Raw genomic sequence first — 55814 nt, forward strand, 5'->3', positions numbered from 1 at the left:
CAGTTTATTTTGGAAGAAGGTGGATAAGGTTCTCCTTGTCCGCTGAAACGATATACAAAAAGAGACTTGGAGGAAGTCGTATCTATAAGTCCCTCTTTCGTCAGTTCGTCATATAGCAGAGACAGACATTTGGGTAGTTCTCTATCCTTCTCTTCGCTATTGCTTCCTTTAAGTTTTGAGTTAAGAACCGTGACATACCTTTTCTCCCTTAAGAATATGCTATCGTTACCATCAAAAGTTTGATCTTCGTGCCTGGTGTCTTGATGCTCTTCCACTATAATTGTCTGTTGCTCATCATCAGTGTATAATGACACAATCCAGTTCAGTAAATCCTTGTCTTCGTCACTGAGCAATCCATCGACCATATGATAGACGGATTTCATTTGATGAAGGGATAAGGTTATGAAGTCCAGAAAGTCTTGGCATTCCAATTCCACATAATCCCAATCTCCATTCTCCCATTTTTGCTCGATAGCAGCAGCGAATGATTTGCCTCCAGCATTTCCGAATCGCTGGCTTATCTCATTTTTGTGGCTCCTTAATGCAGACAGGAGGATTTTGTAAGTCTGAATTTTGCAGTTGTATGTAATGGATGAAAGGGATATTGATATGGTTCCTTCTTTCTCGGACTCTAACAAGAACTGCTTCCAAGGCTTTCTCTTACTATCAGTATAATGGGTATATGGTCTTGTCTCAGCAATTGTATCACAGTTGTATTGTTGCCTACCTATCCGATGTCTGCGTGCAAAGCTCTTTGTGTCGAATCCGCAAAGAAGTTTTATCCTTTCTACGGCGAACTGTTCTTCTTCCTCTTTCGGGATATTTCTGAAAAATGGTGCTAACCCAGTATCTGTCAGCCAGAGATTTTCCAACTGAATCTTTTTGCCACGTTTGATTATCCTAACGTCCTTTTCACTCTTGATTCCAAACAGTAGATAGCGCATCGTCCACAATATTCCCATTAGATCTTGGCAGTCTGTTTCTTTTAATGCTGCTATAAATGCAGTCTTGTCCTGGGCCTGAATAGAGTTTATGACACTTGTGTAAACATTTGATGGAAGTCTGTTGTAGTGGTCAATGATATTACGGGTGTCGGTATGTCCTAATGTGCATAAGAAGTCAAAGGCTTCATCGTGCGTCAAAAAAGATTCTGGCTCTTTGCCGTTGTCTCTCAGATATACATAGAGACTATAAATGTGTTTCTTAAGATTCGCATGAAGAACCTGAAAGAACGGAATGACCACTCCTTCACTGAAAGCAATGTATTCAAAGAGGCATGGCAGATAAGGAGCAAGAGCAGAAGGTTCATGCTCTTCTGACCAACACAAGAGTTTTCTGATTCTCCCAATCCCCAAGTCTACATTTGGAAGGATGGTCAGATGCTCTTGATCCGTTTTTATGTTGCCTGTTTCTGTTAACATAAAGCCATGCAGATGAAATCCAGATGCAAAGGTACTCTATTTTTATGAATTATAGCCCATTTCATTCAATAAAATGCAAAAAAGGCATCATTGAAGGGGTAACTTTATATAGTATGACGTTAGTAGACACATAAAACGCTCTTTTAGACTTCATAATTGTGGCAAAAGTAGAAATTTTCGTTAAATTATGGCGCATTAAAACTTAAACTAAGGGGAATTTGGGTAAAAATGTGTACCTTTGCACTAACTTGGGATAATATGCACTTATCGGAAGTATGAAACCAAGGCCATGTGTAACATCTAAACGCTATCAATATGGCACCAGAAGAAAAGGCAAGGCAGATAATAGACAAGAAACTTGAAGATGCTGGTTGGGTAATCCAGGATCGTCAGGAGTTCAACCCTATTGCGTCTCTTGGAGTCGCAGTCCGTGAATACCTCACAAGTGACAATGAAGAGGTTGATTATGCCCTTTTCATTGAAGGTACTCCTGTAGGTGTAATTGAAGCCAAGCCCGATGAAGAGGGCGTTCACCTTGTGACAGCAGCACATGAGCAGAATGAAGGATATGTAAGTTCTGGTTTGAAATGGGCCAATTATTCCAAGAAGGACATGCGCTTCATCTACGAGGCGACAGGTGTATTGACACACTTCACAGACTTGCTTGACCCGAAGCCCAGAGTGCGTAAGCTGTTCTCATTTCACAGGCCAGAGCAGTTACTGTATTGGATAAAAGATTATAAGTTCAATGGAAAGAAAACGCTGCGAGGTCGATTGCAAGAGTTCCCTGAACTGCCAGAAGAAGGATTCCGTGAATGTCAGATAAAGGCTATATTAAACCTTGAAAAGTCTTTCGGTAACAACAAACCACGTTCATTGGTTCAGATGGCAACTGGTGCAGGAAAAACCTATACCGCCATCACCAACACATATCGGCTGTTGAAGTTCGCAAAAGCCAAGCGAATACTATTTCTTGTTGACACGAAGAACCTTGGAATGCAAGCCGAAACGGAATACAAGAACTACCAGCCTTACGATAGCACAGAGAAACTGAATGCCCTATATAACATTCAGCGCATTCAGACATCGAACATTCCTCAAAGCACCCAAATCTGCATAAGTACGATTCAGCGTGTATATTCTATGCTGACAGGAAACCTATCTTCCATGCCAGATGACGTGGACGATGAACCAGGTACAACAACAGGAACAGAGCGAGAGGTGAAATACAATTCAGAATATCCACCAGAGTTCTTCGATTTTATCATTATAGACGAGTGCCACCGTTCCATTTACAACCAATGGAGGCAAGTGCTGGAGTATTTCGATGCTTTCCTTATTGGACTGACCGCTACTCCGAACCAACATACATACGCCTTCTTTGACGAGAATGTTGTAAGTGAATACACCCATGAGGAAGCTGTTTCAGATGGTGTGAACGTGGGCGCACTTGGTACTTTCAGCATAGAAACGGAAAAGACCAAACAGGGCGGCATCGTTGCAAAGATTAACCAGCAGATAGAGATTCGTGACAAACGGACAAGGAAACAGCGTTGGGAGTCAACAGATGAAGATATAGCTTACGATGGGAAAGACCTTGACAACTCCGTAGTCAATAAATCGCAAATCAGGGTAATCCTAAAGACTTTCAAGGATAACTGGAAGAAATGGGAATACTACAAGGACAGGAAGGAATTGCCAAAGACGCTCATATTTGCCAAGAACGACAGTCATGCAGACGATATTGTTGCTTTGGTGAAAGAGGTGTTCAATGAAGGTAACGACTTCTGCAAGAAGATAACTTTCAAGTCCGAAGAAAACGAAACCTCACTACTCTATGCTTTCCGCAATGAATTCTATCCTCGTGTGGCTGTAACAGTGAACAAGATAGCAACAGGTACTGATGTAAAAGCCATTGAGATACTTCTGTTTATGCGTGACATCCGCAGTGAGAACTACTATGAGCAGATGCTGGGAAGGGCAAGGAGGACAATGGACTTGGAAAGTCTGAAACAGGCTTCGCCGTCAGCAAGTACCCCCAAATTAGGGTATGTGATTGTAGATGCTGTGGGCGTAACCAAATCTGACAAATGTGCTGCCAAGAAGAAATGTGGTGGTGATGTGAAACCAACCGTCTCATTCAAGTCACTGCTTGATGCGGTGGTGACTGGAGACATATCGGAAGAAACCTTCAGCACCCTTGGTACACGACTTGAACATATTGACAGGGTACTTACCGACAAGGAGCGTGAGGAATTCAAGAAGGTATCTGGAGGAACGTCACTTCGACAGCTGTCTACTAATATTAAGAACGTACATGATGTTGATAGGATAGAAGATACGATAAAGACTGAACATCCCGAATATCCTACCCTTTCGCCCGTAGATAAGGAAGAAGTAAGAAAGGATGTTATCAAGAAACGTTGCCTTGAAGCAGCAAAACCCATCTATGAGCCGAAAGTCCGTGATTTCCTGATGAACGTCCGTAACTCTAACGACCAGACCATTGATCCAGCATTGGATCATCTGACATACGCAGGTTTTGAAACCGACGTGGCGGAGACCAAAGCTAAGGTTCGTGAGACCCTGAAAGAGTTTATTGAGACCAATAAAGACGAGATAACAGCTCTCAACATCATATATCATCAGGACTATCGAAACCGCCACATTACCGAAGCAATGATACATGAGCTTTACGACAAGATGCAACGTTACAACAATATGCTCAATGGTAGTTTGATATTCTCGGCATACTCAGATATGACCCGCAAGAAAACTGTTCTTAAGGAACTGGTTGACATCATTCAGATTATCAAGTATGAGTGGGGACAGATACCAGAGATATACCCCTTTGCAGATATGGTGAAAAAACGCTACAAGGAATGGATCTTCGAGCGTAATGCCAACAAGGGAGGTGTCCGTGGTGCAGGAACAGCCCCGTTTACAGAAGAACAGATGAAGTGGCTGGAAATGATACGCGACTATATTGCCATCAATGCCAGTTTCCACGTTGATGCTCTAAAGAGCGGTGAGTTTAACAAGCTCGGAGGAACGGCAAAATACTACAGCCTCTTTGGTAGTCAGTGGAAAGACATCATCATTGAGTTAAACCAGAAATTAGTAGCATAAGACCCAAATGGCAGATTCTACAATAAGCAACAAAGTATGGAATATCGCTGGCATTCTGTTTGATGGCGGCGTTTCAAATAGTGACTACTTGGAGCAGATAACCTATCTTCTTTTCCTCAAAATGGTTGACGAGGACATGAAGATGCCCGAAGAACTCCGGTGGAACAACTGGCGCAATCTGGAACTTCCTACCGATTGTGACTGGTCACTGCTCATGTCGAAGTCAGGCGAGGAACTGAAGGAACACTATGGAAAGATTCTCTCCCTTCTCTCTAAGAAAACAGGTATGATTGGCGAGATTTACCGTGGCGCACAGAATAAGATACAAACTCCAGAACATCTGCGTAAGGTTATCCAGATGATTGACGGCACACAATGGAACTCCCTGAGTGAAGACGTGAAAGGCGACATCTATGAAAGCCTGTTGGAACGTATTGCTCAGGACACTAAGTCTGGTGCAGGGCAGTATTTCACCCCTCGTGCCCTGATTAAGACCATTGTAAAATGCGTCAATCCCGAACTTGGAAAGGTCATCGTAGACCCATGCTGCGGTTCTGGAGGTTTCTTACTTGCTGCTAAAGATTTTTTGCAAGGAAAATACACAACGATGACAGGCAAGCAGACCGATGACTTGAAACTGCATACTTTTTATGGAACCGAGATTGTTCCTAACACCTATCGACTCTGTCTGATGAACTTGCTGTTGCATGGTATCGGTGAGTTTGGCGGTGTGCCTCCCATCAAGTGTGCAGATTCGCTTGCTTCTGCTCCTGGTGACAATGATCTTTGTGAATATGTGATGACCAATCCTCCTTTCGGAAAGAAGTCATCAACGACGATTGAGGTACAGGAAGAGGATAAGGAAACTGGTGAAATGGTCACAAAGCTCAAAAAAGCACAAGACAATTATGTAAGGGCAGACTTTATAGCTACCACGTCCAATAAACAATTGAACTTCTTACAACACATCAAATCGCTGCTGAAAGTTGGTGGAACAGCTGCCGTCGTGCTTCCTGATAACGTACTGTTTGAAGGTGGTGCAGGTGAAACTATCCGCAAGAACCTGTTAAAGACTTGCGACCTGCATACAATTCTCCGTCTGCCTACAGGATTGTTCTATGCCCAGGGTGTAAAGGCTAATGTGCTATTCTTTGAGAAGAAACCCACCTCAGAGAATGCCCAGACTAAAGAGGTCTGGATTTACGACTATCGTACCAATGTCAAGCATACGCTGAAACAAAATCCTTTGCGCGAGACTGACCTTCAGGATTTTGTGGATTGCTATCGTCCCGATGACCGTCACCATCGTCAGGAAACCTATCATGCAGAGAGCAATCCAGATGGTCGTTGGCGTAAGTTCACATACGACGAGGTGCTGGGACGTGACAAGACCAGTCTTGATATTACTTGGATAAAACAAGGTGAAGAGAGCGAAGATCTCTCGTTGCCAGAGCTTATCAGTATCATCAAAGAGAAAAGCAACAACATCACTGAGGCTGTTGCAGAACTGGAGAAACTTCTTGAAAATCTTGAAAGCTAATGGACACAAAGAAACTTCGCCAAAAGATACTCGACCTTGCCATTCGTGGTAAGTTGGTTCCACAAGACCCTAATGACGAGCCTGCATCTGTACTATTGGAACGAATCAAGGCAGAAAAAGAACGCTTAATCAAGGAAGGGAAGATTAAGCGTTCCAAGAAGTCTGCTTCCGATACGTCCCATTATGAGAACCTGCCTTTCGAGATTCCTGAAAGTTGGGTATGGACTACAATAGAAGAAGTCACTCCATCTTTGCAATACGGAACATCAGAGAAATCAAAGTCTTCTGGAGATATTGCTGTTCTAAGAATGGGCAATATTACAAGAAAAGGGACTATTGACTATTCTGATTTGGTTTACACTTCTAATAAGGCAGATATTGAAAAACTCCGATTAAAGGCAGGAGATATACTGTTTAATCGGACTAATAGTAGCGAATGGGTTGGAAAAACTGCGATCTATAGAGGCGAAGTACCATCTATTTATGCTGGTTACATTATTCGTATGACTCCTATTTTCTTGGATTGTGAATATGTGAATATGGTGATGAATAGTCAATATGAGAGGGACTGGTGCAACTTTGTTAAAACAGATGGAGTAAACCAGTCAAACATAAACTCTCAAAAACTTGGTCAGTTTTATATTCCCATTCCTCCCATTGAAGAACAAAAGCGTATCGTTGAAACCGGAAACTATTGGCTTCATTTAGTTGAAAGTATTGAATCCAACAAGAAGGATATTATCAATACCATTACAAAAGCCAAACAAGAAGTGTTGAGGATGGCTATTTGTGGAGAATTGGTATCACAAGATCCAACCGATGAACCAGCCATTGAGTTACTTAAACGTATCAACTCGAATATCGAAATTCCTTGTGATAACCCCCATTATCCCTTTGATATTCCTCAAAGTTGGTGCTGGATTAAGCTTGGAGCGCTTTGTTCTTTCCTGTCACGAGGTAAATCGCCCAAATATTCAGAAGAGCGGAAATATCCTGTTTTCGCTCAAAAGTGCAATTTGTATAATGGAGATATTTCCCTTGAACAGGCTCGCTTTTTGGATCCCAGCACATTATCAAAATGGGATGATATATATAAGTTGCGAGAAGGTGACGTGCTTATGAACTCAACAGGCACTGGAACTGTAGGCAGGACAAGAGTGTTTCACAGCGACTGTCTCGGAACATACCCTTTCGCCGTTCCTGATTCGCACGTGTCGGTTATAAGGACATTTGACAGCATAGAATCAAAATACATTCATGCTTATTTATCATCTAAAGGAACTCAGCGTTATCTTGAAGACAACTTGGCTGGGTCAACAAACCAAAAAGAACTATATATAGGTGTTTTGGATAATTTGTTAATTCCTCTCCCTCCCCAAAATGAACAAAAACGTATCGTAGAAGAAATTGATAGATATTTCAATACTCTTGATAAAATCAAAGAATCCCTAACAGCTTAGATGTTGTCGGGGACTCTTTGTTGATTTACCAATTTACAATTCGGTCTACTATCTTCTGTTGTTCACTTGCAGTTTTTCGAAGGTAGATTCTTGTGGTTTCAATACTTTCATGCCCCATGAGGTCAGCAAGGAGGGCAATATCATTGTAACGGTCAAGGAAGTTCTTAGCAAAACGGTGACGGAAGGAATGAGGATAGACTACTTTTTTGTCAAGTCCATATTTCTGAGCAAAATGTTTAAGTTGCTGTGATATTCCGCGAGTTGTTATCCGTTCTCCATATTTATTGAGGAACAGATAACCAGATTTGATGTTTCTACTCTCTATCCATGTTTTCGCTTCCACACAAAGAGACTTCGGGATATACAAACGACGCAACTTGCCACCTTTGCTATAGATGTCGAGATACCCCATTTCCACATGCTCTGCTTTTATCTGCAACAATTCGCTTACCCTTGCACCAGTCGCTGCCATAAACCATACCACGAAGTACCATTCAGTATGGCCATCCTCCTTCAGCTTCCTTTTCAGGAATTTGTAGTCAGCGTTGCTAATGACGTTCTCCAGAAAGTTCTTTTGCTGCACCTTGACAAACTTCACTTTCAATTTGTCTTGCTTGCAGAACTCCAGGAACTTGTTAATACCTTGCAGACGAAGATTGACAGTCTGCGGTTTGAAATGCTCTACCAAATAGCCTTTGTAGGCTAAGAGGTTTTTCTTGTTCACCTCTCCGTATGTGGAAAGGTAATAATTGACCGTCCAAACATAAGAATTGACGGTGTTCCTAGCCAAGTCCGACTTGCTAAGGAATGTTTTGAACTTTGTTACCATATCATCATTTATTTAAATGAGTACAGTAACAATATAATAATGTACGGCTAACCCCCATTATCAGAAGTTACCTAATGGGTGGGCTATGACATCAATGCAAAACATCTGTCAACTTCGAGACGGAGAGAAGCGAAATGACAATCCAAGGATTAACCTTGATGTTAAATACTTGCGTGGTAAAAGCGAAGGAGAAATGGTAACAAGCGGAAAATATGTACCATCTGGTTCAACCATGATTCTTGTCGATGGAGAGAACTCTGGTGAAATCTTCACATCTGTAATTGAAGGTTATCAAGGTAGTACATTCAAACTGCTTGATGTAAGTTCCGAAATGAATATGGGCTTTGTGTTACTTGTAATAAAAAGCCATCAACAGGAGTTCCGAGAAAACAAAGTTGGTTCTGCAATTCCACATCTTAACAAGAAATTGTTTAAGGAGATAGCTGTAATGATACCTCCCATTGAAGAACAGCAGAGGATTGTAGAATCTACTCAGCAATATCTAAATCTGTTGGAGTTCATATCAGACAAATTATAGCATTGCAGCAATATCATCCAAAGCTCTCAACGTCTTTTGCAAAGCATTGACAATTCTTGTTTGCTCATTATAAGGAGGAATCGGGATGAATAGTTTTGAGTATTCAGAAATCCAATATCGCTTATGAGTTTTCCCAACCAACCGAGTAATTGACATATAATATGCTAGAAACTTTATATTTATGCCCTTCCTTGGCCTCAATATTTTCATTGCCGAAGATTTGACTTTGAAAGGGAAATCGACGAACTTAGAATCGGTAGTGAAGTCATCGAATATGATTACAGGTAGATTGTTACAGATGCCGTGATTCTCATTAGTATAACCAATCACAAAAGATTTCCCTGCCGTTAATACGGGCGTGTCGTAATTATCAGAATAGTCTGTAGAATCAACTATGTAGGCTTGCGGTTGTTCGTAATCGACAACATCTTCCAATCTACACATTGACCAACCTCGTGGTAACTTCTGATAATGGGGGTTATCACAAGGAATCTGAATGTTGGGATTGATACGTTTCAATAAGTCTATGGCTGGTTCGTCTGAAGGATTCTGCTTAACCAGTTTCCCTTGAATTGCCATTCTTAATATGCTTTGTTTTGTATTGTCGATCAATTCTTCCAACTCACAAGCATTGCTGTCAATAGAATCAACATAGGTAAACCATTTTCTGACTTCCTTAACAATCCTTACTTGTTCATTTAATGGCGGGAGGGCAATACGCATATTCTGGGATTGTGTCAATGATATATTTACCTGACCAGCAGATCCCTTTGTCGAAATGGAATTGATTTCTGACATTTCAGATAGATAGTAAAAGAGATAATTAACCAAAATCTCTTTGTACATATATGGCCGAATCAACACAGCGGCTTGGTTGAAGTTGCTTTCTGGTAAATCAGATGGAATAATTGCAAGTTTACCAAGGGGAGGCCCAACAATATTCATAATCAAGTCACCTACCTCAGTCCTTGATCTTTGTAGTTTGCCATTATGCACCTCTGGCTTTATGTATTGTGGATGAAAGAAGAAGTCAATTTGTTGATTTCGCAGATTATACATCTTTATATATGGGATTCCTTTTTCTACAAAAGCATCCTTACTTGGAGTGCTACCAGAAGCAACATAAGCAAAATCATCAACTCTACACCAAGTCCAATTCTCTGGTATCTCAAATGGCCAGTTCTCATAATGGGACTTATCACTACCAGTTATAAGCTAATCAACCATCCCATCAGTCACCCTTTTCTCCGTTTAATCCAATTCTTCACCCTATTGTAGCCCTCTACTCCAAGAATTGTAAGGCCGCTATACTGACAAGTCTTAGCCAGGCCGAAGAGTATAGTCCATAACACTCCTTTTGCAGCGGCACTTATTGGTAGTAGCATTTGGGCAAAGGATAGAATATAGAAAGGGATGCAGCATAGTAAGACTATCACACCAGTGCGGAATGACAGCGACTGTAGCCATGTCTTGATATTATCCCAAGTATGGTGAAGAGCATCTTTTGGAGCATAGAGTATCATCCTAGGCCCGACCCAGCGCATGATTTCACGAATTTGTTCACGCTCTTTAGGGGCATAGCAATGGGTGGGACATTTCTTGCAAGCAGTCTTATTCTCCCCATACTTGCAATGATCTAGACGGCGACAAGCAAACTCTGCCAGATGTTGATATTCTTCTGGCATAGTGTCCTGGTTCAACCGATGACGGCAATAAAGCTCTATCATCTTTCGGACAGTCTGCTTCTCTCGTTCTATTCTGCTCATTGCTTGATGAAATGCGGATAATCTGGTTCTCCTAAAGATGGTTCATATTCAAAACCCTCATAGCTGAATGAAGATAGGTCATCGGGGGTAGTGATCCGATTTTCAATGATGAACCTCGTCATGGCTCCCCGGCATGTCTTAGCCCATACAGCCTGAATCTTCAACTCAGTCCCTTTTCTAACGTAAAACAAAGGCTGAACGATTCGGACTTCTTTACGGACACGCTGCCAGTCAAACAGGTGCTGGTATTCCTCTGTAGCAAGATGTACTAGAGTTCCACCATCTGCTTTCACAGCCTCAATCAATATGTCTGTCAGTCGGTTCTTCCAAAACCCAAAAAGATTCTGCCCCTCTCCGCTGGGTAACTCTACATTTCCTTCCATCCGATAAGGCAGAATACCATCAAGCGGACGAAGCAAGCCGTAGAGGAATGAGGTTATCCAGAGCTTCCCTTGTGAGTAAGTGAGGTCATCTACATTCAGCGTCTCAGCCTTCAGATGTTTGTATGCCTGACCGTGATAAGCGAGGATAGCTGGAAGTTTGGGCGCATCTTCAAAGAATCGCAAATACCGCATCCTGTTCTGAACGGCAATCTGCCTGCTACAGCCCAGCATTTCGGCAATCGTCTCTGTAGAATACTGAGCCATATCCTTTGCAAAAGCCTGAGCCTCATTCTTGAAACGAGGTAATGACAGACTAACGCCAGGAACAGACTTTAGCTTGTCATTCATTATCTTTGCGGAAGCGAGTATTATCTGCATATTTGAATCCTACCCATTTAATTGTTCTTCAAGAAACTCTGCTGCATCGGCTACACAGTCAGGACATTCACGCAACACCACCTTTGTTCCAATGCCTTTCAGTAACTTGCATTGGGTAGCTCCGTTTCTTTCCTGGAACTTGGTCATAATCTGCCGCATCTGTTTCATGGACTTCACCTTGTCCTTGTTGACCAATCCTAAGACAAGACCAGACCCAACGAGTGCGCCACAGGTTCCTTCCATGTTTCCCATACCACCACCAAAAGCTCCGGCAATGTTCATGGTATCATCTTCACTTATCCCTGCTACGTCCGCATAGGTATGAAGAATAGCCTGGGCGCAGTTGTGGCTATTGCACCTCTTTTTCTCTGCTGCTATGTGTTTTCTTGTTTCCATATTCTTCTATTCCATTCGTTGCCATTTCATTTCTTCACCTTGTTTGTCATACTGCTTACGCTTACCTGTTGGCGGTTCTGTCAAGGTTATCTTCACAACAGCCGTTCTCTCCAGACTGCGCTCTATCGCAGCAGCGAAAGCATCCATGTGTTGAGGGAGGAAACGCTGACAGATAATTCTTAGAGCTTCTATTTTCTCTGCTTTATCAGTAACAACCTCGGCGATACCTACAGCCATTGCTGATTTATACTGGAGGGTAAAGCTGCCATCTTTGGGACCAACAGTAGGAGTGCATCGGGTCACAGCTGATAATGCCACTTTGGGATTGTATGCTATACAGTCCATCTTATCACCCTCCAAAGCTCCATGAAAATAGAAGGTCTTTTCATCTTTACGTGCCAATGACAAAGGAACACCATAGGGGCTACCGTCTGACTTGGTGAAACTGACGGTGATATATGGAGCTTTGTCTAATACCTCCATTGCGAAGGCCGAATCCATTTCTCTGCTTGCTTTCCTCATATTAGTTTATTTTATCGGGTCTGAACAATACTTTCTACGGCCACATTCCTTGCAGAACTTGCCTATCCATACGTTGTCAAACTGCTCAATGGCTGCTTCAACCATTTCTGGGTCATCGGTCAAGATTCCTGCCTCGAAGTTCCTTTTTCGTGGTGATTTCATTCCCATCCCTGCGCCAGTCATGTTAGCGGAACCGACGTAGGTAATGGTAGAGTCAATGATAATGAGTTTAAAATGGACTCTCGGACATAGCACACGCTCCATACCATCATAAAGGATAGGATGCTTCTCGTGATCCTCTCTCCAAGCTGTTCCTGGTTCCTTTGCATGAATCAGTCTGACTTCCACACCTTTCTTCAAGAGGCCAGCAAGCAAAGCAAGGAATGGCTTATCATCAACATACAGGTCTTTGATGTCTGCCGTTCCGATCCACACCGTCCGTTTCGCTTTTCCAACGAGTGAGAGGACTTCCTTGTAGTGGTTCTCGTCTGCTATGTACTTGATGAAGCTCATTCTTCAACGTCACAATGTAAGAATCCCATTTCCTTTGCTTTCTCTTGGTTCATCAGGAAGTAAATAGCCTCGCCTTCGTTGCATAGTTCACCTTTAGAATTGGTTATCTCCGCACTGATATATACCAGATTCCGTACCTGTTTTGCTACTTTAGCCTTAATAGTCAACTCTGGTTCTGTTGTAGGGATGGCTTTCTTGAACTTCACATTAAGCTGTACGGTATAGCCACTGGTTTGTAATTTACGAGTGACTACCCATCCGCACACTTCATCGATCAGTGTACTCAGTATGCCGCCGTGCATTGTATTCACCCATCCTTGATAGTTCTTTTCGGGATGCCATTTGCTGACGATATAGTCACCATCCTCATAGAACTCCATGTGAAGCCCGATGGGATTCTCAGGGCAACATCCGAAACAGTTGTATTCAGGATGGTTTCGCCAAGGGTTTATTATCTTCTTCAACATTTTACTATTTCTGTTAGTTCGTCAATGTTATCAATGATATAGTTGGCTCCAGCATCTTCAAGTTCTCTTTTAGATCCGTTTCCATAGGTCACGCCACAAGTCTTAGCTCCAGCATTTAAGCCCATCAGAATATCTACATTCATATCACCTACAACGAGCGTCTGACTTGCATCGAAGCCTGTAGCGGTAAGTGTTTTCAGGACTGGCTCAGGATTGGGCTTCGCTTTCAGTACGTCATCAGCCCCAACGAGGTAAGAAATGTAGTCTGCAATCTCCAAGTCGTGTGTCAGTTCTGAAAGTGACTTGTGCCAGCGTGAAGATGCTATCGTGAGTGTATATCCCTGTTCCTTTAGTGCCGACAAGGTTTCAATCACTTTAGGAAAAACTTGGGGCTTCATCTTCAATAGGTTTTCTTGGAAGATTCTCCTATAAACATCGGTGCATTGCTGGATAGTCTCTTTGGCTTCATCTGGATATAATGCCTCAAAACAACCGTCAAGAGGTAATCCTATCTTGGAAGCACATTCATCATCAGTACGTCCAGGCAGCCCCAATTCAGCAATGGTCATCTGCATAGTCGTTACGATATTCCGTCGGGTGTCACCTAGTGTACCGTCAAAGTCGAATATTATCAGTTTTATCATATCTCTAATCTGTATAGGATATAGCCAATTAGTGCGAGCTGAACTATAATAATAGCAGGGACTCCATACTTGAACTTCTTATGCAAGGTCTTGTGATGCCAGACTTTCATTCCTAACCATGCTCCTATGCTACCGCCTAAAACAGCAAAACCTAACAATGCCGTCTCTCTTATGCGCCACTTGGACTTTTTCGCTTTCCACTTGTCGATACCGTACATGAAGAAAGTGACCACGTTGATGACAGCGAGGTAGATAAGAACTACATGTAGATGTTTCAGTGGTATCATCTGTTCGCTAAATTGGAATTCACAATTCTGATATACTTCAGATGTAGGTTGCCGTTTCTAAAGCAATATAAAGTTTGTTTAAACTATGGTTGGCATTGTTCAAGCCTTTGGCTTCATATCCATTTGTATCCAAAATGTCACCTGCTTCAAAAAAAGCATACAACTTCAAATTGTAGAAGTCGCACACAGATTGAACTCCAGCCAATTCCATTTCTACAGCGATGCACCCTTCTTCCATACGTTTGCGTACAAGTCCTTTTGTTTCTCTGATCATCGAATCTGTCGTCCATATTTTACCTGTAATATATGGTACAGATAATTTGTCGAAAATTATGGAAAGTTCCTTGCTTGCGGCTATATCAATATAGTCGGATGGTGCTGCAAAATAATATGAACACCCGTCCCCTCTGTAACTTTGTGTCGGTATGATAAATCTACCTTGTGTGGTTGTACGGTCAAGACTGCCACAGGAACCGAACATAATGAACTTTGATGCTCCAGTTAGCCAGCTTGCAAGATGACATTGAGAGGATGCTACTGCTGAACCTATTCCTGACAGGTAGAAAGTTATCGTAACTCCTTTATAAGTTGTTTTATAGATATGCGTGTCGCCATTGCAAGCCGACATAGTTGCAATAATTTCAGATTCGTAGGAATCAAGTAAATGCCGATGAATTTCCTTCGAGAATATTATCAGGCATATATCTGCAAAATCTCCACGTCTGCCGTAGAAATCAAACAGATTGATCATTGGTTCAGTTTCAATATCATAACTATCAGTAATCATAGCATATTGAATCAGATGTGAGTTTTATATTGCTCCGGTATCTCAAGATTGAAAGTTCTGCATAACAACAGAACATCGTGGACATCATTTTCATCGTATTCATATCCAAGATGGAACTGTACCTGTGCCTCCGGGTTTATGCAGAACACCTCAATATTCCCGATTTTTCCTTTACCTGAGAAAGTTTCGCTTGGGAAAGTGTATCCGTCATATAGAATTCCATCTTCGACATATTCGAAACAATGCAGATCGATTATTCTTCCGTTGTCATCTTTCCAGACAGTATGGCTGTCGGTCGTATAGTCCATTATAACTTCTCTGTATCCCTTCCCTGTAATCACGGATATGGTTATACAGTAGTCTTTCTTCTCTACGAACAGATCGATGTCGTTATGTATTCTTGTTTCTCTGCCTATAAGTGCATCGACACCCCAACCGCCGTCCAAAAATACCTTTACAGATGCTTCAGACAGCATTTCAAGAATCTCACATACATCAAAACAAGTTACCATAAAATTCGAATTTATAGGTTTCTGATCAATGATAAATCACCACTTGACAAAGCTTTGAAATTGCGCTCAATTTTCTCAATGTCCCAATCCCACCATTTCAGTTGCAGCAGAAAGGCGATGAATTCGTCATCAAAACGCATCCTGACCACTCGGCAGGGATTTCCCACGGCAACAGCGTATGGAGGAATGTCTGAGGCAACAACAGAGTTGGCTCCGATAATTGCACCGTCGCCTATATGAACGCCTGGCATGATGGTAACATGCTGGCCAATCCAAACATCATTGCCCACAACGGTATCACCCTTCAGAGGCAATTCATCTTTCACTGGAGCAATGGCACTTCCCCAGTCACCACCAATGACATAAAACGGATAGGTTGTCACACCGTCCATCCTATGATTGGCTCCATTCATGACAAACTCCACACCCTTGGCAATAGCGCAGAATTTGCCAATAATCAGCCGGTCACCTATGAAGTCGTAGAAATGAGTGACATGCTTCTCAAACTGGTCAGCACCATCCACATCATCGTAGTAGGTATAGTCGCCGATGATGATACGCGGGTTCTTCACCACGTTCTTGATGAAGCAGAGGCTTGGAATCTTCGGATTCGGAAAAGCCTCATTGGGGTTGGGTCTATTATTGATTTCCATAAATTCCGATTTATTTGTTATCACATTTTTTTCATATAATAGCCCATCCTGTTCAACTGCATAGCGGCTCCAAACAGGTAGAGTTGATGCAGACAGGAAACGTAGGCATTGAAAGCCTCCTTGGTTCCTGGCTCTATGTTTTGGTGACGAAGGGCATTGTAGACACGGGAGGCACATTCACCAACCAGTTTCTCCAACACAGTATAGTCGATGCCTCTCAGCAACAGCACATCTTCACGGATGTATTCGTCCATCGAGTCGTAGCCCCTCTTGTCTCTCATGTAAGCATAGAGGTCATCAATCTTAGAGTAGATTTCCCATTCAGCATCCCAAAACTTAGCGACGGCCATTCCAATATACATCATCCAACCGAGTGATGCGGAGGGGAAGTCGTTGAACTCCCTGATGCCGTCGGGAATGTAGGCTTTGGCTATCTGCTCCCACTTTTCTTCAACGTCGGGACACTCAGGCAGACGAGCATCAATTTCCTTCATTGACTGAAGGAACTGGTGTAAGTCCTTGTGTAGTTGCTCTTCAAATTTATCTATCATCGTTATAGCATATTTTCCAGTATCTCAACAGCCTTGGTGATGTCCTCTTTAAACCGTTTGTGGTCTCTCAGGAAGTCAGCCCTGCCACCAGAAATAAAATCAAGTAGTTCCTGGCTCATTTCATCTGCATACGAGGCAATAGCAATCTCAATGTCATCTTTCTGCCAGTCGAGCGTCGAATAAACATAGATTCTCTGCTTCTGATGCAAGAAACTATAGGCTGTCTCTATACTGTCTTTCGTTATCATTCTTTCTTGTCATATCCAATCGGACGGAACTGTTTTTGCTTGTCGTTGTAAACGAATCCATGTCCGTATAGGTAATTCTTTATATCCTTTGGCTCTGTCCCGAAGTTGTAGCACAATGATTCCAGCGTGTCAAACTCTTCGTCCCTCAGAAGCATGTTGACGCTTGAAACCAGTATTGCAGGGTCTTTCGGAAGATAGTCCATCAGTCTTTATTAGAATCTTTTCGGCTACAAAATTACTCAATTTTCACTAGAAAATTGCCAAAATAACACATCTTCACTACGGAATTGGGTGTTTTTCCCTATTTTTGTGTAATTTTGTCACCAAAATCGAGATAGAAAGATGAAAGTAAAGATTCAAACAATGCTTGGCGACATTGTAGTTCGCCTGTATGACGAGACACCCATCCACCGTGACAATTTCGTGAAGCTGGTGAAGGATGGCTATTATGATGGTACGCTGTTCCATCGGGTGATAAAGGACTTCATGATTCAGGGCGGCGACCCTGACTCCAAGGGCGCACCGACAGGCAAGATGCTTGGCGTGGGCGGCCCTGACTACACGCTGGAGGCCGAGATAAAGGACGGCCTGTTTCATAAACGAGGAGCCTTGGCGGCTGCCCGTCAGGGCGACGAGGTGAATCCAGAACGTCGCAGTAGCGGTTCTCAGTTCTATATCGTCTGGGGACAGGTGTATAATGAGGGACAGCTTAAACAGTTCTCCAAACAGTTGAGGATGCAGAAAGTTCAGAATGCTTTCAATGAGCTTGCAGCAGAACATCGTGCGGAAATCATGCAGATGCGCCGTGACAGGAATCGTGCCGGGTTACAGGAATTGCAGGACAAACTGGCTGCGGAAGCTGAGAGTAAGGTTGGAAAGACTGGTTTGACCGATGACCAGATGAAGCTCTATTCTACTGTTGGTGGCACTCCCCATCTTGACGGCCAATATACAGTTTTTGGTGAAGTTGAAGATGGTCTTGATGTGGTTGAAATGATACAAGGCACTGCTACAGGACGCGCTGACAGACCTGTTGATGACATTGAAATGAGAATGACTGTTATTGAGTGATATGTTGGAAACAGGACTGAAACATACAAGCGAACTGACAGTAAGTGAAGGCTTGACCGCTATTCAGATGGAATCTGGAGATATGCCTGTCCTTGCTACCCCTGCTATGATGGCATTGATGGAGAACGCTGCCATGCTTGCCGTTGCTGATGAACTTCCAGAAGGTTGCACAACTGTTGGTGGTCATATTGAATCCTCACACCTCAGACCTTCGAAGATTGGGGATAAAGTGTTTGCTACAGCCGAAGTGACCAAGGTTGACGGCAAAAAGATTGAGTTTAAGGTGTCTGCTTATTCTGGTGAAAGGCTACGGGTAGGCGACGGTACGTCGGGAATGACGCTGCTTGGTGAAGGTACACACCTTAGATTCATTGTTGACAGGGAGCGGTTCATGTCAAAACTTGGATAGCGTATGGAGTACAAAACTTTGAACAATGGGCTGAAAATGCCGAAGGTTGGTCTGGGTGTCTATAACATTTCTGAGAGAGACACACAAAGGGTCGTTGAAGATGCAGTCAGTGTAGGTTACAGAAGCATTGATACAGCAGCTATGTACCACAATGAAAGCGCAGTAGGCAATGCCGTCAGGGCTTGTGGTGTTCCCCGTGAAGAACTGTTCATCACAACAAAGATCTGCGATTCATGCTATACGAGGGAAGAGACGTTGCGCACGGTTGACCACTCCCTGAAGCAACTTGGACTGGAATATGTAGACTTGATGCTGATTCACTGGCCTGTTGGGAATCCAACGGTTATATGGCATACGCTTGAAGAACTTTATGAGCAAGGGGTGTTCAAGGCTATTGGGGTGTCAAACTTCTACCCCAACACTTTCCCCAAGATTGTGAAGGGTGCCAAAATCATGCCCGTTGTGAACCAGTGCGAGACCCATGTGCTCTATCAGCAGCGTAAGATGATGGAATACCTGAAGCCATACGGTACAGTTCTCGAAGCATGGAGTCCGTTGGCAGAAGGTAGGAGCAGCATCTTCAAGAACAAGTCTTTGCTGGGTATTGGCGAGAAATATGGAAAGACCTCTGCCCAGATTGCCTTGAAGTTCCTGATTCAGAATGATGTTATCATTATTCCCAAAACGACTCACAAGGAAAGGATGGTAGAGAACATTAACCTCTTTGACTTCACTTTGACTGATGATGACATCCGTGAGATTCGCTTACTTGACACAGGCAGGAATGTAACTGGTTGGCCGTCTGATGCGCTCAAATATAATCCTGAAAGCATATGATACAGAACTACAAGGTTATCACTCTATGCGGAAGCACTCGTTTCAAGGAGCAGTTCATCGAGACCCAGAAACGATTGACGCTTGAAGGCTGCATTGTCATTAGCGTTGGTATGTTCGGCCATTCTGGTGATGAAGAAGTCTGGAAGCCTGGAATAAAGGAAATGCTTGACGATATGCACAAACGGAAGATCGACATGGCAGATGAAATCTTTGTCATTAACGTAGGTGGATATATCGGCGAAAGTACCAAAAGTGAAATTGCCTACGCAGAGAAAACAGGAAAGAAAGTAAACTATCTGGAGCCATTAGTATGAAGAAACTGTTATTATCCATCGTTTTACTGTTATCTGTAGCCAACCTCCAGGCACAGAGTATCAGCCATATCGAGACAACGAAGAACTGGTACTATATCTATGACCAGGATGGAAAGAAAATAAAGACCCTCAGTAGCACTATCGGAGAGTTACAAGGGTTCAGCGCATCGTTCTTTGTAGTGAAAAGCAGCTCATGGTACTATATCTATGATGCCAATGGGAAAAAGACAAAGACCCTGAGTGAATCAACTGTTGGGAAGGTGCTGTCTGTTAGTGGCGAGACATTCACCAGTCAAGTTGGCTCCTGGATATATACTTGGAGCAAGGAAGGTAAGAAAATAAGCACAAGGTCAGCACACCAATGACAGTATGAAGCATCTGACAAACATACAGGATATAGAACAGACTATAGCAGAAAACCGTCTGTGTCTATTCTATATTAAAGCTCCTGATTGTGGAGTCTGTAATGTCATGCTTGATAAGGTGGGACAGGTGACAGATAGGTTTCCTTCGCTTTGCTCATTCTATACTGATATAATTGAAGAGCCTTTAATTGCCAGTCGCTTCTTGGTTTATTCGGGGCCAACTGTGTTACTGCTGATGGAGGGTAAAGAAGTCTATCGAGGCTCACAGTTCATAGATTTGGAAGAATTGAGGTATAACATTAACCGATATATTGAAATGCTCGACCAATGACACTACCCAAATTTATTATCACAATGGACGGCTTCTTTCGCCTTGGCATGGTGAATCAGCATAAGGACTTGCTAAAACCAGGCGACCAGTGCATAGGTGGTGGCTACTATCACTTTGACTACACATCAAACCGAATAGTTCCGGATCGTGCCTCCTACGACTTTGGAAACCCCAAGTGGCATCTGTTGGAAGTCCTGAAGGTTCCATCGGTCTATCGTGGCTTGCGACTGGTCTATAAGTACGATGATAACTTCCACGATGACTTCAATGTTAACGAGGAATTGAAGATAGAGTATTATGACTGACTTCGATAGCATCTGGCGTACTCAGGATGAAATCAGGACTGTTGTTGATGCTGCTGTTGGTTGTGGCATCTGGAACCTGAGCTATTCGGAGCGACTAGATGCGATTGAACTTGAACTGGCTACCCACCTCGATGAAGATGCTGTCAGTGACCTTTGCTGCCAGTTTCCATTAGCTTGTGACTATGATGGAGAAGGAGCGAGAGGAAGTAAGTTCGTGTTTGGAGTATAAAAAAGATAGAGCAGGTCGTTACACCGGCTCTTCCGAAAGATCCATAACATGTACGAAGAGTATTCCCTCTATGTAGTCCAAACCTTCTATCCAAAGGTCGCTAAATACATGATTCCCTAATAATCCATCTTCGTCAAGGTGCTTGTAATATCGTGACAATCCCATTACAAGACTATCTACATTTACCCTATAGCAATCATCGTATTCTTCTTTGCCTAAATCTATTCCTATCATTACTGGCTCCGAAAAAGGGAATCTAATACAACATGGAACGTAATCAACTCCTTGCAACATTTCCTTTGGGAACTCGGCATAATGGAGGTATGGTGTAAGTCCGTAGTTAAGCCTACGTTCCATACTTACCACATAACCCTGAATTAGGTGAATTGTAGATAACTGCTTTTTCTCTTTACTAGGCTTTGTCTCTTTCAAATTCTTCTTGCTCATTTTGTTTGATTTTTAAGTATATATCATAGTTAAGATTTTGGCGGTAAATTCAAATTCCCTTCAATTTCTTAACTATGTAATGAAAAAGAAGATAAAGGTATTGCAATGTAAATATCTTGAAGGTTTTGGGGGAATAGCCTTTGCGTATGGAAATACTAAAATCCCCCGTTCCACATTGATAGTAAACCTTACGTCAGCAGAACATTGTCCTAGTAGAGCATTAGGTCTGTGTAAAGTAGAGAATGTATGTTATGCCTTAAAGTGCGAAAGGATTTATCCAAATTACAAACATAAGAATCTTGTTATGGAACGATGGTTAACCAATGCTCGCACTACAGAAATTGTTTCTCTAATGGAAGCATATATAGACAATGCACCAGAACCGATAACACTTATTCGACTTGATGAAGCTGGTGATTTTCGAGACCAGAATCAGGTGAGACAATGGAATAAGATTGCAAGGTACTTTGATATGACGCGAGGAATTAAAACGTACACATATACATGTAGGTCTGACCTTGACTTTAGGGATGCACCTTACATCGTGGTAAATGGTTCGCTACCAAATATTCAAGGGGCAGCGAGAGAATACAAATGTGTGCCAGGTGTGGAATATGACAATATGGCCATCGGAAAAGGAGTGTATAAATGCCCAGGAAATTGTAATGGTTGTAATTTATGTTCTACTGGTCGATTTAATGGAATTATCTATAGTAGACAACATTAAAAAAACAAACAAAAATGGAAAACAAAGAAATTAAGAATGAGACGATTATGAAGAAAGTTAAAGAAGTATGTAAGATAGCCGCTGTACCAATTGCTATTATTATCGGTGCGCTACTTATAAAGAACCAGATGCAGAAACCTTCAATTAAATATTGTGTTAGTGCATATGATAGTGATTATTGGGACTAATCTCTAACATGGCAAGGCAAAGACTTCTTCTATAACTTGACTCTTTTTTCTAATGGTTAGGAAGAAGAAAACAAAGAGAGAAAGTAGTGTAAAAGCTACCTCTCTCTTCTTTTTCTTCACAACGTCCATAACCTTTCCGTAGCCAGATAGGTCTTGGTAAGGTTGACGCTATTAGTTATCTGCTTCTGCCAAACACATGAAAAGTCCCCTGGCATATTATACTCGCTGATGTAGACCAAGTGGCCGTCTCGTTTCATCTGCCTCGCCCAATCATAAAACCTATCATGGTCGAAGTTCTTGGATGTCGAATAGCCGTAAGTTCCCTTGTAAGGTGGATCGTAATAAACCAGTGAGGCTTTCGGCATAGAGATACATTCATAACTTCCACATTGCCATTCAACCCCCATAAGGAAAGGTATTTGGCGTGAAGTGTTCCTGATGTTCTCCGATATGTAGTCCCTGCCTTTAGCATTATGACCACTATATCCACCATCAAAGAACCTCCCATTCCTCGACCCCATAAAACCTACCCAGCCAATGAGGGCATCACTATATTTCCCATCGTTCTTATGCCAGGATTCCCTAACCTTATCATAGAACGGTTTTTCAATCGTCGTGGGAGGCTTCCAGTTCGTCGTTGTCAGCTCTTTCCACATAGCGATAAGGTAGCGGTTATTGTCATTAGCTATTCTCTTATACTCTGGAGGTACGTTTTGGATGACACTACAACCGCCCACAAACGCATCGACGATTGCTTGATTAGGTCGCATCTTATCTAACATAATAGGCAGGATTTCATCTACTATCCTTGCCTTAGATCCTTGATATTTCATTTCTCTTCTATTGGTTTCATCTTTTCGGCAAAGTATCTCCAGCCCCTTGCCCTCTTATACCTATCTATAGATTTTCCTGGCACATACACTGTAGTCAGGTTAGGACAGTCTGAGAATAGTGTGCCACCATTCATCCTAGGTGGATTCACTGATTCAAACGTGGCTTCTCTGAGGTTATGGCAATGACACCAGACGTAATCGCCTATATCCTCAACATTCTTGGGAACGGTCACTGATATGAGGCCGCTTGAATTGAAAGCATTGTCCTTTATATGCACTACACTTTCAGGTATAACAACCTCCTGCAATGAATCCGTATTCCCAAACGCCATGTCCCAGATAGTTGTTATGGTTGGGGGCATGACGATTGAACGGAGGGAAGTGCAGTGAGCAAAGCATCTACCCGGCACATAATCCATCCCCTCAAAATAACGGTACTCCTTGAAGTCAACAATGCCAGTATTTCCCTCAAACCATCCCGTTATGTCACGAACAGCAACGATTTCTCCGTATGTCATTTTTAGACTACCTACCTGATTCCATTTCTCCAATAGAATACGTTTAACAACATCATCTGAGACTTCAAATATGCTTTTTTCGCCCAAGAAGATGGTTGTCCCACTTACAGCTGCTATATGAGGAAATCCCATGCTATATTTCTCTTTCTGGTACTCACCCATGAATTCAAATGTTCTTAAATAATGCACGGTAAGCACCTCCTTTCTATATTGCAAACTCTTTTCGACAGGTGCAATATCCTGACGTTCCTGACCAAGACCTCCTGATCCTGGCTGGAAAATGAATTATATCTTCTCATTGTAATCTCAAAGGGTAGTCCCCTTACTTCTCTTAATAAAAGCCCCGTGACAGCCAAGCGAGAGAGACCATCACAGGGCAAAATTTAATTTATGGCTACTTATTAAATTTTTTCAAACCACACCTGAGCCTTCTTGGAAAAGGCTTTGTGGACTATACAGTAATCAATGGCTGCGATACTGACTCCAAAATGATTAGCAGCGTCAGACTTTGTAAGGAAGTCCATAACAGTACCATCTATGAACTTTGCCCTGACCTTGACACCTGCACATCTTTGTTGAGCAGCTTTCATGTTGGCCTTGGCTTCATCTGACATCTTCTGTCCTTTCCAATAGCCACCGCCATTCTTGTCACGCCATTTCTTAGCACCTTCAGTAGCAGCAGTAGGTTCTATGCCTTTCATCCTGTCACTTTGGGCTTTTTTCATTTTCTCTGTGCGCTTCTTACCAGAGTTGGAAGCGGAGATTTTATTTTTCTCAGCTTGGGTTTTCCTGCGTTTCTTACTGGCTGCACTAATCTTTTGCTTGGCAGCATCCGTATGATGGAAACCATTATCCTTGCGTGTCTTGTTCCGACGCGCTATCTCTTCCAAGCTTATCTTTGTACCTTTACGACCAGTCCCACCTTTATTGCTGTTGAAACCATGCTCGAAAGAATCAAACATCTTGATAAAGTCTTTCTCTCGATCCTCCAGCTTCTCAACCAGTTTGTCAATGTCCCTGTCATAGAGGGTATCTACTACAGTATATTTGAAGTTGATAAGAGCATATCTTCTCCTTGCAGCAGCAATCTTCTTCCCGGCATACTTACTTTTGGGTTTGTTCCATCTGTTCTTGCGTGTCTCTTCCTCTGGGGTACAACCGACATAAACCCAGCCATCCTTTTCATCACCAGGCGCATCAAGTCTATAAATATAAACAACGCCCTGCCATCCCTTACCGGCTACCCATGTAAGGCTGTCTTTGTTATATTTCCGTCTCTTCCCGACGGTTACTATCTGTTTCGACATTTGAAATTTGTGTTTTAGGTTAATAGAAGAAGGGATAGCTGATTGTCATTAGTCAACTATCCCTCCTGTTTCTGTCCTGAGATCCTCCGATGCCTACTCTAACTTACAATAGTCCTTTATCCATCTTACGCCTTTCGGAGTAAGGCATATTGCAGAAGTTCCACTCAGCATGAATGTAACATCTGGATCATTGGTGATGGCCTTGAAATAATCATCTACTCTTTTGGCTACACAGTCATATCCTTCCTTCATGTTGAATGGCCTATACATATACCAGTTATAAGCCCCGAAATTATGTATTCGCTCTTTCCAATCCGTATCAAGCCTTGGGTAGAAATCCACAAAGCATTGATACCAGTAGCATTTTATATATTTGTAGTCTGAGTTGAATGACAGACACTTCAACCAAGGGAAATCGGTCAAGTAATAACCAATGCCGTCCTTTTCAAATAATGAATACTCGCCACCACAAGGCATAGTATCTTGCAACTTGAACATATCTGCTCCAATGGCTTTCGCTTCCTCATAATATGGTACGAGTGAATCCAACCACTGAGGCAAGAAGCGTTCAAGGTGGTCTCTAAATGTTGGAGTCAGCTTCTTTGCAAACTCCAGGTCACTAATTTTCAATGTTGCCATAACATATTCTTAAATTGTTATCCTATATGCTTTTAATCCGTCTTTATTGGTAATCTTGCAAGGTATATAGTTCGGTAGTTCACTTGCTTTCGCCGTTTTTGCAATACCCATCTTGTCATAAACTTCCTGTAGCATCCACTTCACGTCTTTCTTGCTGTAAACCTCGCCATTCTCGAATAAAGAAGCTACAAGGTCTTTAATGTCAGTTTCACCGCTTACATGCCGTAGTTCCTGATCCATCTTCCAAGGGTCACAGCCATTGGCAATAATCCTTTCGGTTGATAGCATATTGAAGTAATAGGCTACATCATTATATCCCTCGTCATGCAGCATACCAAATATCTCCCTTTGACATTCAGGATGTTTTTGGAAGCAATATAATATCGCCTTTATCCTATCCTGGTTCTTTTTGGGGGTAGCAATGGCCTCCAAATTGTCTTTCAGTTGCATAACCTGGGGAGAATATTGCCTGTGTAATTTCGCAGGCCCCATACAATACCAACTAATATGGTTCTTCAAAATGTCCCGACAATAGTTTTCCGATACTATTATCAAGTTATCTATCTCTGGTTTCCCATTAACAGTCTTGATATATAGATAATTGGGGTCATCGTCTATTGTACGAGACACATCATGTAGATAAGCACTTTTACCTTGGTCATCCATTATATAAGTCCAGTTGGAGATTCTGATTAGGCTCCTTTCCATCTTTTCCTTTCTCTTGGCCTCGAACAAATCATCATCTATTATGCTTATGTTTTCCTTGTAATAGATATGAAGAATATTCCTGAACACATTGGTCTTTAGTCTTTGTCTGCCAATAATCTGGGGAATATCCGATGCTATGTCTAACTGCAAACTTCCCACATAGTAGTTGGCTATTACATAGGTACTGGCACAGGGACTGTAGAAATCAACACCCTCAAATGCAGTTCTGGTAACAAAAGTCCATGTCGTATGCCTCTCGCCCTTTTTGGGAATAGAAGCCTTTATTTCAAGTTGGGGATGTGCCTTGCGTAATTTCGTCGCATTCTCCTTTGTATTGGCACATATAACAGTTATCTCAGAAATGTCAATGAGCTGCTTCTTGGTCACATATCCACTGACAATATCCTTTATATCATCTACACTATTTAGGAACACAACCGCCTCATAGCTATAATCACTTAGTCCTTCGCCGTAGTGAATGACATCGAAATAGTGTCTGTTATGTGGATCTATATGCCTGGAATAGTAGCTGTATATACTATTGAAAGCATCTTTAGCGTTCTTGCAGCTATAGTGCCTTGTGTCTATCGGAACCTTATTTGGCCAGTCAAGCTCAACATATTCAACATTGTATGCTGCGAACTCTGGAACCTCCTGCATATAGTCAATTATTGGCGTTGCAGAAATGAACAAAAGCTTCTCATACTGAAACAACTTATGAAGAAAGGATGACAGTACACACTTATTGTTATACTCCTTTATCAGAACATCTTTAATGATAGTGTGGGATTCATCTATGACAATACGGAAAAGAAGGTTTATGTCTAATTCAAATATCCTTTCCAGCATTGTCATCAAATTGGCGAAAGAATCATAAGTCACCATCAGTTTCATTGGTCTGTTGTACTTATCACATAGTTGTTTATAATCCTTGAACTCTTCAACCAACTGTTCAATGCTCTTCTTCTCTTTGTTTTTGTAGTCTCTTTCACGGTTGAAGTAATAGCATAACTGGTTGTTGTTTTGGTTGAAGTCCCTTTCTTTCTCTTGCAGCAATCTTATTCGTGGAGAAACCAATATAGTGTTCTCCTGGTTTTTGAGACTGTAAGTAGTGAATCCGCAACCAGTCATTACCTTGTTGACTATCATTTTCCCATTGGTGAGATACTGGTCAAACTTACATCTGCCATTATCATCAGTCCATTCCATAATGTACTCTACACCATTGTCAACTCTAATTTTTCCTCTGTCAAATATCATATATGGTTATTTTTCTGTATTACTGAAAATTCTGTATTGTGTCTTTTTTGTGTCTTTTTTTCTCTTATATAGGAGAATACGTGTTTTACTCCAAAAAATGACCACAAATATTGACTATAATAGTCTGAAGGTTGACTGAGCGAAGCGAAAGTCAATCTTTGGGAAATGTTATTGTTTTCCATTAAAGGTGGCACCGACCGTACCATTCCACTTCGGCTTCGCCTACGTTCCATCCCTGCCACCTTTATGATTTTTCCAAATTGAAGGAAACCATTATCATTATCTTTCAATAGGGATAGTATAGTACAATTCATCTTCAATAAGGCTTTTTCTGTCTATCCTTGTCAATCATCAGGCTTGCCATCCTGATAATTTCCAAGTCAGACAGGTTTAGGGATAGTATTTTTCTGTTCTCCCATTGGCAATTAGCAAATCTGACAATTTGCCAATTACCAAGTCAATTTGAGATAGTTTCATTCAGTTTCCTTCAGTTTCTTCTTCAATAGACTTGTCCCTCTTCCTTGACAGTATTCGAAGGGTAATCCCCTTCTCATACAGGAAAGTGACAAGTCTCTGGTACATCTGTTTGTTCAGAGTTTTACGAGGACAAAGCTCATTCAGTTTAGACAGTTGGATAGTCAGTACATAGGAACCGCCATTGTCATAAGCGGTTCCAAATCCCTCGTCATAAGCTTTCAGTGAATTTATATCTTCTGAAAAGTATCTCTCTTCAACTTTCATATCATGTTTCATAGTGTCTACAGGTTAAAATAAGTGGAATCCCAATATAGATTTTCGTTATTCGTCAGCTAAAAATAATATCAGGATTCCATGTTTTCCTTTTATCAGCAGTTAAAACTTCACATCGAGGACAAGCATATTGATCCATTCTGTCACTGTAGCCTTCTTCACTTTCTGGCCAGTATAATACTCCACGTTTCGCTTACATGCCTTTTCAAATTCAGGCAGATCTAGGTAATGCACAAAGCCAGGGAAATGAGCAAAGCATCCAATACTCTGGTACTCCGGCATGAATCCGCTGTACCCTTCTCCGCTAATAATGAAAGTGTCAGGCTCCAATATCAGGCCATCTTTTACTTCCACATTCAGGCTTCTATGAATTATCACCTCATAGCCTTCATCAGTAGGTTTCACACTTACGCCAATTACTTTGCCTGTGAATTCCTCTATTCTGGCCTCAATGTCCTTCTCAATATCTACGTCTGTCATCTGATCCAGGTCATAGACTTTTCCAAAATACCAAATTTTCATTTTCTCTTCCTTGATTTAATGTTCAACGTAACACCAAACTCTGCTTTCAAGTAGGACACCAAGCCCTGATATGCGTCTGTCCTGGGTCTAGTCCTGGGGCATAAAGTCAACAAGTCTTGCAATGTTTCCTCAATGCAGAGTCCAGTATCAAAGTTGCCATGCTTATTACGCAAGGCTTCGACATCAGCATCATATTTACCATTTGAAGGTAATGGTACTGATGGACTAATCTCTTTCTCAACAACAGGAGCAGCCACCTCCTGAGTCTCATTCACTATGTCTGGTCTCGAATTAGTGCCAAACAAAGCGTTCATTAAATTGCTAAAATCCATAATCTCCAAAATTTACAAACCAATCATTTTTCAGGGGAGGATCCAATGCAATAATCCTCTATTCACATCCTAAGAGTATCAGCCGAGTTTGACCGCGTTTTTTCGATTTGAAGTTACAGCATAGTTACACATGAGGTTACAAGAATTGAGCCTGAATGACAATGATTTAGGCCAATTGTAACCTTGTAACCCAGAAAAAAGAGGCAGGGGGTATATGGCTATCAGTCCCCACCAAAGGAAATAGAGGTTACAGGTTACAAAGCCCTAAAAAACGGCATATTTTTACCTGTTTTTAACCCTTGAAAACGACCGTCTCAGAAGGTACTCAAACCCTTATAAATGAGAGAAATACAACGTTGTTAGAGTGGTAGAATTAGAATGTCTACCAAGACTCTAACATTTAATTTTATTGGGCGTGGAGAACTGATGCGAAGAGTGTCAGAGGAAACTCCAGGCCGTGCCGTTGGGATTCGGTCATCATTTCCAATACTAAAGTGATTGGACTTGATGGTTTGGGAAAAGGCAGAACTAGAAATGAGTGGATGCTATCTGAGGAAGGTAGTCATCTGCTCACTTTATTTTTGAATAAGAAACAACAAGAGAAATTTAACATCAATATTAACTTTAAAAACAAGAGAACAATGAACAAGAGAATTTTTAGAAAAGTGAGGGTAATCGGTGACGTTATTATGGTGGTAGACATTGCATGTCACGCATATCGCCTGGTCAAGAACGAGATTTGCCCTTGGGTCTGCAAGAAGATCCACAAGAACAAGAACGCTGGAGCAGCCGAAGAGGTAGATGCTCCTACTACAACAACGGAGAGTATCGCACCTAACGTAAATGAGCAGCAATGACGCGACGGACGTACTCATAACCTGCTTAGAGGCCACACTAGCGGTCTTGAAAGCACTAAAAAAACTCAGGGGGATTCTGGGTAAAAAGCCCAGACCCCCATAGTCTTTAACTTTTAAAACCATTATAACAATTATGGCAAAGAAGAACAACAATCAGACAGTAGGCTTTACACCTACAGTGGAACAGGAAGCAGACAACGCCGCAATGGTGGTAGTCGAGCCTGAACCAGAGACACGCAGCCCCTTCATCCTTGGTAACACAAAGGAAATAGGGCTTACAGAACTTGGTGACATGTTGACTCCCGTTTTCAGCCGGGACAACGTGGAAACTATCAGCCATACGGAAGCTATCAGCACCGTAATGGATGCAGTGAGTACATATTTCGACGGACAGGAAATCAATGCCCCCGTCGTAAGAGTATCACATGAAATGAAACTACGGAACCGCTTCGGAGCTGGCAAACTGGTCGAGAACCTGAATCCAGAGGACAGCGATTCCTACTATCAGAGAGCGATGGCAATGATTGAAATTCCATCTATCTCACACGACATCAACGGAAGCATCTGCCATCTACAGGTATGCCTTGTACGAAACTATGCAGATTGCAACCTACTGGGTAATTCATCCCAGAAGCAGACCTTCAAACTGGCAATCGGTTTTCTGAATACCGTATGCACCAATGGCATGGTCTGTACTGATGGAGTAAACCTGGCCATCAAGGTAACTAATACTGCCGACTTCTACAAGTATTGCATCGAACTTTTCAAGCAGTACAACTACAAGCAGCACCTTGATGACATGAGACGACTGAACGATACTGTTGTCACCGTCAGCACCTTGGCTCAATTCCTGGGCCGTGCGAGAATGGCAACAGCTCTACCGACGAGCATGAAGAACGAGCTTGGCCTACCTGAATTCACACTTCCAGAGGCACAGCTGAACAACATGATCCGTGACTACTACACCGACGAGAACTTTGGTGGATTCGGACGAGAAATCACGGCATGGCAATTCTATATGCTACTGACAAATTACAAGAACAACTACATTGACGTGACATTGGAGCGTTCCTGCAACGCATACCAGTGTGCTAAAGGCGTGGCATCAGCAATCAACAAAGATGACGATGCCTGGAGTTGGTTTATCGAGTAAAGACACAGAGGAACAACAACCTCAAATGTCAACCGAAGAGGGAGACTATCACTGTAACAGGTGGTGGCCTCCCTTTTTTCATTTGCGAGAACAGAAAACAATTTTAATAACAATTAAAAACAAAACAAATTATGCTTTACATCAAATCATTCAGCAACTACACCGAGTTTCAAGAAATTTTCGGTGTTCGCGTGTTCGGAGAAGAAAAGGCGAGGAAGAACAAAATCCTGCTGGCTCTCCTGAAGGACAAAGCGGTTCATAAAAGAGCCATTGAAAGTGGAGATTTCACCTTACTCAGCATCAAGAACATGGTGGATCTCAAAAACGTCTGCATCAAGAAGCTCCATGAAAGCGGAGCCAAGAGCAGTAAACTTCGCTACGAGGTCAACCTATTGGGCGTGACCTACTTTAGTGACATCTATTCCCTTGACAGCATGAACGGCATCTGTGAAGATGGAACCCCCAATGCTGTACGCTACGTCAACAATGAGAACAATCGCCCTTGGAAGATGAAGTGCGGCAAGTTCTACAAGAAGCTTATCGAATGTACCAAGTTCGGTAAGTCCCTTCCGCAAGAGGTGGTCACATATCTCTGTGAAGAGTTTGCCCGTGACTGGCAAGCCTACTCAATCGGCAAGCTGCCAAAGAACAAGTTGTATGTGAATGACAACTTCTCAGACATCTATGATTCCAGCCGTTTGAAAGGCTACGACGAGGACTCAGATGCTTTCGTTTCCTGCATGGTAAACAAAGACCTTCATTCTTTCTACAAGGATGCCGTGACTGCAAAAGCGGCTTATCTCGAAGATGAGGACGGAATGATTATCGCCCGTTGCATCGTATGGCCAGAGGTCTACGACAAGGAAGGTAACAGGTATCGTTATGCAGAACGCCAATATGCGGTCGGCTGCAACGATGTTTACAAACAGGCACTCATAGACGCACTGATTCAGGCTGGTGAGATTGACTGCTATAAGAAGATAGGGGCAGCATGTTCAGACGCAAGTTCCATTATTGACATTCATGGAAACTCGCTCGCTGACAAAGATTTCCATATTGACTGTGACCTTGACTGGGATGATATTCTCAGTTACCAGGACACCTTCAAATGGTACTCTATGTATCATCACAAAGCCTACAACTATGAGGCTGGAGATTATTCACTTGACGTAACGGAGGGTAGCCTGGACGCATCAGAGAATGGCGACGAAGAAGAACCTGACGAGTATGATTCCTACCATGACAGAGACGCATGGGAGGTTTGTACTTGCTACTATCATGGCAACGAAGAGACTGTTGACATTGAGGATCGTGATGATTTTGTTCGGTTTAACGAAAAATGGTATCACGAGGATGACGTTGTGACCTGTCCGAAGTGTGGGGAGAAGATGCTCAACCCAGCGTATTACGATGAGGATGACGATGTTTACGAGAGCAGCATAACAGGAAAGGGTTATTGCTGTGAGGACTGCCGGGACGAGGCAGAGTTGGAGTACAAGAAAGAGCATTGGCACTATTCCGACTATGATGACGAGTATTACCTGTATGCCAACGACATTACGACCTACAGACAATACAACTGCATCACACAGGAGTACGAGGACAAGACCATTTCCAAGGAATCACTCTTTGAACTGATAGAGCGAGGGGATTTCCATGAGTGGGGCGGCATGTACTTCGATGCAATCAATGAGGAGGTGGGGAAACCCATCGGATATGAGGACTTAATCGAATTCAATTTTGCAGCTTAAACAATGACAACGGATTTTTCACTATTGAAGAAGCTCTTTTGCATCCATTCCAAGAGTGGACGGGAGGGCAAGATTCGCAAGTTCATCTGGAACTGGATAAAGCAGAATGTTCCAGGTGCTAAGATTGTGTGTGACAAGCCAGGGAACTTATACGTTACCAAAGGCAAGTCAGAAACGTACCCCTGTATCGTGGCCCACATGGATCAAGTACAGGAAAGACACTCTAAGGACTTCATAGCCTACGAAGCCGAGGACATCATTATCGGATTCTCCCCCAAGCGGAAGGAACAACAAGGATTGGGGGCTGATGACAAGGTTGGTCTTTGGATAGGCTTGATGTGTTTACAAAAGTTTGACTGCCTCAAATTGGCGTTTTTCGTCGAGGAAGAGGTGGGATGCAGAGGCTCAGACAAGGCAGACATGGATTTTTTCAACGACTGCCGTTTTGTGATTGAGCCTGACAGACGAGAGCATGAGGATCTGATAACACAGATTGGATGGACTTCCCTATGCTCTGATGACTTCCTGAAGGAAATTGGTTATAAGAAGTTCGGTTACAAAGAGACCGACGGAATGATGACCGATATTGAGACCCTGAAGGATAACGGACTGGCTGTTTCGTGTATCAACCTGAGCTGTGGGTATTACAAGCCTCACACAGACCAGGAATTTGTGTACAAGCCAGCCGTCTCTAACTGTTTGGCTTTCGTGGAGCATATCATTGAGACGTGTACCAAAGTGTACCCACATGTCGATGATACCGCTTACCTCGAAAGACATAACTACTACGATACTGTTTACGATGACCTCTACAGCGAGATCTATGACCTATTGACCAATAATCCCAGTATGAGTTTTGGAGAAGTCGAAGCCATGTTCAAGGACTGGTACGGCTCTGACAAAATCAACAAAGGGGATTTGGAAAACAACTATGAACTGGCGAGGGAGGACATCCTCTTCTGGCAAGAACAGGAGAACAAGAAAACAACAAAAGTATTAACCAAATAAACAACAAACAATTATGTGTAAAAGCAATGAAATTTTGGCTGGACTTCCAGAGGGAGCAAGCCAGGACGAAATCAGGGCAGCGTTTTTCGAGGCCCTCCGTTCACTTAACGTGAATGACAAGTGTGAGAAGCGTGACAACCTCACATACCTGTCATGGGCTAATGCCTGGGGTGAGTTCAAGAAGGTCTATCCTTCAGCCACCTATCGCATTATCAACAACCCGACAACCAATCTGCCGTACTTCATCGACCCTGCCATTGGCGTGATGGTCTTTACAGAGGTGACGGCTAACGAACAGACCCATCAGATGTGGCTACCAGTTCTTAACGGTGCTCAGAAACCAATGAAACTGGAGCCTTACGAGTATCAGGTCTGGGACAGGAACAACCGCCAGTATGTCAACAAGACGGTGGAGGCAGTTTCCATGTTCGACATCAACAAGACCCTTATGAGGTGCCTGGTCAAGAACCTTGCAATGTTCGGATTGGGTCTCTACATCTATGCAGGTGAGGATCTTCCAGAGAATGCAACTGGAACAGATGACTCTACTGCTGCTTCAACGGCTACAGTCCCTGCTCCAACAACAGCAGAGGTGAAGCCCAAGAAGGCTATGACAACGAGAAAGGGCAGAACGGTACAACAGCCGACACAGCCTGCCAATGACCGCTATGCTGGTATCAAAGCCGCTATTGCAGCAATGCAAGATACCAACTCTCTCTTGGCTCTCTACAACCAACACAAGAACGAGGTGGAGGGCAACGAAGCTATCAAGGCTTTGTTTACATTGAGAAAATACGAACTTCAACAAGCAGCATAAACTATGGCAGCAAAGAAGAAAATCAAACTGAAGGATTCCGGTGTTATTTTCAACGCCGAGGATCATACCTACTTGTTAGGTGACAAATTCCTTTCGGGTATCACACCTGTCTTGCAGAGGCAGTTCTTCCCGACAGAGTTTGAGGGTATTCCAAAGCATATCGTAGATGCAGCAGCGGAATACGGAACTGGAGTTCACGCATCATGCGAGGACTTCGATGCGAACTGGATATGTGACGGGACCCAGGAGGTCATTGACTACATATCCTTGTGCTCAGAATTTAATCTCACTCACGAAGCGTCCGAGTACACCGTGACAGATGGAAAGGATTATGCAAGTCAGATTGACAAGGTTTACAGGGTGTCCGATGATACCTTTGACCTTGGAGACATCAAGACTTATGGGCAGATGACGCAGGAAAAGACTGAGAAGGCAAGATGGCAGCTAAGTATCTATGCCATGCTTTTCGAGCGTCAGAACCGTGGAGCAAAGGTTGGCCGACTGTTCATCATCCATCTGCGTAACAAGCAGAAGAAAGACGGTACTTTCGACCATATCAGCGAGATTATCTTTGTCAACAGAATCCCCTCTGAAATATGTGAGGATTTGTTGGCAACAGACCTACGAGGTGAACAATTCATCAATCCATACGGCATTCCAGAGGAATATCGCTCACAGGAAACTATCATCCGTGAGCTTATCCAGACGAAAGCAGCCATCGAAGAGAAACTGAACGGCATCAAGGCCAAGATTCTCAAAGACATGGAATTGAAGAACGTGAGAACCTGGGCAACCGACACAATGAGGCTTACAAGAAAACTGCCAACCCAACGCTCATCATTTAACCTGGCACTATTCAAGACCGACCATCCTGAATATGACTATGACCAGTACATGAGAGTGTCTGAGGTAGCGGGAAGCCTGTCGATTGCAGTATGAGAACAAGAACGGAAGGGCTGGGGATAGCAATATTCCTGGCCTTTTCAATTAAAGGACAATTAAAAACAAGAAACAAATGGATTTTTTGGAATTAGAAACATTGAAAGAGACTCGTGAGTACAAGGCAGCAGAAGCACTTGCAGACGCTGTTAACTCTATGGGTTGGAAACCTGAAAAGTTTGCTATGGGTATGACTGTTCAACACCGTACTCTACAGCAAGAAGTAATGAGAACCTTTGTCGCTATGATTCATGTGATGGCGAGCGACAATTATGGTTTTGACCTACGGAACAAGGGGAGTCACGAAGCAGCCAAGAAAATGGTTGAGTCGCACCTCCTCGACGACATCTATTTGCCCTTCATCTGATGTATCTGGAATGTACCTGTATCGGAATCGGTATAGAACGCTGGAACCGACTGATGAAAGGGAGTAAGCCGCTGAATTACCAGTGGCTGAAACGACGGATTAAGAAGTATCTGCCAGAGCTATATGATGCTTTGTGTATGGACTTTTACAATCCCTACGAAGAACAGACGAGAGTGACCAGGACACATTACATCCTGGTACACTCTTCAATCGAGTATTTTATTAAAAAACAAAACGACGATGAATAAGACAATTCACATCAAGCGTACCATCGACATCGAGATAACTGTCCCGATGAATGAGACGCAACAGGAAACTGAACAATGGATCGACTGTAATTTCAGAGCAGACGGGACATTGGAGAAAGTTGACTTAGACCATATCATCAGGAACATAAAACTGGCTCCCACCGAGGATGACCAGGATTCGGTGATAGTGGTTAGCTGGCCTGAATCGCAAGAACTTCCAGCGTATGAGGGCTTTTATGAGAACTGTGACTTTATCTGTGGGGACACCATCGAGCCGTGTTCATATCTGGTTAACAAGAACTGGTATGGCAAGCTCCTTAACGGTGAACTCCAGAAGGTTGAGGAATACGAAACCTGTGAAGCGGCATGAAAGCAATACTATTCAGAATTCACGACGAGGTTTGGAACCTGTTTATTAACTATCCTGACTTCTTTTTTGTAGTGTTATGAATCATTCACAGGTAAAGGAGATAGTGGAGAAATCCATCCATGACTCTCAGAACTACAACTTCATGGTCACTATGGCTAATGGTGACAAGAAGAAAATGCGTATGTTTATTTCCGAAGGTGGCTGGGTATGCGAGTTTAAGAAGCGTTCCCGTACCAGAGGAAGGTGCATATCGTGTGAAGAACTCTGGAAATCGGTAGTTCCCATCAACAGGGACAACGATAAGGTCAGAGTTTGCAAGCGGAACACTATGAGTATCATCAAGTACCTATCAGCAAGTGGTATGTGGCCTGACATCCTGGCAAACATGATTAAGCTACAACAACTGAGCGACGAGGATTTGAAGTACCTCTATGAGTGTGAATACGACGAGCATAATACATTTATGGAGAAAAAGGGCATCGAGCATATTTCCCCAGACATGTATGACAGCTTATCCTCTCAACGTGGCATCATCACTATAAATTGGGGAAGAGGTCACGACTGGATCAAGAGGGGCTGGTTAAACGCCCTGAATGAGAAACGCAAGTATTCTATGCGTTGGACTGTATCATACGACAACAGCGTAGAGTATAATCCTGATGGCAACAGAGCATGGTATTCGGAAGAGTATAGGGGCTGTGGCAACGGTCACTACTACCTGCTTCTGGACGAGAAACATGCAGCCTTCAGGGAGGACGATTAAGTATAACAATTAAAAAACAAAAGACAATGAACATCAATCAATTCATTTTCAGCAGAACGCAGCCCAAGAAGAAAATCGAGACTATCGAGGCTCTTACGACTGACGAACTGCTTTCCGTAAAGGAAGAGACGGTCATTAAAATCGTGAAAGAGGTTGGCCGTCGAATGTATAAGAGCAGGGACAAACAGCTCTACATTGATGGTGATAGGAGAAAAGGCAACTGCTGGAACTCAACCATCGAGGGCGTAGACCTGATCAAAGGTAGGATTCATCTGAATATCTACATTCAGTATGAAAATACAGACACCAATTCGAGCGAGGAATTTGACAAGTTCTTCGATCGATGGAACAACTACCGTGGAGAAATCCGACGGTTAGACAGGTACGGGAATGGACGGACTTACTACTTCAACTATGACAAAAGCGACAAGGCGAATGTAATGAAGTCCATCCTCCTGGACTATGTGTATAAGAAGTATAACGACAAGCTTCACGACGAACTGGCATTAGGAGGATAGTGCCATGAACGAAGCGAAGATTAAGGAACTGAATAAGCGTATCAAGAAACTGGAAGAGACAATACACTTCCTGACGGAACTCTTAACCGAGCGACAACTGGAGGAGTTTATGTCCTACCTTAACAGACAGAAAGGCTTATGAAAGAACCAAAAGCATTCAGGAGTTTCAAGGTTCAGAGAGCCATTGAGATTCAAATGAGTACCCAAGACGAGAAACTGACACAAGAGGACGCAGAGCGTTTCGTTGACTGCAACTATCTTGTCGAGGGCAAATTTGATGGCAAGTACAAGGACTTCTTCTTTTGCAGAACGGAGTTTAGATACAGACCATTTACGCAAAGAGAGAAACTGGATCATTTCGTCGAGGACTTCATCATCTGCCCGAAAGAACTTGGGTTAGACTTGACAGACCGACGAGACTACGAAAAAGACCAGGAAGAACTTGAACTATACTTTGACTTCTATGACGGCATCGCATTTGAGTGTGATGAAGATGGAAGCAGGGTATCATTCAGATCTCTCATTATCCTCTATCCGACCATTGAGATATGTGAATCAATACCAGAACTGAAGGAACAGGTGGAAAATTATGTAGGAGAAGCTGCAATAGACGGCATCAACTACCATGACATAGCCCTGACTTTTGGAAAAGTACACCGACTAGACGCATTTCAATACTATGGTGATAAGTGAAACATTGTATCATAACATCGAAGTCTGTCTGAGAAATCTGATGGATGAAGATGACGAGGGACGTAAAAGGAGAATCGTCAAGCACATTCTCCACTCCCTTCGTGAAAACTGTATAACAGAAGATTGACGAACATGAGCAAGACAAGTAAGATGACCCTCAAATACTGGAACAGTCTCAGTGAGGGCAGCAAGAGACGAGCATTGACATATTGTTTTCCTTTGCATAAGGCAACAGTTGACATGCTTATGAACGACAAGCCCAATCCGAAAGACGATGCTTGGTGGGGCTTAGTATGGCGAAAGGTGCGTATTCCCGAAGCGGACGAAAGAGGGTACAGGCACTATAAGACAGTAGTAAATCGAACTTATATACCGTAAAGAGACAATGGACGAGAAACTTTATGACAAGCTCTTCCAGGAATATGTTGACTATGTGGTTGGCATCATTCGGAAGAAGGGCATCAAGACAGCAAACGACCTGAAGGACATCGTGAGAAAGAACATCAATCGTGTGGATCTCCGATTGGCAAGGGTCGTGATGGTTAATAACATGAGGTTCGGAGCCTTCCTTGATGACACCTACGAGTCTGTAGGACTGGCAACGAACATCGTAATTGACGATTAGAAATGAGAAAATACAAATTCAGAGGACACGATGTGAACGGTTGGCACTATGGCGACCTGCAACATCGAAAGACTGTTTTGCTCCATCGGGTAGGAATAACGATTGAGAACCGAGGAACAACAGTATTCTACACTTGCAATCCTGACTCCATCGGGGAAGGGACAGGCATCTTGGATATTAACGCCAAGAAAGCAAGCGACACCACCAAAGAGATATTTGAGGGTGATATTCTGAGAATGCCCGACCGAGAATATTTCCATTCGGAGATTATCGGTCTGGTAGTGTATTTCAACGGCTCCTTCGTATTAGCGAGTGACCCAGAGAACATCGAGACATGCAGCAAATGGAATCTTTATGACGCAGTTCATGGGGAAAAGGCTTATGTCATCGGTAACATCATGGAGAACCCGGAACTACTGAGGGGCAATAGTAACCAACAATCAAAAACATAACAGCATGGGAAAAAGATTGCATATCGCAACCAAGTATGAATGTGAGTGGTCTGATATGACCGCTTTCAACTGGAAAATCGAAGAGTTCCATGACCTCCTTTCTGCTCTTAACGTGAGCTATACGGGAGAGTCCTGGGATGATGAGTTTGAAGTCAGCAAGGACGATTGGCAAAGAGGGATTGACACCCTCCGAGAGTATGACAGCCTTGATGACGATGCAAGGAATGACATCGACGAAGCCTTGAACGCCCTGGAATGTGAGCGTGAAAAGGTTTTGAAGATTATGGAGCAATTCATGGAACAGTCAGCACCTAATTGGGGGTATATTGAGTGTTCCTTCTTCTAAAGAGAACGACAATGGAAAAAATCGAGCAACATGACATCGAGACCGGGCAGTACATACTATCCGTTCTCAGCAGCCGACTGGATATAGTGTCATCATGGGGATTCGACCCAAAGACACTTAGACCTATTAAGGCTGGCATCCAATTCCATGTGCAAGGATTCAAGCACACCGGGAACGTACAAGTCAAGTTGAATGAGGGAGCGGATTTGTTTGAAGTATCACTTATCTCCGAATCTGGGGAAACGGTAGATACACACGAATCCATTTACCTTGACGAGCTAATTTCTACAATAGATGACGCTGTGGAGAATGTCGAAGGCTACGAAAAGAGAGTTTGTGAAGAATATCCAAATCTCGTAGACCCCGACAATCCTGAGAAAATCAGACCTGTAGAAGTTATCATTCTCTAATAATGCTGGACGGGAGAAATCTGTCATTCTGTGAAATATCGGATTTTGGCAGATTTACCCCTCCTTGATACGGATTTTCAAATACAAGACGACCGTCTAACAAACGAAAACCATGTTAAAAAATGTATAAAACAGATGTGCTGTATGTGGCTTATCTCAGAGTAAGTACACAACGGCAAGGATATTCAGGATTAGGACTTGAAGCACAGAGGGAAATCATACAGAATTACCTTCGTGAGACAAAACCGATTTTTGAGTATGTTGAAGTAGAGAGCGGACGCAAAACTGACAAAGGGCGACCCAAACTGAAAGAAGCATTATCACAGTGCCGGACATACGGAGCAAAGCTGATTGTAGCAAAGCTCGACCGACTTGCTAGAAATGTGAGCTTCCTTTCCGCTCTACTTGAATCTGACGTGGAGATAGTCTTTTGCGACTTCCCACAAGCGAACAAGATGGTACTGCATATCCTGGCATCAATCAGCCAGTATGAGGCAGAACTAATCTCTACTCGCACTAAACAGGCATTAGCAGCAAAGAAAGCCAGAGGATGCAAGCTGGGCAACCCAGAGCATCTGATGGATAAACATAAGGAGGCTATTGCTAAGAGTAACGAGACCAACAGGAAAAAGGCGGAGGACAACCCGAACAACAAAAGGGCTGTCGCTATGCTGAGAATCCTGGCAGCACAGGGCAAGACACTTTCTGAAATGACCGATACACTCAACAATGAGGGGTTTGTAACCTCGCAGGGACATGAGTTTCGGGTTTCACAGGTGTATGTCCTGCTTAAAAGGTATAACATAAAATACTGAAATGGCAAAGAAGAAAGTATTATTCACTGTCTATGAGACAGACGCTTGGCATAGTACGGCCAAAAAGCGGTTCAAGGGGATATTCACCTCCAAGACCGCTGCCGTCAATGCCATTGTGAAGAACCACGAAATAGATGACCATGAGTTCTTTGAGAGCATCCACGAAATGATACCCCTGACAAAGAGGGAACGAGAGGCCGAAATCAAGCGGCGACTCCGTAAGGACTTCGAGGACAGCCTTCAGACACAGGGCTATAGCGTCAACTATGAAATTGAAGTTATCAACTTAAATGAGTGGGACTGATGATTAAGAAACTTATTAACCGATACTATGAATGGGTATGGCGTGTAGCCGAACCATCATGGTACTAAAAACGAGATTGTTAATTTTATAACAGAACAGAATTATGGAAAAAGACATCAACAACCAGGGTGGAGCTACCATCATTACGCTTCATCCTTCCAAAGTGGCAAAGGCTCTTATTTACAGCAACGAGCAGAGAGCCACAATCAAGAGACTTATCAATCATGGTTTCAAGCCGCACCATACAGCGGTTGGAACTGGTAAGACTGGTGAACAGAATTGGGGCGTGGAGAAGTACAATGGACGTTGGGGCAAGGGGTTTAAGATGGTGACAAAATCGCCGTTCTCACCTCAGTTCTCCCATCTGACCTATTTCACTATCGCCTAAAGAAAGGAGGTTGATATGCCTAACTGGTGTTTTACCTCCTACGTCATAGACGGAAAGAGAAAAGAAGTTCAGAGCTTATTTAGCAAAATGAACAACTTGGAAAAACGCAGGAAACCTTTAGTTGACAATGGCTTCGGGAAACAGTGGCTGGGATGCCTGGTCACAAAACTTGGAGCAGACTGGCAGAAGGTTTATTGCAGAGGATCCTGGGACAATCTACATTATGAGGGTGGAACTCTCACCTTCAGTACAGAGACAGCCTATGGACCGATGAATGAGGTTTTCAAACTCATTAAAGACATCTATCCTTCCTTGCAGATATACTATTGTGCCGAGGAGGATGGATGGGGCTACTACGCGACCAACGACACTCAGGGAGTACATTTCCCAGAGCGTTTCAAGGTCGAATCTGAATGGGAAACAGAGTACCCGACTAGTATTGAGGATGCTTGTAGTTGTGTATCTAAGCTTATTGGAAAGGAAGTCAAGACCAGAGAAGAGCTTGAAAAGGCTATTGAGGAATGGAACGACAATCTGAGCATGGACGATGATGACAAGCGAATCTACTTTCACGAATACAAAGTTGAGGAAAATGAATACCTATGAGTTTAGTGTAACGGTAGAAGGCTCGACATTCAAGACTTACACACAGTCGAACAATCCGAGCTATGCCTACCAGAAAGCCAGAAGATTATATCCGACGGCAAGTAATATTCACTTAATAAGATTAGTAAATAATGAGTATATTCACAGACAACGCAGATTTCTACCCGACACCCAATGAGGTGATTGGGCAGATGATGATGGGCGAGGACTTCCTTGGAAAAACCATTCTTGAACCATCAGCCGGGAAAGGAAACATCGTGGACTGGCTTAAAGCGAATGGGGCAGGGAGAGTTATCGCCTGTGAAAAAGACCCGAACATCCGCAAACTGCTTAACGGCAAATGCGAGATTTTAGCTGATGACTTCCTAACGGTCAAGTCAGAGGACATCAGCCATGTAGACTATATCGTAATGAACCCACCTTTCAGCGAAGGGGCAAAGCATATCCTTCATGCTTTCGACATTGCCCCTGCTGGCTGTACTGTCATATCACTATGCAACAGCCAGAGCGTGAGCAGTGGGTGGCGTGATGACAAGACCAAACAGAGACTCATTGAGACTATCGAACTGTATGGCCTCGAAGAGTACCTTGGTAATGTCTTTGACAAGGCAGAACGCAGAACCAACGTATCTGTATCACTCGTCAAGCTCTATAAGGGCGGTACTGGAGAGAATGAGTTTGCAGACTACTTCTTCTCAGCAACCGACGAGGATCTGGTCAACATGAACCAGGAGGAAGGTATCATGCCCTACAACCTAGTCAGGGATTTGGTTAACCGTTATGTTTCAGCCGTGAAGCTCTTTGATGACACATTAGCAGCGGCACAGAAGATTAACGAGATAGCCCAATACCCAGACGCAGGGGAGTATGACTATCTCCCTGTCAGGTTCGGAACCATAACAGGTGGCTACGACTGCAAAGAGAAGGTTATCACCCATCAGCAGTATAAGAAGGAATTGCAGAAATACTACTGGCGGCTGATATTCAAGAAGCTGCACATGGAGAAGTATGCGACAAAGCATCTTCGTGAGCAGATTAACAAGTTTATAGAACAACAGAAGAACGTGCCTTTTACAATGGGAAACATCTACCGTGTCATCGACATGGTGATACAGACCAACGGACAAAGGATGCAGAAGGCACTACTGGAGGCGTTTGACCACATCTGTTCGTTTTCAGCAGAGAACTCAACAGCTGGGGAGAAATGGAAAACCAATGCTAATTACATGGTTAACAAGAAATTTATCATCCCCTATATGTGCGAAGGCTACTATTATCAGAAAGAAGCAAGGCCAAAACTCTATATGAGGTATGGCGGCTATACTGAGGAAATGGAAGATGTCTGTAAGGCATTGTGTTTCCTCACGGCTACAGACTACGACAAGCTACCATCCCTGAGAGACTACAGCGACGGGGTGTGTTGGGGAGAGTGGTTCGTATGGGGATTCTTTCGCTGCAAGGGCTTCAAGAAGGGAACCATGCACTTCGAGTTTCTGGACGAAAACATCTGGTTTAAGTTCAACTACGAGGTGTCGAAGCTCAAAGGCTGGGAATTACCCAAGAAGAAAGCAGCATAAGTCAAATCTATAAACATCAAGAATTATGAGAAGATCAACAAGATTTCTGCTGAGGGTTGCAATAACAATAGTGGCGTATGTGCTACTGACAGACCCTTGGCCATTAAACAAGAAAGAGTATGAGTAAGAAACAGACAAAGTTTGTGCTACTCCTGGACTATGCAGGAGGTACCCTAATCAAGATCCAACTGACAAAGAAAGAACAGGAAGAGTCCCTGGAATACGAGGACTTTGAGGACTTCCTTCACACTTTGGAAGATAAGTATGAATTCCGCTTGCGTAATTGCGAGTGGATGAGTGTAGACGAAATAACAGAAAGAGAATATGGATTCTAAGAAAGACCCGATGGAGGTACTGAGACAGGAAGTTTCAGACTCCAAGATGCTTGATTGTTATTTCCACCAGCTTGTACAAGAGAAAGGTGGAATATCAGCAGAGGACATACGAGAGTTTATGACTAACTATGTGATGAAGCATAGTGACACAGAAACACTTGTAGATGAATTAGACCTGGAGCATGTCAGAGCTTGTTCAGAATGTGGAAAACCGATGTATGAAGGATTCTGCATTGAGGACGGTGCTGAATACTATTGCTCCGAGGATTGCCTACATAAGCACCTGTCAGAAGAGGAATACAACGACCTCTATGACGAAGGACGAGGCAGTTCATATTGGACTTCATGGTTAGACTGATGATTATGGAGAATATCAAACGACAACTGGAAGAACTGAAGGAAAAGGTAAAGACTGCCATTGTTTGCCTTACAAAGCAGAATTGTGAGGTTGAATTGGGTGTACTTCAAATAAGGCAGTCCTTCAGCTACTATGATGAAGAAGTGTATCATGTAGAGAAAGCTTATATCGACCCGGCAAAGGGTATGGTTAGGCTACAGCTATTTGAGTACGCAGATTCTATCGAACTGAAAGAGTTTTCTGTCGAGGATCAAATTGGGATTTATGAAGAATTGGAAAAGACCTTCAGGAACCCAAAGTATGATTATCGCATAGAATACTATTAACTATCGAAAGGGGAGCATATCGGGAATGCTATGCTTTTCTTTTTTTTCATTGCTCAAATGTTCAAATATGTGCTGTTTATGGGCGTTTGGAGTTAAAAAAGCATATAAAAGGGGACAGAGAGAGGCATTTTCTTGGTTATTTGGAAAAAATACGTTAAATTTGCAGCCGTTGGCTGCATCCGCTGTTGTAGGGCGGCGAAGCTGGCATACATATAAATGGCGTTTACAACGCTTGACGATACTGCTCTCTAAAACTCGCACCTTTAGACGGAATCGTTCAGGGCAAAAGCCTCGAAGTTCCTCAGTTGGTTCAAGCAAATGTAGATGCTATGTTGGTATGATTATACCCTATGGGATTGCTGTGTGTGGTTCCGTTGGATATTCATATAGGCATAGTACACTCTTGCATTTGCTGTCCCGACACTGAGGAAAGGCGAATGCGAGTTGCCTGAGAGCATAGACGGACAGCGGAAGTTTGGATGTCTATGCCTTCTTTGTATGTATTAGATATAGTTAGTAGTAGTTTGTCTAGTTTGGGCATCGCTAGCATAAATATCGTCGGAGCAATCTGGCCTAAACTGATAAACTATTTATGGAACATAAGAAAACGCTAAAAGATTTGTTTGAGAGCCGCAAGAACGAGCTTTCAGAGAAACTATCAACCCTTTCTCTTCCTAAAGATGCGTCAAAGATCCAATCTGTAGTAACGGATTACTTGAACGACCTGTTTGATTCTGACGGTGAATTTCGCCAGAATTTAACTCAGTCCGAAGACTTTATCCTTCAGGCTGCAATGTCTTTACTCAATGCCCAACAGTCAATGATTGGGGAGTTCTCTTTGCCTAAGTTTGCAGAGGGGAAAAAAGATAGTGAAGATAAGCAACAGCCAGAAGGCATACCTGTTTCTAACTTCGGTAGTTCATTAAAGAAAGAACAATATCCTTATGTGGTTGGAGGTACAACTGTCGGTGGTGCAGCAGGTGCTTTGATTTTTGGAACCTGGGGAGCCGTATTCGGAGCCATTGCAGGAACAGCATTAGTTCTCTATTATTCTTCTCAGCTTCCACAAAATTCCAACAAGAATAAAAAGGTTCCACCACAAGCTAGAATCGAAGCAAAGCCTATTGTCAAAGAGCAGAAGATAAACGTAGATGTATTTACTAATATCGTGGGAAGTATTTGTGATAGTGTTGACACGCTGATACAAACATTCCGTGCTCAGATAAACCGAGTTGTTGACAAATATGAGAGTATTGAAAAGCCCTCACTTGAACAAGAATATCGTTTCTTGATTGAAGGAATACAGACACTTATCGGCTACAAGCGAACCCATGCAGATGATGATAAATACACGTCAAAACTGCAAATGCGTATCGAGGATTTAGCTGAAACGCTCGAAAACTACAACTTAACCGTTGAGGATTATACGGAAGAAAACAAGTCCTGGTTCGAGGCAGTTGAAAGTTCTAAAGTAGATACCCCTAAAATGGTGTACCCTGCAATAGTGAAAAATGGCAGCATTGTCCTTCAGGGCAAGGTGTTCATACCACAAAAATAAACAATTATGGCAGATATTCTTTCAATTATAGATTCACTGTTGGAATATAAAATAGAACAAGAACGCTTTATGAAAGATAATGAGAAAAGGAAAATCGAATATGTGATAGGCATAGACCTAGGTCATGGTGAAACTTCGGCAGCTCTTTGTCCCTTGCAATGGGATGTGCTTCCTAGTCAGTTGGATCCTGCCAAAGATTTGGAAATGGGTGGAAACAAGAAGGTGATGCCTTCTGCTATCACAATTTTGGATAATGGAAACGCATACATAGGTGATGCTGCTTTCAACCCAGAAGTCCTGCGGCAAGCTGAGGTAAGAGTCTGTTTCAAGAAAGCACCCAAAGACATTAACGGCGAATCTGAGAAACTTATGATTCGCTTTATGAAAGAGGTTTATAAGAGAATACGTGAGAACAATTCTGGACTTCTTACAGATACTAACCACTTGGTATATATCGCAACTCCTTCAGGTTGGGACAAGCCTACACAGGATTTGTACCTTCAGATGGCAAAAGAGGCAGGGCTTCCAATTGCAGGTCTGACAAAGGAATCCCGTGCGGCTTTTGTTCGCGCCCAGCATGACACTACATCTGGAATCGGAAGAAACGTAGATAAGGGTGCTATCGTTTTTGATATGGGTTCTTCTACACTTGACTTTACCTATATGAACAAGAATCTGCCTAATCTCATTGATTTTGGTTATGATTGTGGTGCGTCAGCTGTTGAGAAAACCATTTATGCAGTAAAGCGTGAAGAAGAAGATTGCATCCAGGAGTTTGAAAAAAAGTTTCCAAGACTTGTTGACTTCCTTGTGTTTGAGGCAAGAAAAGTTAAGGAGCAGATATATATAGACCCAACTCTTCGGGTTAAGAAAACTATCAACTTTGAAGATATTGTTGATGACGAGGACTTAGAAGATGAACGCTTTAGATTGGTATTTCAGCCAGGCGATTTGAACGAGCTGCTTACCGAGAAAGGCTATATCCAACAGATTGCCAATGCTATGGCAGACTACAGAGAAAACCATATCAAGGGACAAAACATTTTTGGTGTATTTATGACAGGTGGAGCCTCTCGAATGGACTTCTTGAAGCCTCTTATCTGCAAATACTTCGGAGTAGAAGAAAGCCAGGTCTATAGAGACCAGGATCCTTCTCTTACCATTTCTCAGGGTGTTGCAGAAGTTGCACGTATGGATATGAGAACTGAAGGAATGGACGAGGGACTTGGCTCTCAGATTGATAAGTTGATAAATGGGAACAAGATATTTGATACTTTCGCAGAGAAGTTTGGTGCAGAGGCATTTGAACTTGCTACTCAAATCATTGCCACCAATGTTACAATGTACAAGGATATAGAAAATGATGTAAGTATAGATGCCCTTAATTCTTCCATTGAATCTGACATGAAAGAACACATGGGAGAATTAACATCAAATGTTTCCGAATATGTCAAAAATGCTATTCTTGAATGTACCTCTGACATCAGAAAGAGAGTTGATGATATAGTTGCAGTTTATACAAGCCAAGGTAATGACATCAAACTACCCACGTTGAGTGTCCCCAAAATAACAATGGGAAGCATCAGCATTAAGCCTGTTCTTGACAAGATTGCTAAAGAACTAGCAGAACAAGCTTCTACATGGAGTACAGGCGGTGCATTAGGTGGTGCGGCTGCTGGTGCAGCTATTGGTAGTGTAGTCCCGTTCTTCGGAACAATAACAGGAGCTTTAATTGGCGGTGCTATCGGAGCCTTTAGCGGTGACAAACCCACTTTGGCCGAAGAAAAGGCAAAGGACAGAGATCGTGACGAGCGACTAAAGATTTTCAATGTTGTTGATTCCGAATGGGAGGACATCAAGAAAAATGTTCAGAACACGATTAACAAGAATGTAAAAGGAAACAACAAGATTCGTGAGGTTGTTAAGAAGGTGACTTCCGACTATCTTACTGCATATAAGGATAGTCTGCAAAGTTCAAGAATACTCATTGACTAATCTGTAATAGTATGGATAATGAACTGCAAGCATTTGAGCCAGCCGCCAAAGCTTTAGCAGCAACGGCTGTTTCGCAAAGTCTCTCGTTCTGTATGGAGCGTAAATACCTCCAGAACATTACAGACGAGGAAAACCAGTTGTTTGATATAAAAGCCATCCCCTCAACATCAACAACACAGGCTACATGGATTGAGATTCAACAGGTAGGTAGACCCTTAGAAAAGTCTGCTGAAAGCTGTTTTACGGCCATCCAGAAAATCCTTTATTCATGTTTCCTTCCCAAAGAAATGCAGCTTCTATTCCTAGTCACAGGCAATGGCAAGGAAAACAAGCTCTATTTGGGACTTCGTTCACCACACAAGGCACTACCTCCTAAAAATATGGTGAAAAACTTAAATGAATTCATAAAAGGGGTATGGCCAGGGTTGCAAACAAAGGTGATAAGTGAGGACGATTCGGCTTTGGAGAAATTCAAGGAAAACGTAAGAAACGAAACCTATGAATATACCTATGCCCTGACTGGAATCCCCTCAATGGACACTCAATACAAGACTCTATATCCTGCTACTATCGACAAACTCATTGCAGGTACTAACCAATGCAAGAATTTCGCCTACTTGGTTGTAGCTGACCCTATTGTTCCTAGTGATGCGGAGGGAATGTTGTACCAATGTAGGGAAATGAATGGTCAGGCAGAATCGTTGAAGTCAATGAATGTAACTGAAGGGCTGTCAAGTGGCACCTCTACAACACAGAGTACATCACATACTGACGGCACATCCCAAAGTCACAGTGTAAGCATATCCAAAAAAGATTTCACTAAGGTTGGCAAGGTTGCAATGGCAGCTACAGGTTTAGGTGCTGCTGCTTCATTCTTCCCTGCTGCTGGTGCAGTATTGGAAGGCGTGACCGATGCAGCGGGGGCGGTTGCAACTGGAGCTATGAGTTTGATGGGATTTGCTATGGCCTCTAATGTGATAACAGGTCTCATGCCTCAGAAAACTGTTTCTGATACAGAGGGGACTAGCTCTAGTGACACGACTTCCACTTCTTTCGGAACAAACGAAAGCAAGTCTCAGAGCATAAGTAGAAATATCGTGAATAAACATATAGAAGCTGTATCTGAGCATCTTTTCTATCATTCAAAGAGAATTGAGACTGGAAAGGCTATCGGACTATGGAAGGTTGGCACATATATAATGGCAGACAAGAAATCCGACTTACAGGGAGCCGGGCTTCAACTACGCTCTATACTCAGCGGACAGGAAACCATCTTTGAGCCGATCCGAATACATGATATTACAAGCGTCCTCGAAGCAGAACAAGAAAAAGGGCATAGCTACAGAGAGCTAACCATTGGCAATTTGGCTTCTCCTGTTATCACAGTAAACAATGTGACTGGTAAGATATTTGAGCATCCACTAGGTGAACATTTCAAAGAACTTAAAACGGTTCTCACCACAAAGGAATTGTCCTACCTCATAAATTTTCCCCTACGCTCAGTTCCCGGCATTAGCGTGGTAGACAGTTCACCAGAGTTCAACCTTAATCCACAAGAGGAACAGAATGGAAAGGGAGATATTGGTTTTGGCAAACTATTATATGGAGGATCTGAAACGAACCTAACATATAGCATACCTATGAACCAGCTTACCAGACACACATTGGTTTCTGGAATAAATGGTAGCGGAAAGACAAATACTATTCAGGCTGTTCTTAATCACATGGAGGAAATACCATTCTTAGTGATTGAGCCTGCAAAGACTGAATATGTGGATTGGGCGTTGGACTATAATAAAAAGCATCCAGACAAACCTATAGACATCTATATACCGGGTTGTAAAAAGTACAAAGGCGATTTTGTCCCCAAGGCTCTTCGTCTAAATCCCTTTGAACTAGTTTGGCTAAATAAGGAGCAAGAAGTGAATGTACTGACACACATTGACCGCTTGAAGTCTACATTTGCTTCTGCTTTCCCCATGTATGATATTCTCCCCGTGCTGATGGAGGATCTAATCTATACAGTATATCAGCAGAAATCTACAGACTGGCTTAATAGTGAACCTGTGTTTGGAAAGACAATGTTCCCGACGTTAAACAGCATGAGCGTTTGTGTAGACCAGGTGATAGAACATCGTCAATATGAGGATAAGGTGCAGCGTAACATGAAAGCCTGTCTCAACACCCGAATAGACAGCCTAAAAAGAGGATGGAAAGGCGAAATGCTGAATACCACTAAATCTACAGCATGGCAAGATTTGTTCCAGGGCAGATGTGTAGTAAATCTATCGTATGTAGGTGATGATGTTGACAAAGCTTTCTTTATGGCTTTGCTCCTTCAGTTCCTATATGAGTATCGTTCAGCCCAAGCAGAAATCGGCGAGGTTGACTATAACGAGAATGGTTGCAAGCATTTGACAGTCATCGAGGAGGCACACCGTGTAATGTCAAGATGTGAGAACCAAGAATTGCCCCAGTATAAATCGGCAATGATGTTCAGCAATATGTTATCTGAAATTAGAGCCTATGGTGAAGGGTTAATCCTTGTTGATCAAGTGCCAACAAGATTGATTCCAGATGCAATCAAGAACACGAACTTGAAAATCACTCACAGGCTTGTCGCAGAAGATGACTGCAAGGCCATCGGTGAATCAATGGGATTAAGTGACGAACAGCGTAAGGTTATCCCTAAATTGCTGACGGGACAGTGTATTGTTTCCAGTTCACTATCGACTGGAACCTATTGGGTTAAAGCAGACAAAGTAAAATGAGTAGGCCATGATAGAAGAATATGAAGATATTACGCTGAAGGAAGGTTCCGAACAGACAGACGAACTAACACGCCTCAGTGATAGTCAGCAAGCCTATCTAAAGGAGGTTAATGTGCCTTCAGAAGATTGGACCAAGATGACTGATGAACAGAAATCTGATCATTTGGATATTGTTCAAGCCCGCATCGAGGAACTAAAAGTAGATAATCTGGAAAAGGTGAGCAGTACAAATCTGCTTTCACCTGAAATGATTGAGGACTTAAAGATACGGCTTGAAGCTCCTAATGACATGGTTCAGATTGAGCAGGTTTCCGATGTACTTGCGAATTGTGAGGAAATCAGATTTGAGAACTGGCAACATCTTGAAAGAAGTGAGAAGGTTGACGTTCTTAACCAACTTGAAACCAAAATCGCAAGTATTGAGCACAGACCACCGTGCCCTATAAAAGATGTCAAGTTAAAACCAGGCTTGTGGGGTGGATATAACCCTGTTACCAAGACTATTGATATTAACCGGGACTATATTGATAAATCGGGTAAAGATTACTATTTCTATTCTGAGATAGTTGACACTCTCGTACATGAAGGCCGTCACGCTTACCAAGACTATAATGTAAACGAAAGGATAGTCCACCCACGTCATAGTGAAGTGGAAAGTTGGTCAGATACAATGGCTGGCGGCAAATGGGGCTATTGGGGTGATTGTTCAAACGAGTTGGGACAACGCCTGTATGAGCAACAGTCCGTAGAGATAGATGCCCGAAATTTCGCTGCTGATGTTATTTCGAGAATGGAAGATAAGATTGAAGATGGAAGTAGTCATTCTATGGCAAAAAGCATTTCCTTTGAAGGAGTCAATGATTCAAGGGACATTGCAAAGTCAGAACTGCTTTCGGAACTCAGTTCTAACCATATTTATCCTGGTACTGTTTATACAGATAATCTTTGGGGTGGATTGGATTCTTTCTCTGGTAATCGTGTCCGTGATGCTATAAACAGGGCAAGAGACAACGGTAGTATCTCTGATAGCACATACAAGCATCTTATAGACAAATTAAAGCAAGCATGTCATCACCAAGCATAAAAATGAAGATTATGAATACAGAACAAATAAAAGATATTCTATTGCAACGTGGCTATAGTGAACGTAATGCAGCAATAGCCTCAAAGGAATTGGTGGATATTTCGGATAAACTAACTCCTATACTGATGGATTGGCTCAATGATGAAAACTGCCAGAAAGATTATTCGGTAGAAGGTCATTCTATTCAAGAGTGTTTGGAGAACGGCATGAAATACCCTGCTGCTATTTTGACAATGGATTGGCTAATTAAGGATCCAAAAGTCGCATTAAGAAGTTTAACCAAAGGAACCAGATGATATGCCAACATTTCGTATAACACCCAAAGTGACAATACCCCTCAATGGTGGTATTAGGATGGAAAGGACATGTCAGCCAATAGACATTCCTGTACCATTTGGAACCCGACCTTTTGATTCAGTTGCCAATAAGGAGCGAGTAAAGTCTATTCTTGCAGCTCGTGGCTATGACTTCACTGGTCACGAAAGTTATCTGACACAAGGTTTCTTTGATGTTAGACAGATATAGACAAAAGGATTCTTAGACGGTTTGTCCCATTTCAGTACCAAAATAGAGATTATAATGAAGAAAGGAGGCTTAACTTTGTGTCTGTGGTGCTTGGTGGCATTGTATTCGTATGCCCAGGACTTATCATTGAGTTCTCTTACAAGCGATTGCCATTTGTCACCTGTCACGGACTTATTCAAGATAGAATCAGATGAAGTTCTCAACCAGTTCAGGGATTATTGCAAGGATGGTACAGGGAAGAATGAGAAGTTTGCAGTTCTGCTTGATTGGAAGTCGATGCCACTAACTGACACGGGGTTTAAGTTCGAGAATGACTTTCACCAGAACATGCTGCATAAGAGCGTAGCCTATGACTATCTCTATATTAGGGACATCATTCTTCCAATTAAGGCTGGGTGTGCTAAATATGAAGGCTATACAACTATCTATACATTCAAGTGTGGCGCAACAGCCTTGAATACTATGAGGGAAGATAGAAAACCATTGAGACTGTTAGCTATCTTCAAGCCTGGTTTCTACATGGATGCTTGGATAGACCATTATTGTGCTGTTCCGGTTGGTCTCTACTTGGTGAATAAAGATACTGGAGCCGTATTGCAAGATTTGTCATCGTACCTAAAGAACATCAATATCACTACTGAGAAACAGAAACTAACGAGGGCTAACAGGTCTAAGGTAGCCGAGGAAAGACAAAATTCTGGCAACACACAACCTGCAAAGAAAGTAAGATGCAATACCTGTCATGGAACTGGTAAGCAGAAATATGAATACCCAAGCAAGACAGTGTACGAAACATGTAATACTTGCGGAGGGACAGGTTACGTCAATTCGTTTTGGTAATAAAAGATAAGTCCATCATTCAGGTGGGCTTTCTTTTTGCTCCCACGTCACAAGTTCCCTGCTCAGTCCAATCCTTTTAACTTCTCCACGTTCCCCATATATATAATAATGTGTGGCCGTCTCAGCATCCATCACCTTCAGGAACGCTTCTTTGATCCTGGCACACTTCTCATTGATGGAATGATTGATGGGGTCAGTTGCGTTGATGATACTTTGCTCGACTTTCTTCCTGGCCTGTGTTGAGAGTTTCATTGAGCGATACGTCTTCCCTAATTCTTCACGGTAGTCTGGCAAATCTTTGAACCTTATGCCTTCAGGGTGGTTCAGGAACAGTAGATAGACGGCCTTGCATATTGGCCGCATCTTCACCTCCAGTCTGTCATCACCAACAAGCAGCCTGTAGTCCTTTGTTACTAACAGGCGGCTCAATGGTCTTTGCTCAACCTCAAACAGCTCTCTAATCTCTTTTTCACTAGCCCCTTTTTCACGGAGCATCATAACTAATCTTTTAATCTCTCGCTTGATGTTGTCCATAAGAAACATAGTTGTTGCGTCCTCGTCTTGTGAACAGGGACTGGTTTAACACTATGCTCCGTCGATACTGCGAGTTCTGGGTAAGGTTATAACGACAAGAGTCTATCTATATATAAAATAAGGGGGTGTTGGAGTATATTCTGCAACCGTTGCAATTTTGCTGCGTATCAGAAAGTAGCGACCTTTGCACCAAAAAAGTTATCAGTTCATGTTTTAATCAAGAATCGTATGAGAAGAATTTTACTTTTAGGAATGGCTGTGCTGCTTGGAATGGTAGCGTCACCGAGTTATGGGCAGGTTGATCCAGATGAAGTGTTTACTATCTTTGAGTGGGATTTTGCCGATGGTCAGGGAGATTTCACTACAAATTTTAATTGGGATGAAATGGAGCATTGGGGGCAAGAACCTCCAACAGTCCAACCTTGGCAATATGATGCAGAAAATGGATGGATGGTTTCAAGTGTAATAAGTAGTGAGTATATGAGTTGGTACTTAAATGTACCCTTAATAGATTTCACAGACAAAGGATATTATGATACGAAACTTTCTTTTGAATATGCGATTCAAGGTGACGTGTTTATACCTTCCGATTCTTGGGATAACGGTTCTAATTATATTGTAATAAATTGTGGTTCAAAAGGTAAATCTTATCGTATTCCAAACATTGTATATAATGCTTATCAAAGATATTTCACTACAGCAGAAATAGATTTGGATGAGTATGTAGGTTATGGAAAATTGAGAATTGAATTTGACCAGAATCCATCGGCATACAATAATTGGTATATAAAAAAAGTAAAGGTGACAGGCAAGCACAAATACGGCAAACAACCTTTCACTTTGGTAAGAAGTGTAAGCGAGTTGAAAGAGTTAGCTAGTAATACACCTGTAAAGTATATCAATCCCAATCTGACGATACTTTTAGAAAACCGTCCAGCTTTTGTTAGAGACAACACTGGTGCTATGGCATTAACGGAAGGTGTACGTCAATGGATGGGAACTTTAATGACCGATACTATCTACGCTCTATATACTAGAGAGAATGGCTACACTGAATTAAAGTACGTCGATTACAACTGGAATTATGACGATCCTGGCGATGGAAATGCCAGCCCTATAGAAATATCTGAGAGTGATTACATGAACTATGAGTGCAATCATGTTATAACGCCAATAACAGAAGAAGTTTATATAGTAGATAATGATATGGGATATGGTGTTGATATAGAATGGTATCAACCCCACAATACTAACACTAAAGTTTGTGGATTCGTTTATCCCATAGAAGGTAATAGAAAGGTATTCATGCGTTCTTCATGGAGTGACCCCATTAAAGTTGTAATGTCAGAAGAAGGAGATAATGTA

The 55814-nt window shown here is 42.6% G+C and carries 75 protein-coding genes (1 of these 75 running past the window's edge); 48 read left to right on the top strand and 27 right to left on the bottom strand.

The features are described 5' to 3' along the window. Positions 1–1421, bottom strand: a 1421-nt coding sequence (locus tag M1L52_RS08750; RefSeq protein ID WP_248614603.1) for a hypothetical protein, incomplete at its 3' end; no start/stop codon positions are given. A 315-nt stretch (positions 1422–1736) separates the two neighbouring features. Here M1L52_RS08750 and M1L52_RS08755 point away from each other — a divergent pair. The 3 genes from M1L52_RS08755 to M1L52_RS08765 are packed head-to-tail and all read left to right on the top strand — an operon-like array spanning position 1737 to position 7550. Then, the gene (locus tag M1L52_RS08755) at positions 1737–4550 is read left to right on the top strand and encodes a DEAD/DEAH box helicase family protein (RefSeq protein WP_248612793.1); all 2814 of its coding nucleotides are present in this window, start codon (positions 1737–1739) and stop codon (positions 4548–4550) included. A 7-nt stretch (positions 4551–4557) separates the two neighbouring features. Beyond that, complete coding sequence (locus tag M1L52_RS08760; protein WP_248612792.1) at positions 4558–6090, top strand: class I SAM-dependent DNA methyltransferase; 1533 nt, start codon at positions 4558–4560, stop codon at positions 6088–6090. Next, positions 6090–7550, top strand: a complete 1461-nt coding sequence (locus M1L52_RS08765; protein WP_248612791.1) for a restriction endonuclease subunit S — start codon at positions 6090–6092, stop codon at positions 7548–7550. Before M1L52_RS08760 ends, M1L52_RS08765 begins: the two co-directional genes overlap by 1 nt. 25 nt (positions 7551–7575) lie before the next feature. Here M1L52_RS08765 and M1L52_RS08770 read toward each other — a convergent pair whose 3' ends face one another. After that, the gene (locus M1L52_RS08770; protein WP_248612790.1) at positions 7576–8379 is read right to left on the bottom strand and encodes a tyrosine-type recombinase/integrase; all 804 of its coding nucleotides are present in this window, start codon (positions 8377–8379) and stop codon (positions 7576–7578) included. An 85-nt stretch (positions 8380–8464) separates the two neighbouring features. On the opposite strand from M1L52_RS08770, the gene M1L52_RS08775 reads away from it, so the two are divergent. After that, positions 8465–8917, top strand: a complete 453-nt coding sequence (locus M1L52_RS08775; RefSeq protein WP_248614604.1) for a restriction endonuclease subunit S — start codon at positions 8465–8467, stop codon at positions 8915–8917. Here M1L52_RS08775 and M1L52_RS16485 read toward each other — a convergent pair. From M1L52_RS16485 to M1L52_RS08850, 15 genes are read right to left on the bottom strand one after another with little or no spacing between them, the layout of a single operon-like run. Then, positions 8912–10129 (bottom strand): restriction endonuclease subunit S, encoded by a 1218-nt coding sequence (locus M1L52_RS16485; protein WP_248616067.1) that lies wholly within the window; start codon positions 10127–10129, stop codon positions 8912–8914. The genes M1L52_RS08775 and M1L52_RS16485 overlap by 6 nt on opposite strands. Before the next feature lie 23 nt (positions 10130–10152). Beyond that, on the bottom strand, positions 10153–10683 hold the full coding sequence (locus tag M1L52_RS08785; protein ID WP_248614605.1) for a nitrous oxide-stimulated promoter family protein: 531 nt from the start codon (positions 10681–10683) through the stop codon (positions 10153–10155). Next, positions 10680–11444 carry a YaaA family protein gene (locus tag M1L52_RS08790; protein ID WP_248614606.1) on the bottom strand — a complete coding sequence of 255 codons (765 nt, stop codon included), beginning with the start codon at positions 11442–11444 and terminating at the stop codon, positions 10680–10682. Before M1L52_RS08790 ends, M1L52_RS08785 begins: the two co-directional genes overlap by 4 nt. A gap of 9 nt (positions 11445–11453) precedes the next feature. Continuing rightward, positions 11454–11840, bottom strand: a complete 387-nt coding sequence (locus tag M1L52_RS08795; protein WP_248614607.1) for a C-GCAxxG-C-C family protein — start codon at positions 11838–11840, stop codon at positions 11454–11456. Positions 11841–11846: 6 nt separating this feature from the next. Continuing rightward, on the bottom strand, positions 11847–12362 hold the full coding sequence (locus tag M1L52_RS08800) for a pyridoxamine 5'-phosphate oxidase family protein (protein WP_248614608.1): 516 nt from the start codon (positions 12360–12362) through the stop codon (positions 11847–11849). Positions 12363–12368: 6 nt separating this feature from the next. Continuing rightward, a complete protein-coding gene (locus M1L52_RS08805; RefSeq protein ID WP_248614609.1) occupies positions 12369–12875 on the bottom strand; it encodes a phospholipase D-like domain-containing protein in 507 nt (168 codons plus the stop codon). Continuing rightward, positions 12872–13339: a PaaI family thioesterase gene (locus M1L52_RS08810; RefSeq protein WP_248616068.1), complete on the bottom strand. Its 468-nt coding sequence runs from the start codon at positions 13337–13339 to the stop codon at positions 12872–12874. The genes M1L52_RS08805 and M1L52_RS08810 overlap by 4 nt, the downstream gene beginning before the upstream one ends. Beyond that, a complete protein-coding gene (locus M1L52_RS08815; protein WP_248614610.1) occupies positions 13336–13986 on the bottom strand; it encodes an HAD family hydrolase in 651 nt (216 codons plus the stop codon). The genes M1L52_RS08810 and M1L52_RS08815 overlap by 4 nt, the downstream gene beginning before the upstream one ends. Continuing rightward, positions 13983–14273 carry a DUF1294 domain-containing protein gene (locus tag M1L52_RS08820; protein WP_248614611.1) on the bottom strand — a complete coding sequence of 97 codons (291 nt, stop codon included), beginning with the start codon at positions 14271–14273 and terminating at the stop codon, positions 13983–13985. Before M1L52_RS08820 ends, M1L52_RS08815 begins: the two co-directional genes overlap by 4 nt. Before the next feature lie 37 nt (positions 14274–14310). Beyond that, on the bottom strand, positions 14311–15060 hold the full coding sequence (locus M1L52_RS08825) for a nucleoside phosphorylase (protein WP_028912860.1): 750 nt from the start codon (positions 15058–15060) through the stop codon (positions 14311–14313). 11 nt (positions 15061–15071) lie between these two features. Further along, positions 15072–15572, bottom strand: a complete 501-nt coding sequence (locus M1L52_RS08830; protein WP_028912861.1) for a nucleotidyltransferase domain-containing protein — start codon at positions 15570–15572, stop codon at positions 15072–15074. Between the two features lie 11 nt (positions 15573–15583). After that, a complete protein-coding gene (locus M1L52_RS08835) occupies positions 15584–16225 on the bottom strand; it encodes a Vat family streptogramin A O-acetyltransferase (protein ID WP_193215894.1) in 642 nt (213 codons plus the stop codon). Positions 16226–16245: 20 nt separating this feature from the next. Next, complete coding sequence (locus M1L52_RS08840; RefSeq protein ID WP_248614612.1) at positions 16246–16776, bottom strand: hypothetical protein; 531 nt, start codon at positions 16774–16776, stop codon at positions 16246–16248. A gap of 2 nt (positions 16777–16778) precedes the next feature. Further along, positions 16779–17024, bottom strand: a complete 246-nt coding sequence (locus M1L52_RS08845) for a hypothetical protein (protein ID WP_248614613.1) — start codon at positions 17022–17024, stop codon at positions 16779–16781. After that, on the bottom strand, positions 17021–17227 hold the full coding sequence (locus tag M1L52_RS08850; RefSeq protein WP_248614614.1) for a DUF4250 domain-containing protein: 207 nt from the start codon (positions 17225–17227) through the stop codon (positions 17021–17023). Before M1L52_RS08850 ends, M1L52_RS08845 begins: the two co-directional genes overlap by 4 nt. Before the next feature lie 139 nt (positions 17228–17366). On the opposite strand from M1L52_RS08850, the gene M1L52_RS08855 reads away from it, so the two are divergent. Genes M1L52_RS08855 through M1L52_RS08890 form a run of 8 tightly spaced genes read left to right on the top strand, consistent with a single transcriptional unit; the run spans position 17367 to position 20885 of the window. Next, on the top strand, positions 17367–18095 hold the full coding sequence (locus tag M1L52_RS08855) for a peptidylprolyl isomerase (protein ID WP_248614615.1): 729 nt from the start codon (positions 17367–17369) through the stop codon (positions 18093–18095). A gap of 1 nt (position 18096) precedes the next feature. Next, complete coding sequence (locus tag M1L52_RS08860; RefSeq protein ID WP_248614616.1) at positions 18097–18504, top strand: thioesterase family protein; 408 nt, start codon at positions 18097–18099, stop codon at positions 18502–18504. A 3-nt stretch (positions 18505–18507) separates the two neighbouring features. Then, positions 18508–19341, top strand: coding sequence for an aldo/keto reductase (locus M1L52_RS08865; RefSeq protein WP_248614617.1), 834 nt, complete (start codon positions 18508–18510; stop codon positions 19339–19341). Further along, a complete protein-coding gene (locus M1L52_RS08870; protein ID WP_248614618.1) occupies positions 19338–19655 on the top strand; it encodes a hypothetical protein in 318 nt (105 codons plus the stop codon). Before M1L52_RS08865 ends, M1L52_RS08870 begins: the two co-directional genes overlap by 4 nt. Next, a complete protein-coding gene (locus M1L52_RS08875; protein ID WP_248614619.1) occupies positions 19652–20020 on the top strand; it encodes a hypothetical protein in 369 nt (122 codons plus the stop codon). The genes M1L52_RS08870 and M1L52_RS08875 overlap by 4 nt, the downstream gene beginning before the upstream one ends. A 4-nt stretch (positions 20021–20024) precedes the next feature. Continuing rightward, complete coding sequence (locus M1L52_RS08880; RefSeq protein ID WP_248614620.1) at positions 20025–20351, top strand: thioredoxin family protein; 327 nt, start codon at positions 20025–20027, stop codon at positions 20349–20351. 23 nt (positions 20352–20374) lie between these two features. Continuing rightward, positions 20375–20656 (top strand): hypothetical protein, encoded by a 282-nt coding sequence (locus M1L52_RS08885; RefSeq protein ID WP_248614621.1) that lies wholly within the window; start codon positions 20375–20377, stop codon positions 20654–20656. After that, entirely contained in the window at positions 20649–20885 is a 237-nt protein-coding gene (locus M1L52_RS08890; protein WP_248614622.1) for a hypothetical protein, read from the top strand. The genes M1L52_RS08885 and M1L52_RS08890 overlap by 8 nt, the downstream gene beginning before the upstream one ends. An 18-nt stretch (positions 20886–20903) precedes the next feature. Here the strand turns inward: M1L52_RS08890 and M1L52_RS08895 are convergent, their stop codons facing one another. Further along, positions 20904–21332: a hypothetical protein gene (locus M1L52_RS08895; protein ID WP_248613477.1), complete on the bottom strand. Its 429-nt coding sequence runs from the start codon at positions 21330–21332 to the stop codon at positions 20904–20906. Between the two features lie 79 nt (positions 21333–21411). On the opposite strand from M1L52_RS08895, the gene M1L52_RS08900 reads away from it, so the two are divergent. Further along, a complete protein-coding gene (locus tag M1L52_RS08900; RefSeq protein WP_248613476.1) occupies positions 21412–22059 on the top strand; it encodes a hypothetical protein in 648 nt (215 codons plus the stop codon). A 14-nt stretch (positions 22060–22073) separates the two neighbouring features. After that, complete coding sequence (locus M1L52_RS08905; RefSeq protein ID WP_248613475.1) at positions 22074–22247, top strand: hypothetical protein; 174 nt, start codon at positions 22074–22076, stop codon at positions 22245–22247. 116 nt (positions 22248–22363) lie between these two features. On the opposite strand, the gene M1L52_RS08910 is transcribed toward M1L52_RS08905, so the two are convergent. From M1L52_RS08910 to M1L52_RS08945, 8 genes are all read right to left on the bottom strand, one after another. Then, complete coding sequence (locus M1L52_RS08910) at positions 22364–23080, bottom strand: DNA adenine methylase (protein WP_262917988.1); 717 nt, start codon at positions 23078–23080, stop codon at positions 22364–22366. After that, positions 23077–23814, bottom strand: coding sequence for a leucine-rich repeat domain-containing protein (locus M1L52_RS08915; protein WP_248614624.1), 738 nt, complete (start codon positions 23812–23814; stop codon positions 23077–23079). Before M1L52_RS08915 ends, M1L52_RS08910 begins: the two co-directional genes overlap by 4 nt. A 185-nt stretch (positions 23815–23999) precedes the next feature. Then, positions 24000–24905 carry a hypothetical protein gene (locus M1L52_RS08920; protein ID WP_248614625.1) on the bottom strand — a complete coding sequence of 302 codons (906 nt, stop codon included), beginning with the start codon at positions 24903–24905 and terminating at the stop codon, positions 24000–24002. A 93-nt stretch (positions 24906–24998) separates the two neighbouring features. Further along, entirely contained in the window at positions 24999–25544 is a 546-nt protein-coding gene (locus M1L52_RS08925; RefSeq protein ID WP_248614626.1) for a hypothetical protein, read from the bottom strand. 9 nt (positions 25545–25553) lie between these two features. Continuing rightward, positions 25554–27512 carry a hypothetical protein gene (locus tag M1L52_RS08930; RefSeq protein ID WP_248614627.1) on the bottom strand — a complete coding sequence of 653 codons (1959 nt, stop codon included), beginning with the start codon at positions 27510–27512 and terminating at the stop codon, positions 25554–25556. 477 nt (positions 27513–27989) lie between these two features. Next, positions 27990–28265, bottom strand: a complete 276-nt coding sequence (locus tag M1L52_RS08935; RefSeq protein ID WP_248613469.1) for a hypothetical protein — start codon at positions 28263–28265, stop codon at positions 27990–27992. A gap of 99 nt (positions 28266–28364) precedes the next feature. Continuing rightward, complete coding sequence (locus M1L52_RS08940) at positions 28365–28784, bottom strand: hypothetical protein (RefSeq protein WP_248614628.1); 420 nt, start codon at positions 28782–28784, stop codon at positions 28365–28367. Further along, positions 28781–29098, bottom strand: a complete 318-nt coding sequence (locus tag M1L52_RS08945; protein WP_248614629.1) for a hypothetical protein — start codon at positions 29096–29098, stop codon at positions 28781–28783. The genes M1L52_RS08940 and M1L52_RS08945 overlap by 4 nt, the downstream gene beginning before the upstream one ends. 659 nt (positions 29099–29757) lie before the next feature. Here M1L52_RS08945 and M1L52_RS08950 point away from each other — a divergent pair. From M1L52_RS08950 to M1L52_RS09110, 33 genes are all read left to right on the top strand, one after another. Next, positions 29758–29973 carry a hypothetical protein gene (locus M1L52_RS08950; RefSeq protein WP_248614630.1) on the top strand — a complete coding sequence of 72 codons (216 nt, stop codon included), beginning with the start codon at positions 29758–29760 and terminating at the stop codon, positions 29971–29973. A gap of 133 nt (positions 29974–30106) precedes the next feature. Beyond that, the gene (locus M1L52_RS08955; protein WP_248614631.1) at positions 30107–31126 is read left to right on the top strand and encodes a DUF3871 family protein; all 1020 of its coding nucleotides are present in this window, start codon (positions 30107–30109) and stop codon (positions 31124–31126) included. 131 nt (positions 31127–31257) lie between these two features. Further along, positions 31258–32877, top strand: coding sequence for a hypothetical protein (locus M1L52_RS08960; protein ID WP_248614632.1), 1620 nt, complete (start codon positions 31258–31260; stop codon positions 32875–32877). 3 nt (positions 32878–32880) lie between these two features. After that, positions 32881–33885 carry a hypothetical protein gene (locus tag M1L52_RS08965; RefSeq protein WP_248614633.1) on the top strand — a complete coding sequence of 335 codons (1005 nt, stop codon included), beginning with the start codon at positions 32881–32883 and terminating at the stop codon, positions 33883–33885. Positions 33886–33898: 13 nt separating this feature from the next. Further along, complete coding sequence (locus M1L52_RS08970) at positions 33899–34702, top strand: DUF1071 domain-containing protein (RefSeq protein ID WP_248614634.1); 804 nt, start codon at positions 33899–33901, stop codon at positions 34700–34702. Positions 34703–34705: 3 nt separating this feature from the next. Next, positions 34706–35641 carry a PD-(D/E)XK nuclease family protein gene (locus M1L52_RS08975; protein ID WP_248614635.1) on the top strand — a complete coding sequence of 312 codons (936 nt, stop codon included), beginning with the start codon at positions 34706–34708 and terminating at the stop codon, positions 35639–35641. 85 nt (positions 35642–35726) lie between these two features. Beyond that, a complete protein-coding gene (locus M1L52_RS08980) occupies positions 35727–36008 on the top strand; it encodes a hypothetical protein (protein WP_410896779.1) in 282 nt (93 codons plus the stop codon). Further along, on the top strand, positions 36008–36256 hold the full coding sequence (locus M1L52_RS08985) for a hypothetical protein (protein WP_248614637.1): 249 nt from the start codon (positions 36008–36010) through the stop codon (positions 36254–36256). The genes M1L52_RS08980 and M1L52_RS08985 overlap by 1 nt, the downstream gene beginning before the upstream one ends. Beyond that, positions 36249–36626 (top strand): hypothetical protein, encoded by a 378-nt coding sequence (locus M1L52_RS08990; protein WP_248614638.1) that lies wholly within the window; start codon positions 36249–36251, stop codon positions 36624–36626. The genes M1L52_RS08985 and M1L52_RS08990 overlap by 8 nt, the downstream gene beginning before the upstream one ends. 76 nt (positions 36627–36702) lie before the next feature. Continuing rightward, positions 36703–37389, top strand: a complete 687-nt coding sequence (locus M1L52_RS08995) for a hypothetical protein (protein ID WP_248614639.1) — start codon at positions 36703–36705, stop codon at positions 37387–37389. A 26-nt stretch (positions 37390–37415) separates the two neighbouring features. Beyond that, entirely contained in the window at positions 37416–37907 is a 492-nt protein-coding gene (locus M1L52_RS09000) for a hypothetical protein (RefSeq protein ID WP_248614640.1), read from the top strand. A 4-nt stretch (positions 37908–37911) separates the two neighbouring features. Then, positions 37912–38049, top strand: coding sequence for a hypothetical protein (locus tag M1L52_RS09005; protein ID WP_248614641.1), 138 nt, complete (start codon positions 37912–37914; stop codon positions 38047–38049). Further along, a complete protein-coding gene (locus tag M1L52_RS09010; protein WP_248614642.1) occupies positions 38046–38600 on the top strand; it encodes a hypothetical protein in 555 nt (184 codons plus the stop codon). The genes M1L52_RS09005 and M1L52_RS09010 overlap by 4 nt, the downstream gene beginning before the upstream one ends. A 132-nt stretch (positions 38601–38732) precedes the next feature. Beyond that, the gene (locus tag M1L52_RS09015; RefSeq protein ID WP_248614643.1) at positions 38733–38978 is read left to right on the top strand and encodes a hypothetical protein; all 246 of its coding nucleotides are present in this window, start codon (positions 38733–38735) and stop codon (positions 38976–38978) included. 7 nt (positions 38979–38985) lie between these two features. Beyond that, positions 38986–39225: a hypothetical protein gene (locus tag M1L52_RS09020; RefSeq protein ID WP_248614644.1), complete on the top strand. Its 240-nt coding sequence runs from the start codon at positions 38986–38988 to the stop codon at positions 39223–39225. Between the two features lie 2 nt (positions 39226–39227). After that, positions 39228–39677 (top strand): YopX family protein, encoded by a 450-nt coding sequence (locus tag M1L52_RS09025; protein ID WP_248614645.1) that lies wholly within the window; start codon positions 39228–39230, stop codon positions 39675–39677. Between the two features lie 4 nt (positions 39678–39681). Then, the gene (locus tag M1L52_RS09030) at positions 39682–40023 is read left to right on the top strand and encodes a hypothetical protein (protein ID WP_248614646.1); all 342 of its coding nucleotides are present in this window, start codon (positions 39682–39684) and stop codon (positions 40021–40023) included. 11 nt (positions 40024–40034) lie between these two features. Continuing rightward, the gene (locus tag M1L52_RS09035) at positions 40035–40433 is read left to right on the top strand and encodes a hypothetical protein (protein ID WP_248614647.1); all 399 of its coding nucleotides are present in this window, start codon (positions 40035–40037) and stop codon (positions 40431–40433) included. A gap of 122 nt (positions 40434–40555) precedes the next feature. Next, positions 40556–41248 (top strand): recombinase family protein, encoded by a 693-nt coding sequence (locus M1L52_RS09040; protein ID WP_248614648.1) that lies wholly within the window; start codon positions 40556–40558, stop codon positions 41246–41248. A gap of 1 nt (position 41249) precedes the next feature. Further along, the gene (locus M1L52_RS09045) at positions 41250–41552 is read left to right on the top strand and encodes a hypothetical protein (RefSeq protein WP_248614649.1); all 303 of its coding nucleotides are present in this window, start codon (positions 41250–41252) and stop codon (positions 41550–41552) included. Between the two features lie 103 nt (positions 41553–41655). Further along, positions 41656–41940 carry a hypothetical protein gene (locus M1L52_RS09050; protein ID WP_248614650.1) on the top strand — a complete coding sequence of 95 codons (285 nt, stop codon included), beginning with the start codon at positions 41656–41658 and terminating at the stop codon, positions 41938–41940. A gap of 87 nt (positions 41941–42027) precedes the next feature. Next, a complete protein-coding gene (locus tag M1L52_RS09055) occupies positions 42028–42546 on the top strand; it encodes a hypothetical protein (RefSeq protein WP_248614651.1) in 519 nt (172 codons plus the stop codon). Positions 42547–42677: 131 nt separating this feature from the next. Next, positions 42678–44123: a class I SAM-dependent methyltransferase gene (locus tag M1L52_RS09060; protein ID WP_248614652.1), complete on the top strand. Its 1446-nt coding sequence runs from the start codon at positions 42678–42680 to the stop codon at positions 44121–44123. 119 nt (positions 44124–44242) lie between these two features. Next, positions 44243–44458: a hypothetical protein gene (locus M1L52_RS09065; RefSeq protein WP_248614653.1), complete on the top strand. Its 216-nt coding sequence runs from the start codon at positions 44243–44245 to the stop codon at positions 44456–44458. After that, entirely contained in the window at positions 44448–44816 is a 369-nt protein-coding gene (locus M1L52_RS09070) for a hypothetical protein (protein WP_248614654.1), read from the top strand. The genes M1L52_RS09065 and M1L52_RS09070 overlap by 11 nt, the downstream gene beginning before the upstream one ends. Positions 44817–44821: 5 nt before the next feature. Continuing rightward, entirely contained in the window at positions 44822–45142 is a 321-nt protein-coding gene (locus M1L52_RS09075) for a hypothetical protein (protein ID WP_248614655.1), read from the top strand. A 592-nt stretch (positions 45143–45734) separates the two neighbouring features. After that, on the top strand, positions 45735–46700 hold the full coding sequence (locus M1L52_RS09080; RefSeq protein ID WP_248614656.1) for a hypothetical protein: 966 nt from the start codon (positions 45735–45737) through the stop codon (positions 46698–46700). Between the two features lie 6 nt (positions 46701–46706). Beyond that, complete coding sequence (locus M1L52_RS09085; protein ID WP_248614657.1) at positions 46707–48695, top strand: Hsp70 family protein; 1989 nt, start codon at positions 46707–46709, stop codon at positions 48693–48695. A 92-nt stretch (positions 48696–48787) separates the two neighbouring features. Beyond that, on the top strand, positions 48788–51466 hold the full coding sequence (locus M1L52_RS09090; RefSeq protein WP_248614658.1) for an ATP-binding protein: 2679 nt from the start codon (positions 48788–48790) through the stop codon (positions 51464–51466). A 7-nt stretch (positions 51467–51473) separates the two neighbouring features. Beyond that, a complete protein-coding gene (locus tag M1L52_RS09095) occupies positions 51474–52550 on the top strand; it encodes a hypothetical protein (RefSeq protein WP_248614659.1) in 1077 nt (358 codons plus the stop codon). An 11-nt stretch (positions 52551–52561) separates the two neighbouring features. Next, entirely contained in the window at positions 52562–52846 is a 285-nt protein-coding gene (locus M1L52_RS09100; protein ID WP_248614660.1) for a hypothetical protein, read from the top strand. A gap of 1 nt (position 52847) precedes the next feature. Beyond that, a complete protein-coding gene (locus M1L52_RS09105) occupies positions 52848–53075 on the top strand; it encodes a hypothetical protein (protein WP_248614661.1) in 228 nt (75 codons plus the stop codon). A 54-nt stretch (positions 53076–53129) separates the two neighbouring features. After that, on the top strand, positions 53130–53915 hold the full coding sequence (locus M1L52_RS09110; protein WP_248614662.1) for a zinc finger-like domain-containing protein: 786 nt from the start codon (positions 53130–53132) through the stop codon (positions 53913–53915). 15 nt (positions 53916–53930) lie between these two features. Here the strand turns inward: M1L52_RS09110 and M1L52_RS09115 are convergent, their stop codons facing one another. Further along, complete coding sequence (locus tag M1L52_RS09115; protein WP_248614663.1) at positions 53931–54449, bottom strand: hypothetical protein; 519 nt, start codon at positions 54447–54449, stop codon at positions 53931–53933. 228 nt (positions 54450–54677) lie between these two features. Between M1L52_RS09115 and M1L52_RS09120 the strand changes: the two genes are divergently transcribed. Then, positions 54678–55814, top strand: partial view of a hypothetical protein gene (locus tag M1L52_RS09120; protein WP_248614664.1) — the 5' portion only. It continues 630 nt past the right edge of the window; only the first 1137 of its 1767 coding nucleotides appear in the window; the start codon lies at positions 54678–54680; the stop codon falls past the right edge of the window.

The sequence above is a fragment of the Prevotella sp. E13-27 genome (assembly GCF_023217965.1).
Classification (GTDB): domain Bacteria; phylum Bacteroidota; class Bacteroidia; order Bacteroidales; family Bacteroidaceae; genus Prevotella.

Coding starts and splice junctions, on each gene's coding strand:
- M1L52_RS08885 (WP_248614621.1), top strand. CDS start 20,375: ATGGACGGCTTCTTTCGCCTTGGCATGGTGAATCAGCATAAGGACTTG.
- M1L52_RS08925 (WP_248614626.1), bottom strand. CDS start 25,544: ATGGCAACATTGAAAATTAGTGACCTGGAGTTTGCAAAGAAGCTGACT.
- M1L52_RS08805 (WP_248614609.1), bottom strand. CDS start 12,875: ATGAGCTTCATCAAGTACATAGCAGACGAGAACCACTACAAGGAAGTC.
- M1L52_RS08990 (WP_248614638.1), top strand. CDS start 36,249: ATGAATAAGACAATTCACATCAAGCGTACCATCGACATCGAGATAACT.
- M1L52_RS08935 (WP_248613469.1), bottom strand. CDS start 28,265: ATGAAACATGATATGAAAGTTGAAGAGAGATACTTTTCAGAAGATATA.
- M1L52_RS08995 (WP_248614639.1), top strand. CDS start 36,703: ATGAATCATTCACAGGTAAAGGAGATAGTGGAGAAATCCATCCATGAC.
- M1L52_RS09100 (WP_248614660.1), top strand. CDS start 52,562: ATGAATACAGAACAAATAAAAGATATTCTATTGCAACGTGGCTATAGT.
- M1L52_RS09045 (WP_248614649.1), top strand. CDS start 41,250: ATGGCAAAGAAGAAAGTATTATTCACTGTCTATGAGACAGACGCTTGG.
- M1L52_RS08960 (WP_248614632.1), top strand. CDS start 31,258: ATGCTTTACATCAAATCATTCAGCAACTACACCGAGTTTCAAGAAATT.
- M1L52_RS08855 (WP_248614615.1), top strand. CDS start 17,367: ATGAAAGTAAAGATTCAAACAATGCTTGGCGACATTGTAGTTCGCCTG.
- M1L52_RS08950 (WP_248614630.1), top strand. CDS start 29,758: ATGAACAAGAGAATTTTTAGAAAAGTGAGGGTAATCGGTGACGTTATT.
- M1L52_RS08835 (WP_193215894.1), bottom strand. CDS start 16,225: ATGGAAATCAATAATAGACCCAACCCCAATGAGGCTTTTCCGAATCCG.
- M1L52_RS09070 (WP_248614654.1), top strand. CDS start 44,448: ATGGATTCTAAGAAAGACCCGATGGAGGTACTGAGACAGGAAGTTTCA.
- M1L52_RS09115 (WP_248614663.1), bottom strand. CDS start 54,449: ATGGACAACATCAAGCGAGAGATTAAAAGATTAGTTATGATGCTCCGT.
- M1L52_RS09090 (WP_248614658.1), top strand. CDS start 48,788: ATGGAGCGTAAATACCTCCAGAACATTACAGACGAGGAAAACCAGTTG.
- M1L52_RS09040 (WP_248614648.1), top strand. CDS start 40,556: ATGTATAAAACAGATGTGCTGTATGTGGCTTATCTCAGAGTAAGTACA.
- M1L52_RS08875 (WP_248614619.1), top strand. CDS start 19,652: ATGAAGAAACTGTTATTATCCATCGTTTTACTGTTATCTGTAGCCAAC.
- M1L52_RS08815 (WP_248614610.1), bottom strand. CDS start 13,986: ATGATAAAACTGATAATATTCGACTTTGACGGTACACTAGGTGACACC.
- M1L52_RS08945 (WP_248614629.1), bottom strand. CDS start 29,098: ATGAACGCTTTGTTTGGCACTAATTCGAGACCAGACATAGTGAATGAG.
- M1L52_RS08905 (WP_248613475.1), top strand. CDS start 22,074: ATGGAAAACAAAGAAATTAAGAATGAGACGATTATGAAGAAAGTTAAA.
- M1L52_RS08775 (WP_248614604.1), top strand. CDS start 8,465: ATGACATCAATGCAAAACATCTGTCAACTTCGAGACGGAGAGAAGCGA.
- M1L52_RS09050 (WP_248614650.1), top strand. CDS start 41,656: ATGGAAAAAGACATCAACAACCAGGGTGGAGCTACCATCATTACGCTT.
- M1L52_RS09010 (WP_248614642.1), top strand. CDS start 38,046: ATGAAAGAACCAAAAGCATTCAGGAGTTTCAAGGTTCAGAGAGCCATT.
- M1L52_RS08840 (WP_248614612.1), bottom strand. CDS start 16,776: ATGATAGATAAATTTGAAGAGCAACTACACAAGGACTTACACCAGTTC.
- M1L52_RS08830 (WP_028912861.1), bottom strand. CDS start 15,572: ATGGTAACTTGTTTTGATGTATGTGAGATTCTTGAAATGCTGTCTGAA.
- M1L52_RS08900 (WP_248613476.1), top strand. CDS start 21,412: ATGAAAAAGAAGATAAAGGTATTGCAATGTAAATATCTTGAAGGTTTT.
- M1L52_RS08895 (WP_248613477.1), bottom strand. CDS start 21,332: ATGAGCAAGAAGAATTTGAAAGAGACAAAGCCTAGTAAAGAGAAAAAG.
- M1L52_RS09065 (WP_248614653.1), top strand. CDS start 44,243: ATGAGTAAGAAACAGACAAAGTTTGTGCTACTCCTGGACTATGCAGGA.
- M1L52_RS09025 (WP_248614645.1), top strand. CDS start 39,228: ATGAGAAAATACAAATTCAGAGGACACGATGTGAACGGTTGGCACTAT.
- M1L52_RS09105 (WP_248614661.1), top strand. CDS start 52,848: ATGCCAACATTTCGTATAACACCCAAAGTGACAATACCCCTCAATGGT.
- M1L52_RS08860 (WP_248614616.1), top strand. CDS start 18,097: ATGTTGGAAACAGGACTGAAACATACAAGCGAACTGACAGTAAGTGAA.
- M1L52_RS08790 (WP_248614606.1), bottom strand. CDS start 11,444: ATGCAGATAATACTCGCTTCCGCAAAGATAATGAATGACAAGCTAAAG.
- M1L52_RS09080 (WP_248614656.1), top strand. CDS start 45,735: ATGGAACATAAGAAAACGCTAAAAGATTTGTTTGAGAGCCGCAAGAAC.
- M1L52_RS08970 (WP_248614634.1), top strand. CDS start 33,899: ATGTGTAAAAGCAATGAAATTTTGGCTGGACTTCCAGAGGGAGCAAGC.
- M1L52_RS09030 (WP_248614646.1), top strand. CDS start 39,682: ATGGGAAAAAGATTGCATATCGCAACCAAGTATGAATGTGAGTGGTCT.
- M1L52_RS08930 (WP_248614627.1), bottom strand. CDS start 27,512: ATGATATTTGACAGAGGAAAAATTAGAGTTGACAATGGTGTAGAGTAC.
- M1L52_RS09085 (WP_248614657.1), top strand. CDS start 46,707: ATGGCAGATATTCTTTCAATTATAGATTCACTGTTGGAATATAAAATA.
- M1L52_RS08940 (WP_248614628.1), bottom strand. CDS start 28,784: ATGAAAATTTGGTATTTTGGAAAAGTCTATGACCTGGATCAGATGACA.
- M1L52_RS09110 (WP_248614662.1), top strand. CDS start 53,130: ATGAAGAAAGGAGGCTTAACTTTGTGTCTGTGGTGCTTGGTGGCATTG.
- M1L52_RS08845 (WP_248614613.1), bottom strand. CDS start 17,024: ATGATAACGAAAGACAGTATAGAGACAGCCTATAGTTTCTTGCATCAG.
- M1L52_RS08965 (WP_248614633.1), top strand. CDS start 32,881: ATGACAACGGATTTTTCACTATTGAAGAAGCTCTTTTGCATCCATTCC.
- M1L52_RS09005 (WP_248614641.1), top strand. CDS start 37,912: ATGAACGAAGCGAAGATTAAGGAACTGAATAAGCGTATCAAGAAACTG.
- M1L52_RS08765 (WP_248612791.1), top strand. CDS start 6,090: ATGGACACAAAGAAACTTCGCCAAAAGATACTCGACCTTGCCATTCGT.
- M1L52_RS08870 (WP_248614618.1), top strand. CDS start 19,338: ATGATACAGAACTACAAGGTTATCACTCTATGCGGAAGCACTCGTTTC.
- M1L52_RS08975 (WP_248614635.1), top strand. CDS start 34,706: ATGGCAGCAAAGAAGAAAATCAAACTGAAGGATTCCGGTGTTATTTTC.
- M1L52_RS08955 (WP_248614631.1), top strand. CDS start 30,107: ATGGCAAAGAAGAACAACAATCAGACAGTAGGCTTTACACCTACAGTG.
- M1L52_RS09055 (WP_248614651.1), top strand. CDS start 42,028: ATGAACAACTTGGAAAAACGCAGGAAACCTTTAGTTGACAATGGCTTC.
- M1L52_RS08785 (WP_248614605.1), bottom strand. CDS start 10,683: ATGAGCAGAATAGAACGAGAGAAGCAGACTGTCCGAAAGATGATAGAG.
- M1L52_RS09000 (WP_248614640.1), top strand. CDS start 37,416: ATGAACATCAATCAATTCATTTTCAGCAGAACGCAGCCCAAGAAGAAA.
- M1L52_RS08865 (WP_248614617.1), top strand. CDS start 18,508: ATGGAGTACAAAACTTTGAACAATGGGCTGAAAATGCCGAAGGTTGGT.
- M1L52_RS08760 (WP_248612792.1), top strand. CDS start 4,558: ATGGCAGATTCTACAATAAGCAACAAAGTATGGAATATCGCTGGCATT.
- M1L52_RS09075 (WP_248614655.1), top strand. CDS start 44,822: ATGGAGAATATCAAACGACAACTGGAAGAACTGAAGGAAAAGGTAAAG.
- M1L52_RS08795 (WP_248614607.1), bottom strand. CDS start 11,840: ATGGAAACAAGAAAACACATAGCAGCAGAGAAAAAGAGGTGCAATAGC.
- M1L52_RS08820 (WP_248614611.1), bottom strand. CDS start 14,273: ATGATACCACTGAAACATCTACATGTAGTTCTTATCTACCTCGCTGTC.
- M1L52_RS08825 (WP_028912860.1), bottom strand. CDS start 15,060: ATGATTACTGATAGTTATGATATTGAAACTGAACCAATGATCAATCTG.
- M1L52_RS09095 (WP_248614659.1), top strand. CDS start 51,474: ATGATAGAAGAATATGAAGATATTACGCTGAAGGAAGGTTCCGAACAG.
- M1L52_RS08755 (WP_248612793.1), top strand. CDS start 1,737: ATGGCACCAGAAGAAAAGGCAAGGCAGATAATAGACAAGAAACTTGAA.
- M1L52_RS09020 (WP_248614644.1), top strand. CDS start 38,986: ATGGACGAGAAACTTTATGACAAGCTCTTCCAGGAATATGTTGACTAT.
- M1L52_RS08890 (WP_248614622.1), top strand. CDS start 20,649: ATGACTGACTTCGATAGCATCTGGCGTACTCAGGATGAAATCAGGACT.
- M1L52_RS09015 (WP_248614643.1), top strand. CDS start 38,733: ATGAGCAAGACAAGTAAGATGACCCTCAAATACTGGAACAGTCTCAGT.
- M1L52_RS08985 (WP_248614637.1), top strand. CDS start 36,008: ATGTATCTGGAATGTACCTGTATCGGAATCGGTATAGAACGCTGGAAC.
- M1L52_RS08920 (WP_248614625.1), bottom strand. CDS start 24,905: ATGTCGAAACAGATAGTAACCGTCGGGAAGAGACGGAAATATAACAAA.
- M1L52_RS08770 (WP_248612790.1), bottom strand. CDS start 8,379: ATGGTAACAAAGTTCAAAACATTCCTTAGCAAGTCGGACTTGGCTAGG.
- M1L52_RS09060 (WP_248614652.1), top strand. CDS start 42,678: ATGAGTATATTCACAGACAACGCAGATTTCTACCCGACACCCAATGAG.
- M1L52_RS09035 (WP_248614647.1), top strand. CDS start 40,035: ATGGAAAAAATCGAGCAACATGACATCGAGACCGGGCAGTACATACTA.
- M1L52_RS08910 (WP_262917988.1), bottom strand. CDS start 23,080: ATGAAATATCAAGGATCTAAGGCAAGGATAGTAGATGAAATCCTGCCT.
- M1L52_RS08880 (WP_248614620.1), top strand. CDS start 20,025: ATGAAGCATCTGACAAACATACAGGATATAGAACAGACTATAGCAGAA.
- M1L52_RS08850 (WP_248614614.1), bottom strand. CDS start 17,227: ATGGACTATCTTCCGAAAGACCCTGCAATACTGGTTTCAAGCGTCAAC.
- M1L52_RS08800 (WP_248614608.1), bottom strand. CDS start 12,362: ATGAGGAAAGCAAGCAGAGAAATGGATTCGGCCTTCGCAATGGAGGTA.